The 56,825-nt window shown below is 64.4% G+C and carries 46 protein-coding genes and 5 pseudogenes (1 of these 51 only partly in view); 24 read left to right on the top strand and 27 right to left on the bottom strand.

Annotated elements, in window-relative coordinates:
- Window positions 1–114, bottom strand: the 5' end (the start) of a protein-coding gene (locus tag AC4LFW_RS15100; RefSeq protein WP_491819925.1) for an ABC transporter ATP-binding protein. Its footprint begins 594 nt before the window's first position; only the first 114 of its 708 coding nucleotides appear in the window; its start codon is at window positions 112–114; the stop codon falls past the left edge of the window.
- A 69-nt stretch (window positions 115–183) separates the two neighbouring features.
- The gene (locus tag AC4LFW_RS15095; protein WP_491819923.1) at window positions 184–753 is read right to left on the bottom strand and encodes a DUF2796 domain-containing protein; all 570 of its coding nucleotides are present in this window, start codon (window positions 751–753) and stop codon (window positions 184–186) included.
- Window positions 754–863: 110 nt separating this feature from the next.
- Here AC4LFW_RS15095 and AC4LFW_RS15090 point away from each other — a divergent pair, with 110 nt between their 5' ends.
- Window positions 864–1,211 (top strand): hypothetical protein, encoded by a 348-nt coding sequence (locus AC4LFW_RS15090; protein WP_491819922.1) that lies wholly within the window; start codon window positions 864–866, stop codon window positions 1,209–1,211.
- Between the two features lie 4 nt (window positions 1,212–1,215).
- Here AC4LFW_RS15090 and ypfJ read toward each other — a convergent pair whose 3' ends face one another.
- Together ypfJ and AC4LFW_RS15080 are read right to left on the bottom strand one after the other, a co-directional pair.
- Window positions 1,216–2,076, bottom strand: coding sequence for a KPN_02809 family neutral zinc metallopeptidase (gene ypfJ / locus AC4LFW_RS15085; protein ID WP_491819921.1), 861 nt, complete (start codon window positions 2,074–2,076; stop codon window positions 1,216–1,218).
- An 85-nt stretch (window positions 2,077–2,161) separates the two neighbouring features.
- Window positions 2,162–2,599: a DUF411 domain-containing protein gene (locus AC4LFW_RS15080; RefSeq protein ID WP_491819920.1), complete on the bottom strand. Its 438-nt coding sequence runs from the start codon at window positions 2,597–2,599 to the stop codon at window positions 2,162–2,164.
- 174 nt (window positions 2,600–2,773) lie between these two features.
- On the opposite strand from AC4LFW_RS15080, the gene AC4LFW_RS15075 reads away from it, so the two are divergent.
- A complete protein-coding gene (locus AC4LFW_RS15075) occupies window positions 2,774–3,316 on the top strand; it encodes a DUF4345 domain-containing protein (RefSeq protein ID WP_491819919.1) in 543 nt (180 codons plus the stop codon).
- A 25-nt stretch (window positions 3,317–3,341) separates the two neighbouring features.
- On the opposite strand, the gene AC4LFW_RS15070 is transcribed toward AC4LFW_RS15075, so the two are convergent.
- The 3 genes and pseudogenes from AC4LFW_RS15070 to AC4LFW_RS15060 all read right to left on the bottom strand — a co-directional run bounded on the left by AC4LFW_RS15070 (window position 3,342) and on the right by AC4LFW_RS15060 (window position 6,796).
- Complete coding sequence (locus AC4LFW_RS15070) at window positions 3,342–4,124, bottom strand: type IV pili methyl-accepting chemotaxis transducer N-terminal domain-containing protein (protein ID WP_491819917.1); 783 nt, start codon at window positions 4,122–4,124, stop codon at window positions 3,342–3,344.
- Between the two features lie 226 nt (window positions 4,125–4,350).
- Complete coding sequence (gene narL / locus AC4LFW_RS15065) at window positions 4,351–4,995, bottom strand: two-component system response regulator NarL (protein ID WP_491819916.1); 645 nt, start codon at window positions 4,993–4,995, stop codon at window positions 4,351–4,353.
- Window positions 4,992–6,796 (bottom strand): annotated as a pseudogene (locus AC4LFW_RS15060) (HAMP domain-containing protein). Before AC4LFW_RS15060 ends, narL begins: the two are co-directional and overlap by 4 nt.
- Before the next feature lie 235 nt (window positions 6,797–7,031).
- On the opposite strand from AC4LFW_RS15060, the gene AC4LFW_RS15055 reads away from it, so the two are divergent.
- The 10 genes and pseudogenes from AC4LFW_RS15055 (at window position 7,032) to AC4LFW_RS15010 (ending at window position 20,956) form a co-directional block, all read left to right on the top strand.
- A complete protein-coding gene (locus AC4LFW_RS15055) occupies window positions 7,032–8,288 on the top strand; it encodes an MFS transporter (protein WP_491819915.1) in 1,257 nt (418 codons plus the stop codon).
- A 19-nt stretch (window positions 8,289–8,307) separates the two neighbouring features.
- The gene (locus AC4LFW_RS15050) at window positions 8,308–9,726 is read left to right on the top strand and encodes a NarK family nitrate/nitrite MFS transporter (protein WP_491819914.1); all 1,419 of its coding nucleotides are present in this window, start codon (window positions 8,308–8,310) and stop codon (window positions 9,724–9,726) included.
- Between the two features lie 72 nt (window positions 9,727–9,798).
- Window positions 9,799–13,554, top strand: coding sequence for a nitrate reductase subunit alpha (locus AC4LFW_RS15045; RefSeq protein ID WP_491819913.1), 3,756 nt, complete (start codon window positions 9,799–9,801; stop codon window positions 13,552–13,554).
- A 189-nt stretch (window positions 13,555–13,743) separates the two neighbouring features.
- Window positions 13,744–15,281, top strand: a pseudogene (narH, locus tag AC4LFW_RS15040) (nitrate reductase subunit beta).
- A 3-nt stretch (window positions 15,282–15,284) separates the two neighbouring features.
- Window positions 15,285–16,037: a nitrate reductase molybdenum cofactor assembly chaperone gene (narJ, locus tag AC4LFW_RS15035; RefSeq protein ID WP_491819912.1), complete on the top strand. Its 753-nt coding sequence runs from the start codon at window positions 15,285–15,287 to the stop codon at window positions 16,035–16,037.
- Window positions 16,030–16,821 (top strand): respiratory nitrate reductase subunit gamma, encoded by a 792-nt coding sequence (gene narI, locus AC4LFW_RS15030; protein ID WP_491819911.1) that lies wholly within the window; start codon window positions 16,030–16,032, stop codon window positions 16,819–16,821. Before narJ ends, narI begins: the two co-directional genes overlap by 8 nt.
- Window positions 16,822–17,010: 189 nt before the next feature.
- Entirely contained in the window at window positions 17,011–17,847 is an 837-nt protein-coding gene (locus AC4LFW_RS15025) for a peptidylprolyl isomerase (RefSeq protein ID WP_491820246.1), read from the top strand.
- Between the two features lie 139 nt (window positions 17,848–17,986).
- Window positions 17,987–18,972: pseudogene (moaA, locus tag AC4LFW_RS15020) on the top strand (GTP 3',8-cyclase MoaA).
- Window positions 18,973–19,169: 197 nt separating this feature from the next.
- Window positions 19,170–19,727 (top strand): molybdenum cofactor biosynthesis protein B, encoded by a 558-nt coding sequence (gene moaB / locus AC4LFW_RS15015; protein ID WP_491819910.1) that lies wholly within the window; start codon window positions 19,170–19,172, stop codon window positions 19,725–19,727.
- Window positions 19,724–20,956, top strand: a complete 1,233-nt coding sequence (locus AC4LFW_RS15010) for a molybdopterin molybdotransferase MoeA (protein ID WP_491819909.1) — start codon at window positions 19,724–19,726, stop codon at window positions 20,954–20,956. The genes moaB and AC4LFW_RS15010 overlap by 4 nt, the downstream gene beginning before the upstream one ends.
- Before the next feature lie 54 nt (window positions 20,957–21,010).
- On the opposite strand, the gene AC4LFW_RS15005 is transcribed toward AC4LFW_RS15010, so the two are convergent.
- From AC4LFW_RS15005 to AC4LFW_RS14970, 8 genes and pseudogenes are all read right to left on the bottom strand, one after another.
- Entirely contained in the window at window positions 21,011–21,559 is a 549-nt protein-coding gene (locus AC4LFW_RS15005) for a cytochrome b (protein ID WP_491819907.1), read from the bottom strand.
- A 185-nt stretch (window positions 21,560–21,744) separates the two neighbouring features.
- Window positions 21,745–23,157 (bottom strand): ATP-binding protein, encoded by a 1,413-nt coding sequence (locus tag AC4LFW_RS15000; RefSeq protein WP_491819906.1) that lies wholly within the window; start codon window positions 23,155–23,157, stop codon window positions 21,745–21,747.
- The gene (locus AC4LFW_RS14995; RefSeq protein WP_491819905.1) at window positions 23,151–23,810 is read right to left on the bottom strand and encodes a response regulator; all 660 of its coding nucleotides are present in this window, start codon (window positions 23,808–23,810) and stop codon (window positions 23,151–23,153) included. Before AC4LFW_RS14995 ends, AC4LFW_RS15000 begins: the two co-directional genes overlap by 7 nt.
- A 60-nt stretch (window positions 23,811–23,870) precedes the next feature.
- A complete protein-coding gene (locus AC4LFW_RS14990; RefSeq protein ID WP_491819903.1) occupies window positions 23,871–24,521 on the bottom strand; it encodes a tetratricopeptide repeat protein in 651 nt (216 codons plus the stop codon).
- Entirely contained in the window at window positions 24,518–25,348 is an 831-nt protein-coding gene (locus AC4LFW_RS14985; RefSeq protein ID WP_491819902.1) for an SDR family oxidoreductase, read from the bottom strand. The genes AC4LFW_RS14990 and AC4LFW_RS14985 overlap by 4 nt, the downstream gene beginning before the upstream one ends.
- Window positions 25,335–26,045: an iron-containing redox enzyme family protein gene (locus tag AC4LFW_RS14980; protein ID WP_491820244.1), complete on the bottom strand. Its 711-nt coding sequence runs from the start codon at window positions 26,043–26,045 to the stop codon at window positions 25,335–25,337. The genes AC4LFW_RS14985 and AC4LFW_RS14980 overlap by 14 nt, the downstream gene beginning before the upstream one ends.
- Window positions 26,034–27,470, bottom strand: a pseudogene (locus tag AC4LFW_RS14975) (AMP-binding protein); the annotation flags it as partial. The pseudogene AC4LFW_RS14975 and the gene AC4LFW_RS14980, both read right to left, overlap by 12 nt.
- Entirely contained in the window at window positions 27,454–28,143 is a 690-nt protein-coding gene (locus AC4LFW_RS14970; protein ID WP_491819901.1) for a thermostable hemolysin, read from the bottom strand. The pseudogene AC4LFW_RS14975 and the gene AC4LFW_RS14970, both read right to left, overlap by 17 nt.
- Before the next feature lie 192 nt (window positions 28,144–28,335).
- Here AC4LFW_RS14970 and AC4LFW_RS14965 point away from each other — a divergent pair, with 192 nt between their 5' ends.
- From AC4LFW_RS14965 to AC4LFW_RS14950, 4 genes and pseudogenes are all read left to right on the top strand, one after another.
- On the top strand, window positions 28,336–29,019 hold the full coding sequence (locus AC4LFW_RS14965; protein ID WP_267932668.1) for a response regulator transcription factor: 684 nt from the start codon (window positions 28,336–28,338) through the stop codon (window positions 29,017–29,019).
- On the top strand, window positions 29,009–30,286 hold the full coding sequence (locus AC4LFW_RS14960) for a sensor histidine kinase (RefSeq protein WP_491819899.1): 1,278 nt from the start codon (window positions 29,009–29,011) through the stop codon (window positions 30,284–30,286). The genes AC4LFW_RS14965 and AC4LFW_RS14960 overlap by 11 nt, the downstream gene beginning before the upstream one ends.
- Window positions 30,287–30,367: 81 nt before the next feature.
- Complete coding sequence (locus AC4LFW_RS14955) at window positions 30,368–31,045, top strand: class I SAM-dependent methyltransferase (protein WP_491820242.1); 678 nt, start codon at window positions 30,368–30,370, stop codon at window positions 31,043–31,045.
- A 2-nt stretch (window positions 31,046–31,047) separates the two neighbouring features.
- A pseudogene (locus AC4LFW_RS14950) lies at window positions 31,048–31,752 on the top strand (lipopolysaccharide kinase InaA family protein); the annotation flags it as partial.
- A 42-nt stretch (window positions 31,753–31,794) separates the two neighbouring features.
- Here the strand turns inward: AC4LFW_RS14950 and trmA are convergent.
- Both trmA and AC4LFW_RS14940 read right to left on the bottom strand, forming a co-directional pair.
- Window positions 31,795–32,895 (bottom strand): tRNA (uridine(54)-C5)-methyltransferase TrmA, encoded by a 1,101-nt coding sequence (trmA, locus tag AC4LFW_RS14945; protein ID WP_491819897.1) that lies wholly within the window; start codon window positions 32,893–32,895, stop codon window positions 31,795–31,797.
- Between the two features lie 121 nt (window positions 32,896–33,016).
- A complete protein-coding gene (locus AC4LFW_RS14940) occupies window positions 33,017–34,312 on the bottom strand; it encodes an NCS2 family permease (protein WP_491819896.1) in 1,296 nt (431 codons plus the stop codon).
- A 293-nt stretch (window positions 34,313–34,605) separates the two neighbouring features.
- On the opposite strand from AC4LFW_RS14940, the gene AC4LFW_RS14935 reads away from it, so the two are divergent.
- The 5 genes from AC4LFW_RS14935 (at window position 34,606) to AC4LFW_RS14915 (ending at window position 40,048) form a co-directional block, all read left to right on the top strand.
- Window positions 34,606–35,583: an XdhC family protein gene (locus AC4LFW_RS14935; RefSeq protein WP_491819894.1), complete on the top strand. Its 978-nt coding sequence runs from the start codon at window positions 34,606–34,608 to the stop codon at window positions 35,581–35,583.
- Window positions 35,576–36,169, top strand: a complete 594-nt coding sequence (locus AC4LFW_RS14930; RefSeq protein ID WP_491819892.1) for a nucleotidyltransferase family protein — start codon at window positions 35,576–35,578, stop codon at window positions 36,167–36,169. Before AC4LFW_RS14935 ends, AC4LFW_RS14930 begins: the two co-directional genes overlap by 8 nt.
- Window positions 36,170–36,330: 161 nt before the next feature.
- Window positions 36,331–36,864 (top strand): (2Fe-2S)-binding protein, encoded by a 534-nt coding sequence (locus tag AC4LFW_RS14925; RefSeq protein WP_491819891.1) that lies wholly within the window; start codon window positions 36,331–36,333, stop codon window positions 36,862–36,864.
- Window positions 36,861–37,847, top strand: a complete 987-nt coding sequence (locus AC4LFW_RS14920) for an FAD binding domain-containing protein (RefSeq protein WP_491819890.1) — start codon at window positions 36,861–36,863, stop codon at window positions 37,845–37,847. Before AC4LFW_RS14925 ends, AC4LFW_RS14920 begins: the two co-directional genes overlap by 4 nt.
- The gene (locus AC4LFW_RS14915; RefSeq protein WP_491819889.1) at window positions 37,844–40,048 is read left to right on the top strand and encodes a xanthine dehydrogenase family protein molybdopterin-binding subunit; all 2,205 of its coding nucleotides are present in this window, start codon (window positions 37,844–37,846) and stop codon (window positions 40,046–40,048) included. The genes AC4LFW_RS14920 and AC4LFW_RS14915 overlap by 4 nt, the downstream gene beginning before the upstream one ends.
- A 124-nt stretch (window positions 40,049–40,172) precedes the next feature.
- Here the strand turns inward: AC4LFW_RS14915 and AC4LFW_RS14910 are convergent, their stop codons facing one another.
- Window positions 40,173–41,399: an MFS transporter gene (locus tag AC4LFW_RS14910; RefSeq protein ID WP_491819888.1), complete on the bottom strand. Its 1,227-nt coding sequence runs from the start codon at window positions 41,397–41,399 to the stop codon at window positions 40,173–40,175.
- Window positions 41,400–41,983: 584 nt separating this feature from the next.
- Window positions 41,984–43,111 carry a methyltransferase gene (locus AC4LFW_RS14905; RefSeq protein ID WP_491819887.1) on the bottom strand — a complete coding sequence of 376 codons (1,128 nt, stop codon included), beginning with the start codon at window positions 43,109–43,111 and terminating at the stop codon, window positions 41,984–41,986.
- Window positions 43,112–43,212: 101 nt separating this feature from the next.
- Between AC4LFW_RS14905 and AC4LFW_RS14900 the strand changes: the two genes are divergently transcribed.
- Window positions 43,213–43,989, top strand: a complete 777-nt coding sequence (locus tag AC4LFW_RS14900; RefSeq protein ID WP_491819886.1) for a ferredoxin--NADP reductase — start codon at window positions 43,213–43,215, stop codon at window positions 43,987–43,989.
- A 25-nt stretch (window positions 43,990–44,014) separates the two neighbouring features.
- On the opposite strand, the gene AC4LFW_RS14895 is transcribed toward AC4LFW_RS14900, so the two are convergent.
- On the bottom strand, window positions 44,015–44,935 hold the full coding sequence (locus tag AC4LFW_RS14895; RefSeq protein WP_491819885.1) for a choline sulfate utilization transcriptional regulator: 921 nt from the start codon (window positions 44,933–44,935) through the stop codon (window positions 44,015–44,017).
- Between the two features lie 111 nt (window positions 44,936–45,046).
- Here AC4LFW_RS14895 and betC point away from each other — a divergent pair, with 111 nt between their 5' ends.
- Together betC and choX are read left to right on the top strand one after the other, a co-directional pair.
- On the top strand, window positions 45,047–46,552 hold the full coding sequence (betC, locus tag AC4LFW_RS14890; protein WP_491819884.1) for a choline-sulfatase: 1,506 nt from the start codon (window positions 45,047–45,049) through the stop codon (window positions 46,550–46,552).
- 70 nt (window positions 46,553–46,622) lie between these two features.
- Window positions 46,623–47,555: a choline ABC transporter substrate-binding protein gene (choX, locus tag AC4LFW_RS14885; RefSeq protein ID WP_491819883.1), complete on the top strand. Its 933-nt coding sequence runs from the start codon at window positions 46,623–46,625 to the stop codon at window positions 47,553–47,555.
- 563 nt (window positions 47,556–48,118) lie between these two features.
- On the opposite strand, the gene betA is transcribed toward choX, so the two are convergent.
- The 7 genes from betA to AC4LFW_RS14850 all read right to left on the bottom strand — a co-directional run bounded on the left by betA (window position 48,119) and on the right by AC4LFW_RS14850 (window position 56,416).
- Window positions 48,119–49,834 (bottom strand): choline dehydrogenase, encoded by a 1,716-nt coding sequence (gene betA, locus AC4LFW_RS14880; RefSeq protein ID WP_491819882.1) that lies wholly within the window; start codon window positions 49,832–49,834, stop codon window positions 48,119–48,121.
- Window positions 49,835–49,913: 79 nt separating this feature from the next.
- Window positions 49,914–51,386 carry a betaine-aldehyde dehydrogenase gene (gene betB / locus AC4LFW_RS14875; RefSeq protein WP_491819881.1) on the bottom strand — a complete coding sequence of 491 codons (1,473 nt, stop codon included), beginning with the start codon at window positions 51,384–51,386 and terminating at the stop codon, window positions 49,914–49,916.
- Between the two features lie 31 nt (window positions 51,387–51,417).
- Window positions 51,418–52,011 carry a transcriptional regulator BetI gene (gene betI, locus AC4LFW_RS14870; protein WP_491819880.1) on the bottom strand — a complete coding sequence of 198 codons (594 nt, stop codon included), beginning with the start codon at window positions 52,009–52,011 and terminating at the stop codon, window positions 51,418–51,420.
- A 274-nt stretch (window positions 52,012–52,285) separates the two neighbouring features.
- Window positions 52,286–53,140: a glycine betaine ABC transporter substrate-binding protein gene (locus tag AC4LFW_RS14865; protein WP_491819879.1), complete on the bottom strand. Its 855-nt coding sequence runs from the start codon at window positions 53,138–53,140 to the stop codon at window positions 52,286–52,288.
- Window positions 53,141–53,356: 216 nt separating this feature from the next.
- Window positions 53,357–54,301, bottom strand: a complete 945-nt coding sequence (locus AC4LFW_RS14860; RefSeq protein WP_491819878.1) for a choline ABC transporter substrate-binding protein — start codon at window positions 54,299–54,301, stop codon at window positions 53,357–53,359.
- A 29-nt stretch (window positions 54,302–54,330) separates the two neighbouring features.
- The gene (locus AC4LFW_RS14855) at window positions 54,331–55,218 is read right to left on the bottom strand and encodes an ABC transporter permease (protein ID WP_491819877.1); all 888 of its coding nucleotides are present in this window, start codon (window positions 55,216–55,218) and stop codon (window positions 54,331–54,333) included.
- The gene (locus AC4LFW_RS14850; RefSeq protein WP_491819875.1) at window positions 55,211–56,416 is read right to left on the bottom strand and encodes a quaternary amine ABC transporter ATP-binding protein; all 1,206 of its coding nucleotides are present in this window, start codon (window positions 56,414–56,416) and stop codon (window positions 55,211–55,213) included. The genes AC4LFW_RS14855 and AC4LFW_RS14850 overlap by 8 nt, the downstream gene beginning before the upstream one ends.
- Window positions 56,417–56,825: the final 409 nt, after the last annotated feature.

Raw genomic sequence — 56,825 nt, 5'->3', positions numbered from 1 at the left:
CTTGAGAAACAGGCTCTGGTTTGGCTCGAGGCTAAAGCTTGGAATATCCAGCAGTTCGGCCTGGCCAGGCCAGGCGAAACCGAGTTGATGAAGTTCAAGCAGCGGTGCGGTCATCCAGATGATCCGTTACAGGCGAGCCGGGAGTTTACTGCGCCAGGCTTGGCATCGGCAGGCAGCGATCATTCAGAACGCTGCGCTTGGCTGGCTGGCGCTGAGCTGCGCGCCGCGTTGACCGTTCGGGCCGATCAGCTGTGCCTGGATTTTCTCGGTGCCTGGGAAAGCCTTGAACAAGCCCTGCAGATCGAGCTCTGTCAGTGCCTGGGGCGTGGCGCATTCGAACCTGTAATGCGCGTGGATTTCGCTGTGCTGGCCGTCTTGTTCGTGTTCGTGCTCATGCTCATGGACTTCGCCTTCGAACAACGGACTTTCCAGCTCGCTTTGAGCCATGGTGCATCCCGCGGCCGCCGGCAGGCCGAACAGAGGAGCAGGCTGTTCGAGTTGTTTACGCGCGCTGGCAATCTTGGCTTTATCCGCCTCGCTGCTCGGCGCATGTTCGAAACCCACCAGATTCATGGCCGGGCTACGCAGTTCGATCTCCAGTGCGGATCCCTCGAGGGCGGCGTCCAGCTCGGCGGCGCCATGCTCATGTGCGCCCAGGCTGTCATGCTGGCTGTGATCATGATCGTGGTGTTCGGCGGCCAGCGCGAAGCCGGGCAGCAAGGCGAGGGGCAAGGCAAGCAGCAGGTGGCGCATAATGATCTCCAAAGCGACATCAGTTAGTTACGTTATAACAAATATAGACTGCGGCTGGCCAGTGCGCTTTCGGCATGGAGCATGCTGGTCGGTGTCCCGGAGGGTTGAACATGATTCGAATTCGTGGCCAGGTCGGCGAATGGCCAGTCGACCTCAGCATCGAAGTGGATGATCAGGATTGGGCGCAGCTATCCAGGCAGCTGCCCCTGAGCGTCAACGTGCAGCCAGCGTCGGCGTCCGAGGCGACCGGTCCCGATTCGCTCTGGCTCGAAGCTCAAGGACTCCTGCGCCAGGCGGGAAGCATGGATGGCCCGCAGTTGCTGGCTGAGCTTGAAGCCCTGAGCGGCAGCGCAGCCGCGGGCAAGCGGTTGCTGGTACGTCTGCGCCATAGCGCTCAGGTGAGGGTGCAGAGCGATGCCGACGCACCGATTTACCATTGGCTGACGGAAACGACTTGAGGGCTTAGAGCCGGTTTGCCTGAAACGTGTCGCAGCGCGCAGGCTCGCCGCTTTCGAAGCCGGCGCGGAACCACCTGACCCGCTGCGCCGAGGTGCCGTGAGTAAAGGCATCGGGCACCACCCGGCCTTGGCTCTGCTGTTGCAGATGGTCGTCACCGATGGCATTGGCGGCGTTCAATGCTTCCTCCAGATCGCCTTCTTCGAGCCAGTCGTGGCGTTGCTGCGCGTGGTATGCCCAGATCCCCGCGAAGCAATCGGCCTGTAGCTCCTGTCGGACCAGCAGGCCGTTATCACCCTCCATACGCGTACCGCGCTGGCGCGCAGCCTGCATTTGCTGCGAGACGCCCAGTAGCGTCTGAACATGATGGCCGACTTCGTGGGCGATCACGTAAGCCTGAGCGAAATCCCCTGCTACCGAGAAGCGTGACGCCATTTCGTCAAAGAACTGCAGATCCAGGTACACCTGCCGGTCGCCAGGGCAGTAGAACGGCCCAGTCGCGGAGTTGGCGAACCCACAGGCGGAGCTGACACCGCCGCGGAACAGCACGAGCGTGGGGTCACGGTATTGGTCGCCAGACTGCTGGAACAATGCACGCCAGGTATCCTCGGTATCACCCAGAATCGCCTGTACGAAGGCAACCTGAGGATCATCGCCGTTCGCGGGCGTGCTATTCGGTTGGCTGGGCGCCTGGCCAGACTGGTCAGCCAGCTGCCCGAGAATCTGCATCGGATCCTGACCGGAAAGCAGGCCGATCACCACCACGATGGCAACGCCGGCCAGGCTCAGACGACCGCCGCCGAGGCCCCCGCTACGACCACGGGCATCTACCACATTGTCACTGCGACGAGCCTTCTTCCAACGCATGCCTGCATCCTTCCGCCAGTTATATATTTCTGGTCAGACCTGCGCTTTGGACCGCAAATTCACTAGCGAATGGATGCCAGGTGCTCTACCGGTTCGCTGGATAGTCGGCCAGAACCGACTGCTCGCCCTCCTTGTCCACCGCGATCACCTGGTAAGGGTCTTTGCGGTCACCCATTTCCATACCGGGAGAGCCCATCGGCATGCCTGGCACCGCTGCACCGATCAGCTCCGGTTGCGACCGGAGCTTGAGAATGTCGGCAGCCGGCACGTGGCCTTCGACGAACTTGCCGTCGATGACGCCGGTGTGGCAGGACCCTAAGCGGTGCGGCACGCCAAGGCGGGCCTTGACCGCGGCCATGTCGGCTTCGACGTGATCGTTCACCTTGAAGCCGTTGGTTTCGAGATGGTCTATCCATGCCTTGCAGCATCCGCAATTGGCGTCGCGGTGCACATCGATGGCGATGGGTTCGGCAGCATGGGAGAGGCTGGCGAACAAGGCGGTAGCAAGTAACAGACGGCGCATGGTGGGTTCTCCAAGGGTGTTGCGCGCAGCATAGCCTCCCGCCGGGGTGGGCCCAAGCCTGCGGCTGTATGTGAATAACACGGACGCTTCTGCCGGATGTGTCGAGCGAACCAAAAGGGGTCGTTTCGGTCGGATGACCATCGTGGTGCGGAGCCGCTATCAGGAGAGTCTTCGATGCGTTTTGCCCGTTTCGTTCTGGTCGCTCAGGCCCTGATCATGATTGGCTTCAGTCTCGCCTATTGGCTGCGTCCCTACGAGATGGCCAATCTGAACGGGATGCTGCTGATGGAGACCGCATCGGTCAGTCATATGCGCGTTTATTACGGCGGTTTGCAGCTTGGCCTGGCGCTGTTCCTGCTCTGGGCCATCCAGGCGCCTGAGCGGGCCAGGGCCGCGCTGGTAATGCTGGTGATCACCATGCTGGCGCTGGTCGCCGGACGACTCGGTTCGTTGTGGCTCGACGGAAGTTCCCTGGTCGGCTTCGACCTGGCCTCGCTGCTCTATCGTGTGATTGCCGCCGTGCTGGCCGCGCTGGCCTTGTTACGGCTGCGCGGTTCAGGGGAACCTGACGCACCGGAAGAGCGGGCCGAGCCGCCGACCCACCGACTGGTTGACGAGCCGCCAAAGCCTTTTCGCCTGGGTGACGTTCGTGCAGAGCCTGGCGAGACCGCCGAGCCAATGCCGGCGCCGTTGCGCCGTAGCAATTCATCTTTCTGAGGCTGGCAGCACCATGTTGCCGGGCTCAGTTCGTCGTCTGGGCCAGTCGAGCATAGTCGGCCGTCAGCGCTTCGAGCTTTGTCAGCAGAGACTCGCTGGTGGTCACGATTACCGTCGGGACATAACGCGAGTCGTCGGCCAGCTGGAACCCGGCGCGAGCGAAGCGCCACTGATTGCTGATCTGCACAAGCCGGTCATTGATCTGTTCGGTGTTTTGCCTGGCCCCCTGTAGTTCAGCCAGCCCCTTGTCAAACTCATCCACAGCCGCAGTGAATTTACGCTGCAGGTCGGCATCCGGCAGCTTCCAGCTGAGCGCGAGGTAGAGCATGGCGATCCGCTGGCTGAGCATGCGCAAGCGGCCGCTACGGTTGACCAATTTCGCAGTCTGGGTCCCCTTGTGCTGTTCGATCCGCTGCACCAGCGCTTCGCTCTGGTCAAGGAAGCGTTCCGCCAGGCGGACGACTTCCAGCGACCGGGCCTTTTGCGGTGCCCCCAGCGCCTGCTCGCGGAACTGCTGCCAGACCAGCCCGGCTTCGGCCACGCCATTGCGAATGGTGGTGTTTGGTGCATATTCGCTGAGCAGCTGGCTGTTTTCTTCGACGCTGGCGATGCTGGCGTCGAGCTGCGCCTTGGCCTGTTCGGTGCGGGTCTCGGTGCCGATCATCAGATAGCTCTTGGCGATGCGTTGGCTGAGCATGCGCTGCAGACCGGCACGGTTGATGGCTTCGGCGTCGCTGATAGCGGCCTGGCACGGCAGGCCAGCCAACAGGCAGATCAGCAGCGAACCGGACAACAGTTTCTTTAGCATGGGCACTCCTTCGATTCGTTTGGGCAGTTCGCTGTCGCAGCCCGTGACGAGCGGGCCGGCAAGCGAGGTCGCAGCAGACGATAGGGCGCCTGGTCCGGCGGCCAATGACCTTGATCAAGCGGAGCGAGTGTTGGCGGTGGGTGTCCGTCGGTTATGCGAAGCCCGTCGCGCACAGCCGCCCTGTTGCGATTTTTCGGTCCGGGCGATCAGCCCAGCCCGCGGAGGTTCAGCTTCGCAGGCGCTCGTTTTCCAGTGCCCACACCGCAGCTTCGACCCGCGAACGCAAGCCAAGCTTGTGCAGCAGGTTTTTCACGTGAACCTTCACAGTGCCTTCGGTGATGCCCAGCTTGCGGCCGATCATCTTGTTGCTGTTGCCGCCTGCGATCATCCTCAGCACCTGACGCTCGCGTTCGGTAAGGTCGACCTCCGGCGAGCTGGCCGTGACGCGCAGCGCCTGCGCCATGACCCTCGCCAACGTCGGGCTGACCACCAGGTCGCCCTGCAGCACTTCACGGATCTGCTCGATCAGCCGCTCAGGTTCCATGTCCTTGAGAAGGTAGCCGTCGGCGCCAAGGCGCAGCGCGTCGCGCACGTCCTCCTCGGCATCGGAGACCGTGAAAACCAGCACCTTGCCCTCGTAACCCTCCTGACGCAGGCGTTTGAGCGTCTCGATGCCGTTGAGGGTGGGCATGTTGTTGTCCAGCAGGATCAGTGCCGGCTGCAGCTCAGGAACCCGCTGCAGGGCTTCTTCTCCATTGCTGGCTTCGCCGACTACGACAAAGTCCTCTTCCAGTTCGAGTAGCTGGCGCATGCCGCGACGCATCATCGGATGGTCGTCAACCAGCAGAATGCTGTTGCGGGAGTCGTTCATGCGTTTTGTCTCTCGAGGTCGCAGCCGAGAAAGTCCGGCGCGAAATGCAGTTGCACACGCGTGCCCCTGGGCTCCCGGGGTTCGATACTGAGGTGCCCGTGCAGGTGGCGGGCGCGCTCGAGCATGATGGTCAGGCCGTGGTGCTGCCGTTGGTCGATGTCGCCCCGGAAACACCGCAGCCGTCGTCCTCAATCAACATTTCGACCTGCGCCCCCGCGGGCTGCAGGCTGAGCCACACCTGGCTGGCGCCGGAATGGCGGGCGCAGTTGGATAACGCTTCGCGGGCGATCTGCAGCAGATGGATCTGTTCGCTGGCCGACAGATCGAACGGCAGTGCCTTGACCGCCAGGTGCACCGGGAATTGCCCACGCTCGGAAAATTCGCGTGCCGTGTCCTGCAAGGCGTTGCTCAGCCCGCCCTCCTGGATCTTCAGGCGAAAGGTGGTCAGCAGTTCGCGCAGCTGGCGATAGGCGCTGTTCAGCCCATCGCGCAGCTCCTCGGTCACCTTTCCCAGTGTTTCCGGCGACTCCCTGCGGTTGATCAGTGTCTGCAGCCTGCTGACCTGAAGCTTCATGTACGACAACGCCTGGGCCAGCGAGTCATGCAATTCACGGGCGATGATGGCGCGCTCTTCGAACAGCAGCAGGCGGTGATCCTGCTCGCGACGACGTTCCAGTGAAAGTGCGGTACCGATCAGGTTGGCCAGTGCCTCGATCAGTTCCATCTCCCACTGCTGCGGCGCGCGACCATCGGCAAAGGCGGCGCGCAATTCACCCAGTTCGCTGCCCTGGTTGACCACCGGGCAGGCCATCACGTTGTGGCGGTGTTGCAGCGTGCAGGTGGCGCAGTCGCTTGGTGAGCAGATTTCGCGCAGCTGGCTGCCGTGCAGGGCGAGCAGTTGCTCTGCCGGCTGGCAGGGGTCGCCATGCATGCAGAGGGTCAGGCGCAGACCCGGCAGACGGTTCTGGAAGCTGTCGATCAGCTTGTTCAGCGAGTCGGCACTTGCCGGTCCGCTGGCCAGGCTGTGGCTGCCCTTGTAGAGCAGCTGGAGGGCCGCGTTGGCCTGGGCCAGATGGGCGGTCTTCTGTGCAACGCGGCTCTCCTGGATGTGATGGGATTGCTCCAGTGCGTCGGCCATTGCGTTGAAGCTGTGGGCCATCCGGCCCAGTTCGTCTTCGGAACGGTATTCCACCCGCGCGCTCAGGTCGCCGGCGCGGAAGCGTTCGGTGGCACGAACCAGCTCCAGCAGGGGGGTGAGCACGCTGCTCTGCAGGCTGTACATGCCGATCATCAATACGATTACGGTCACGAACAGGGCGGTGCCCTGGATTGCCAGCTGCCAGCCCTGTTTGCGCTCGCTTTGCCGCTGCAGCAACAGGACGAAACGGTCAAGCTGCTGGACGAAATCATCGGCATTGGCGTGAAAGGCCTTGGCGTCGATGCGTTCCAGTGCCGGGTAGAGCTGGCTGCGCCAGCGCTCGTGCAGGTTGGCGTAGGCCCTGTTGAGCGGCGACTGCGGGTCGCTTTTCAGAATGCGGGTCAGGTTGATGCTTTCCAGCCGATGCTGGAAATCACTGCCGAGCTTTTGGATGTCCTCGCTGCCCGCGCCGGCTTCCAGTTTCCAGCTCAGCTTGTAGATCGCCATGCGCAGGGAGCCGGCGGTATTGATCGCCAGTGCGTCGTCCTCGCTGAGCCAGGCAATCAGTCCGGCGCTTACCGCGCTGCCAAGCGCCAGGGTACCGATCAGCAATACCGCGGCGCCGAACCTGGCCGGCAGGGATTCCCTGATCCACTGGAATATCCGCACGCTACCTCCAAAGAATTCTGTGGCGCCGCTTCGCTCACTCGCTCCGGGGTGAGCATCGTTAAGTATTTGAAAATAAAGAATTTGCCGTGTGTTCTCGCCACTACCTCGAAGGTGGTAGGCGGTAAAGCTTACCCCTCGGGTCGGAAAAACGTTCTTGACCCACATCAACGGAGTTCGGTCGTTGCGTCACTAGCGTGCCAGCCAGGTCGATCGTTCGGGGGAGTCCGACATGGCTAAGTTGAATACCCAGCAGGGTCTGGTACTTGGGATGAGTACCGTCGCTTTCACCATCTGTTTCATGATCTGGATGATGTTCGCCGTGCTCGGCGTACCCATCAAAGAGCTGTTGGCGCTCAATGAAACCCAGTTCGGTTTGCTGGCCTCGACGCCGGTGCTCACCGGTTCGCTGTCACGCCTGCCGCTGGGCATGCTCACCGATCGCTTCGGCGGTCGCATCGTCTTCTTCGTACTGATGCTGGTCTGCGTGCTGCCGATCTACCTGATCGCCGAAGCCACCCAGTACTGGCAGTTCCTGGTCCTGGGCCTGTTCGTCGGCCTGGCCGGCGGCTCGTTCTCGGTCGGCATCGCCTACGTGGCCAAGTGGTTCGACAAACAGAACCAGGGCTTTGCCATGGGCATCTTCGGTGCCGGCAACGCCGGTTCGGCGCTGACCAAGTTCATCGCGCCGGCGATCATTGCCGCTGCCAGCTGGCAGATGGTGCCGAAGGTCTACTCGGCGATCATGTTCATCACCGCGCTTGCCTTCTGGTTTCTGACCAGCGAGAACAAGGCCCATCGTGCCAGCGGCGGCGCCACCCTGCGTCAGCAGCTCAAGGCGTTGAAGGATCCGGCAGTCTGGCGCTACTGCCAGTACTACTCGATCGTTTTCGGCGGCTACGTGGCCCTGGCGCTGTGGATGACCAAGTACTACGTCCAGGAGTACGGCTTCAGTCTGCAGACCGCCGCGCTGCTGGCTGCTTGTTTCTCCCTGCCCGGTGGCGTGCTGCGCGCAGTGGGTGGCTGGATGTCGGACAAGTGGGGCGCGCAGAGCGTGACCTGGTGGGTGATGTGGGTGAGCTGGGTATGCCTGTTCCTGCTCTCCTATCCGCAGACCGAATTCACCATCCAGACCGTCGGCGGGCCGAAGACCTTCGCGTTCGGCCTCAACGCCTGGGCCTTTACCGCGCTGATGTTCATCGTCGGCATCGCCTGGGCCTTCGGCAAGGCCTCGGTGTTCAAGTACATCGCCAACGACTACCCGCAGAACATGGGAGTGGTGTCCGGCATCGTCGGCCTGGCCGGCGGTCTGGGCGGCTTCATCCTGCCGATCCTGTTCGGCGCCCTGGTCGATCTCACCGGTGTGCGTTCCTCCTGCTTCATGCTGCTGTACGGCGTGGTCTGGGTCTCCCTGATCTGGATGTACTTCAGCGAAGTCCGCAAAACCCCCCTGATGGGCAAGGCCGCAGGGCCTGCCTTCGAATCCTGACCTTTCCAGGAGACTGCTCATGACCATCATCCAAGGCACCGCGACGCCCAAATCGTCGCCCAAGACCGGGCCGGTGATTCACGACTGGCGCCCCGAGGACCCGCACTTCTGGGCCAGCACCGGCAAGGCGATCGCCACCCGCAACCTGTGGATATCCATTCCCGCCCTGCTACTGGCCTTTGCCGTATGGATGGTCTGGAGCACGGTGATCGTGCGGCTGAACAATATCGGCTTCAGTTTCACTACCGACCAGCTGTTCTGGCTGGCGGCGCTGCCTGGACTCTCCGGCGCGACCCTGCGGATCTTCTACTCCTTCATGGTGCCGGTGTTCGGCGGCCGGCGCTGGACCGCCATCAGCACCGCCTCGCTGATGATCCCGGCGCTGTGGATGGGCTTTGCCGTGCAGGACACGGCGACCCCCTACAGCGTATTCGTGCTGATCGCGCTGCTCTGTGGCTTCGGCGGCGGCAACTTCGCCTCCTCGATGTCCAACATCAGCTTCTTCTACCCCAAGGCCCAGCAGGGCACCGCGCTCGGCATGAATGCCGGCCTCGGCAACCTGGGGGTGTCGGTGATGCAGTTCTGCGTGCCGCTGGTGATCGGCATGGGCCTGTTCGGCGTCGCCGGCGGCCAGCCGCAGCAACTGGCGAGCGGGGAGCAGCTGTGGCTGCAGAATGCCGGCTTTGTCTGGGTGCCCTTCATCGCCGCGGTGACCCTCGCCGCCTGGTTCGGCATGAACGATCTGGCCTCCGCCCGCGCCTCCTTCCGTGAGCAGGCGGTGATCTTCAGACGCAAGCACAACTGGCTGATGTGCTGGCTGTACCTGGCCACCTTTGGCTCCTTCATCGGTTTCGCAGCGGCCTTTCCGTTGCTGATCAAGACCTCCTTCCCGGACGTGTCCCCGCTGCAGTTCGCTTTTCTCGGCCCGCTGGTCGGCGCCCTGGTGCGTCCGCTGGGCGGTTGGGTGGCGGACAAGCTCGGCGGCGCCCGGGTGACGCTGTGGAACTTCGTGCTGATGATCTTCGCGGTGTTCGGCGTGCTGAGCTTCCTGCCGCAGGCCGGCGAGGGCGGCAACTTCTGGGGCTTTCTGGCGATGTTCATGCTCCTGTTTGTCACCACCGGCATCGGCAACGGCTCCACCTTTCGCATGATCCCGGTGATCTTCCGCACGCTGCACGACCGCTGGAGCGCAAGCAAGCAGGGCGATGCAAACGAGCAGGCCATGCGCGAAGCCGGCAAGGAGTCGGCTGCGGTGCTCGGCTTCAGCTCGGCCATCGGTGCTTTCGGGGCCTTCTTCATTCCCAAGTCGTTCGGTACCTCCATCGCCCTGACCGGTGGCCCGGAGATGGCCCTCTACGCCTTCGTCATCTACTACCTGAGCTGCATCGCAGTGACCTGGTGGTGGTACTCGCGCAGGGGGGCCGAGACGCCCTGTTGATCGGCCCCAACCCACACGAATCGAGAAAGGGGGCGGCGCAAGACACGCCCCATCCTGAGAGGAAATGAACCCATGAGCCACTTACTCGACCAACTGCGTTTCTTCAAGAGAAAGCAGGGTGAGTTCGCCGACGGACACGGCGAAACCCGTATCGAATCCCGCGACTGGGAAAACGTCTACCGTGCCCGCTGGCAGTACGACAAGATCGTGCGCTCCACCCACGGAGTGAACTGCACCGGTTCGTGCTCCTGGAAGATCTACGTCAAGAACGGCCTGATCACCTGGGAAACCCAGCAGACCGACTACCCGCGCACCCGCAACGACCTGCCCAACCACGAGCCCCGTGGCTGCCCGCGCGGCGCCAGCTACAGCTGGTACATCTACAGCGCCAACCGCCTGAAGTACCCCAAGGTGCGCAAGCCCTTGCTCAAACTGTGGCGCGAAGCCCGTCGCCTGCTGCCCCCGGTGGAGGCCTGGGCCAGCATCGTCGAGGACAAGGTCAAGGCCGAGTCCTACAAGAGCAAGCGCGGCATGGGCGGCTTCATCCGCTCCAGCTGGGACGAAGTCAACGAGATCATCGCTGCCGCCAACGTCTACACCGTCAAGCAGTACGGTCCGGACCGCGTCATCGGCTTCTCGCCGATCCCGGCCATGTCGATGGTCAGCTACGCGGCCGGTAGCCGCTACCTGTCGCTGATCGGCGGCGTGTGCCTGTCGTTCTACGACTGGTACTGCGACCTGCCGCCGGCCTCGCCGCAGATCTGGGGCGAGCAGACCGACGTGCCGGAATCGGCCGACTGGTACAACTCCAACTACATCATCGCCTGGGGCTCCAACGTCCCGCAGACCCGTACGCCGGACGCTCACTTCTTCACCGAGGTCCGCTACAAGGGCACCAAGACCGTCGCCATCACCCCGGACTACGCCGAAGTCGCCAAGCTCACCGACCTCTGGCTCAACCCCAAGCAGGGCACCGATGCCGCGCTGGCCCAGGCCTTCACCCACGTCATCTTCAAGGAATTCCACCTGGAGAAGCCGAGCGAGTACTTTCGCGACTACGCCAAACGCTACACCGACCTGCCGGTGCTGGTACGCCTGAACGAGAAGGACGGCAGCTACATCGCCGACCGCTTCCTGCGCGCCTCGGACCTGGCCGACAACCTTGGCCAGGAAAACAATCCCGAGTGGAAGACCATCGCCGTCGACGGCAGTACCGGCGAGCTGGTTTCGCCGCTGGGTTCGATCGGTTACCGCTGGGGCGAGAAGGGCAAGTGGAACATCGAGGCCCGCGAAGGCAAGGACGGTCGTGATGTCGACCTCTCCCTGACCCAGATCGAGGGCGGCGAGACGGCCGAGGTCGCCTTCCCGTACTTCGGCGGCATCCTCCACGAGCACTACCAGCACGCCGAAGGCGAAAGCATCCAGCTGCGCCGCGTGCCGGTCCGCACCATCACCCTGGCCGACGGCAGCACCACCAAGGTCGCCACCGTGTTCGACCTGATGGCTGCCAACCTGGGTATCGACCGTGGTCTGGGTGGCGGCAACGTCGCGTCCAGCTACGACGACGCCAGCGTGCCCGGCACTCCGGCCTGGCAGGAAAAGATCACTGGCGTCTCCCGCGAGAAGGCGATCCAGATCGCCCGTGAATTCGCCGACAACGCCGACAAGACCCATGGCCGGTCGATGATCATCGTCGGTGCGGCGATGAACCACTGGTACCACATGGACATGAACTACCGCGGCCTGATCAACATGCTGATGTTGTGCGGTTGCGTGGGTCAGACCGGTGGCGGCTGGGCGCACTACGTGGGCCAGGAGAAGCTGCGTCCGCAGTGTGGCTGGTTGCCGCTGGCCTTCGGCCTCGACTGGAGCCGTCCGCCGCGGCAGATGAACGGCACCAGCTTCTTCTACAACCACAGCTCGCAGTGGCGCCACGAGAAGATGAGCATCCACGAGGTGCTCTCGCCGCTGGCCGACAAGTCGCAGTTCCCCGAGCACATGCTCGACTACAACATCCGCGCCGAACGCGCCGGCTGGCTGCCGAGCGCACCGCAGCTCAACCGCAACCCGCTGCAGATCTGCCGTGACGCCGAAGCGGCCGGCCTGTCGCCGGTGGACTATGTCACCCGGTCGCTCAAGGACGGTTCGCTGAAGTTCGCCTGCGAGCAGCCGGACAATCCGGATAACTTCCCGCGCAACATGTTCGTCTGGCGCTCCAACCTCCTGGGCAGCTCGGGCAAGGGCCACGAGTACATGCTCAAGTACCTCCTGGGCACCAAGAACGGCGTGATGAACGAGGACCTCGGCAAGCGCGACGGCTTCAAGCCGCTCGAGGCCGAATGGCAGGACGAGGGCTCCATCGGCAAGCTCGACCTGGTCACCACCCTCGACTTCCGCATGTCCTCTACCTGCGTGTACTCCGACATCGTCCTGCCGACCGCGACCTGGTACGAGAAGGACGACATGAACACCTCGGACATGCACCCCTTCATCCACCCGCTGTCGGCAGCCATCGATCCGGCCTGGGAAGCGCGTTCCGACTGGGAGATCTACAAGGGCATCGCCAAGGCCTTCTCGAAGATGGCCGAAGGTCATCTGGGCGTGGAGAAGGACCTGGTCACCGTGCCGCTCCTGCACGACAGCCCCGGCGAACTGGCCCAGCCGTTCGGCGGCACCGACTGGAAGACCGCAGGCACCGATCCGCAGCCAGGCAAGAACTGCCCGAACATGGCGGTGGTCGAGCGCGACTACCCGGCCACCTACAAGAAGTTCACCTCCCTCGGCCCGCTGCTCGACAAGCTCGGCAACGGCGGCAAGGGCATCAACTGGAACACCCAGCATGAGGTCGATTTCCTCGGCGAGCTGAATTACAAGGTGCGCGACGAGGGCGTCAGCCAAGGGCGTCCGCAGATCGAATCGGCCATCGATGCTGCCGAGGTCATCCTCAGCCTGGCACCGGAAACCAACGGTCACGTTGCCGTGAAGGCCTGGGCCGCGCTGTCGGAATTCACCGGCCGCGACCACAGCCACCTGGCGCTGCCCAAGGAGCACGAGGCGATCCGCTTCCGTGACATCCAGGCGCAGCCGCGCAAGATCATCTCCAGCCCGACCTGGTCGGGTCTCGAAGATGAGCACGTCAGCTACAACGCCGGCTACACCAACGTCCACGAGCTGATCCCGTGGCGCACCATCACCGGCCGCCAGCAGTTCTTCCAGGATCACCCCTGGATGCAGGCCTTCGGTGAGCAGCTGATGAGCTACCGGCCGCCGATCAACACCCGCACCGTCGATTACGTGAAGGGCAAGAAGAGCAACGGCAACCCCGAGATCGTCCTGAACTGGATCACCCCGCACCAGAAGTGGGGCATCCACAGCACCTACTCGGACAACCTGATCATGCTCACCCTCAGCCGTGGCGGCCCGATCGTGTGGATGTCCGAAGTCGACGCCAGGAAGGCCGGCATCGAGGACAACGACTGGATCGAGTGCTTCAACGCCAACGGCGCCCTGACCGCCCGCGCGGTGGTCAGCCAGCGCGTGATGGAAGGCATGGTGATGATGTACCACGCCCAGGAACGCATCGTGAACGTGCCGGGCGCCGAGAGTACCAAGACCCGCGGCGGCCACCACAACTCGGTGACCCGTGTGGTGCTCAAGCCCACCCACATGATCGGCGGCTACGCCCAGCAGGCGTACGGCTTCAACTACTACGGCACCGTGGGTTGCAACCGTGACGAGTTCGTCGTGGTGCGCAAGATGGCCAAGGTCGACTGGCTCGACGGCCCGAATGGCAGCGACCTGCCGCAACCCCTGCCGCAAGACATCTGAGGAATAAGGCCATGAAGATTCGTTCACCCGAGGTGGCAGCGCATGGTCCCCGGACCATGCCCGCTCTGAAGATCAAGGCGCCGGTTGTGGAGGTCGCACAATGAAGATTCGTTCACCCAAGGTGGCAGCGCATGGTCCCCGGACCATGCCCGCTCTGAAGATCGAGGCGCCGGTTGTGGAGGCTGCACAATGAAAATTCGTTCACAAGTCGGCATGGTCCTGAACCTGTACAAGTGCATCGGCTGCCACACCTGTTCGATCACCTGCAAGAACGTCTGGACAGCCGCGAAGGCATGGAATATGCCTGGTTCAACAACGTCGAGACCAAGCCCGGCATCGGCTACCCGAAGGAGTGGGAAAACCAGGACAAGTGGAAGGGCGGCTGGGTGCGCAACAGGGATGGTTCGATCAACCCGAAGATCGGCGGCAAGTTCCGCGTGCTGGCGAACATCTTCGCCAACCCGGATCTGCCGACCATCGACGACTACTACGAGCCGTTCGACTTCGACTACCAGAACCTGCACACCGCGCCGCTCGGCCAGCACCAGCCGGTGGCCCGGCCGCGCTCGCTGATCTCCGGTCAGCGCATGGAGAAAATCGAGTGGGGCCCGAACTGGGAAGAGATCCTCGGTACCGAGTTCGCCAAGCGCCGCAAGGATAAGAACTTCGACAAGATCCAGGCCGACATCTACGGCCAGTACGAAAACACCTTCATGATGTACCTGCCGCGCCTGTGCGAGCACTGCCTGAACCCGGCCTGCGCCGCGTCCTGCCCGAGCGGTGCGATCTACAAGCGCGAGGAGGACGGCATCGTCCTCATCGACCAGGAGAAGTGCCGCGGCTGGCGCATGTGCATCAGCGGCTGCCCCTACAAGAAGATCTACTTCAACTGGAAGAGCGGCAAATCCGAGAAGTGCATCTTCTGCTTCCCGCGCATCGAGGCCGGCATGCCGACCGTCTGCGCCGAAACCTGCGTGGGCCGCATTCGCTACCTGGGCGTGCTGCTGTATGACGCCGACCGCATCGCCGAGGTGGCCAGCACCGCCAGCGAGCAGGATCTGTACGAGAAGCAGCTGGAGATCTTCCTCGACCCGCATGACCCAAAGGTGATCGCCCAGGCCCTGGCCGACGGCGTGCCGCAGTCGGTGATCGACGGGGCGCAGAAGTCGCCCGTCTACAAGATGGCGGTGGACTGGAAACTCGCTCTACCGCTGCACCCGGAATACCGCACCCTGCCGATGGTCTGGTATGTGCCGCCGCTGTCGCCGATCCAGAACGCCGCCAGCGCCGGTCACGTCAGCATGGACGGCGTGCTGCCGGACGTGGACAGCCTGCGCATTCCACTGCGCTACCTGGCCAACCTGCTCACCGCAGGCGACGAGAGGCCGGTAAAGCTGGCTCTCAAGCGCATGCTCGCCATGCGTGCCTACAAGCGCGCCGAGCAGGTCGATGGGGTGCAGGACCTGGAGGTGCTGGAAAGCGTCGGCCTGTCGGTGGCCCAGGTGGAGGACATGTATCGCTACCTGGCCATCGCCAACTACGAGGACCGCTATGTGATCCCGTCCGCCCACCGCGAAGAAGCCATGAGCGATGCCTTCGCCGAGCGTTCCGGTTGCGGCTTCAGCTTTGGCAGCGGCTGCTCGGGCGCGTCGGACGCCAACATGTTCGGTGCGAAAAAGGCCAACCGCCGCGACATCATCAAGACCGTCCAGCTGTGGGAGGACTGAGCCATGCGCATCCTTAAAGTGATTTCCCTGCTGCTGGACTACCCCGACCAACACCTGCGCGACGGCCATGCCGAACTGGCCCAGGCCATCGGCTCGGCCCGCGAGATCAGCCCGGAGCAGCGCATCGCACTGCGCCGCCTGCTCGACGAGCTGAGCGAGGGCGAGCTGATGGACGTGCAGGAGCGCTACACCGACCTGTTCGACAAGGGACGCGCGCTGTCGCTGCTCCTGTTCGAGCACGTGCATGGCGAGTCCCGCGACCGCGGCCAGGCCATGGTCAACCTGATGGCCCAGTACGAGGAGGCCGGTTTCGCCATCGGCGTGCGCGAGCTGCCGGACTACATCCCGCTGTACCTCGAGTACCTCGCCACCCGCGAGGACCTCGAGGCCCGCGAGGGGCTGGCCGATGTCGCCCATCTGCTGGCCCTGCTGGCGGCCCGTCTGCAGGAACGCGAAAGCCCGCATGCCGCGTGCTTCAGCGCACTGCTGCAGATCGCCGGCGAGCCGGTGCAGGAAGCCCTGGCCGGCCTGCAGGAGCAGGTTGCCGCCGAAGAGCGCGACGACTCGCTGGAGGCGCTGGACAAGGTCTGGGAGGAAGAGCAGGTGAACTTCCTCCAGGCCGAACAGCAGGACCGCTGCAGCTCGATGCCGGGCGGGCCGGGCAAGACCCGTGAAGAAAGTGCGGTTCCGCTGCACTGGGTGGATTTCAAGCATGACGGGCAAGCAGCGCTGGCCCAGGAGGTGCGCAATGTCTAACTTCAATTTTCTGGCCTTCGGTGCCTATCCCTACATCGCGCTGGCCATCTGCCTGATCGGCAGCTGGGCGCGTTTCGACCTGTCCCAGTACAGCTGGAAGGCCGGTTCGAGCCAGATGCTCAGCAACGGACGGATGCGCCTGGCCAGCAACCTGTTTCACGTAGGCGTGCTGTTCATTCTTGGCGGCCACTTCGTCGGCCTGCTGATGCCCGAGGCGCTGTATCACTCGTTCATCAGCACCGGCGACAAGCAACTGCTGGCGATGGTTTCCGGCGGTTTCTTCGGCATCCTGGCGCTGATCGGGCTTGGCCTGCTGATCCAGCGTCGCATGACCGACCCGCGGGTACGTGCAACCTCCAGCCGCTCGGACATGATGATCCTCTGGGTACTGTTGGCGCAGCTGGTGCTCGGCCTGCTGACCATCGTGGCGTCCACTGGTCATCTGGACGGCTCGGTGATGGTGATGCTCGCCAACTGGGCTCAGTACACCGTTACCCTGCAGCCGGTCGCTGCGGCCGAGGCCATCGCCCCGGTCGGCCTCATCTACAAGCTGCATGTGTTCCTCGGCCTGACCCTCTTCGTGCTGTTCCCCTTCACCCGCCTGGTGCACATCGTCAGCGCACCGGTGTGGTACCTGGGCCGGCGCTACCAGATCGTGCGCATGAAGGGTACCCGCGTGGGCCCGGCACGCCCGGTCACCGGCCAGGTCACGGCCCAGCCGCTGGCCGACCTGGTCGGCAAGCCGGCCGTGGGCAAGACCAAGCCGACCAAGGTCGCTAGCTGAGGCTCTGGGGCAGGGGCGACTCGCTCGCCACTGCCAACCTGTTTTCCGACCTGTGGGTCGTACCGACAAGTGAAGGAGGCCGTCATGGCCTGTGGATGTGGTGGAAGCAATGCCGGAAGCGGCGGCTGCGGCGGGCACCAGCCCGTGGCCAGTCACGCGCTGGTGGACGAGGCTCTGGTAGTGAACGCCATGGAGGCGCCGGTGGCCGTCGACGCCGCGCCGCAGCTGATCGCCAGCAGCGAGCAGGAGTGGCCGCGCATTCGCGTCAACGGCCTGGCCATCGAACCCGAAGCCATTGCCCATGAATTGCAGTATCACCCGGCCGCCAGCCGGGAGGAGGCGGTGTACCTGGCCAGTCAGGCGCTGGTGATCCGCGCGCTGTTGCAGCAGCGCATTACCGAACTGGGCCTGATCGTGCGCGGCCAGCCCGGCGAGAGCGAGGAAGAGGCGGCCACCCGCACCCTGCTGGAGCAGGAACTGCCACTGCCGCAGGCCGACGAAGCGACCTGCCGGCAGTATTTCGAGAACAATCGCGAGCATTTCGCCAGCGCGCCGCTGCTGATGGCTCGGCACATCCTGCTGGCCTGCGCCGGCGACGATGCCGAAGGGCGCAGCCGCCTGCGCGAGACGGCTACGGTGCTGATCGAGCAACTGGCCGGCGATTCCAGCCGCTTCAGCGAGCTGGCGCTTGAACATTCGGCCTGCTCTTCGAAGTCGCAGGGTGGTGCCCTGGGGCAGATCAGCAAGGGCCAGACGGTGCCGGAGTTCGAGCGGCAACTGTTTCGCCTGCAGCCGGGCCTGGCCCTGCAGCCGATCGAAAGCCGCTATGGCTTTCATGTGGTCTGGGTGGACAAGCGCATCGAAGGCCAGTTGCTGCCGTACGAGGCGGTGGCCGAATCGATCCGCAACCAGCTCGACCAGCGTGTCTGGCGGGTGGGCCTTTCCCAGTACCTGCAGGGCCTGGTGGGCGCGGCGGATATCGAAGGGATTCGCATGCAAGGGGCAGAAACGCCGTTGATGCAATAAAAGCAGCTGGAAGCTTGAAGTCGGAAGCTTGAAGGCAAAAAAGCGCAACACTCTCGGCTTCCGGCTTCCGGCTTCCGGCTTCCGGCTTCCAGCTTCCAGCTTCCAGCTTAAGTTCCAACGTTCCCATCGAGAGCGACCCATGCCTCCACTAACCGACTCCCACCACCGCCGTATCGACTACCTGCGCATGTCGGTGACCGACCGCTGCGACTTCCGCTGCGTCTATTGCATGGCCGAGGACATGACCTTCCTGCCGCGCCAGCAGGTGCTGGGGCTCGAGGAGCTGTACCGGGTTGCCGCGCTGTTCGTGCGCAACGGGGTCCGGAAGATCCGCCTCACCGGCGGCGAGCCGCTGGTGCGCCAGGGCATCGTCGGCTTGTGCGAGCGGATCGCGGGGTTGCCCGGCCTGCGTGAACTGGTGATGACCACCAACGGCTCGCAGCTCGAGCGCCTCGCCGAACCCCTGGCTCGCGCCGGGGTGAAGCGCCTGAACATCAGTCTCGACAGTCTCGATCCGCAGCGCTTTCGCGCCATTACCCGCACCGGGGATCTGGCGCAGGTGGTGCGCGGCATCGACGCGGCGCGTGACGCCGGCTTCGGGCGGATCAAGCTCAACACCGTGGTGATGAAGGGACGCAACGCCGACGAGGTCGCCGATCTGGTGGACTTTGCCATCGACCGCGGGCTGGACATCAGCTTCATCGAGGAATGCCGCTGGGCGATGTGGGTCGCTCGCGTGGCGAAAGCTTCTGCTCCAGCGACGAAGTGCGCGCCCTGATCGAGGCCCGACACCGGTTGCTGGATTCGGCCGAGCAGAGCGGTGGTCCGGCGCGCTATGTGCGTCTGGAGAATCACCCGGACCTGCGCATCGGCTTTATCTCTCCGCACAGCCACAACTTCTGCGCCACCTGCAACCGGATTCGGCTGACCGTCGAGGGCCGGCTGTTGCTGTGCCTCGGGCACGAGCACTCGCTGGACCTGCGCGGCCTGCTGCGGCGCCATCCGGAAACCGATCAACCCCTCCAGGCTGCCATCGAAGCAGCAGTGTTACGCAAGCCCCTGCGGCACGAGTTCAGTCACGACCAGGTGCAGGTGCTGCGCTTCATGAATGCCAGCGGCGGCTGAACCGTCGCACGCGAGCTGGAGACGGCCGGCCTGCTGCGCTTGGCCGGCTGCGGGGGCAAACGCTGCGACCTGTAGCCGCAACGCCCGGCGCGCCGGCCACCGACCGGCTAGGGTGTGAAGCAATACCTCCAATGGGGAATGGGCGCTGCGCTGCAACTGGCCCAGCCTGAATCAACTTTTTTACGGAGCTTCGAGCCATGGCTCATCTTTCCAAGAACGAATTCCAGCCCCTCGGGATCGCAGTGCTGACTGTCAGTGATACCCGCACTCCTGACACCGACACCTCAGGCCAACTGCTGGTCGACAAACTCCAGAGCGCCGGCCACCAGTTGGCCGACCGCGCCCTCGTCATCGACGACATCTGGCAGATCCGTGCACGGGTCAGCCAGTGGATCGCCGATGCTGGCGTGCAGGTGGTGCTGGTCACCGGCGGCACCGGTTTCACCGCCCGTGACAACACCCCCCAGGCGGTAGAGCCGCTGCTGGACAGGCACGTCGATGGTTTCGGCGAGCTGTTCCGCCATGTCTCGCTGACCGAGATCGGCACCTCGGCGCTGCAGTCGCGTGCCCTGGCCGGCATCAGCAACGGCACCCTGGTGTGCTGCCTGCCGGGTTCACCAAACGCCTGCCGGACCGCTTGGGACAAGATCCTCGGCGAACAGCTCGATAGCCGCACCGGGCCGTGCAATTTCGTTGCGCACCTCAAGGCTGCGTTGGGCGATCAGCCGCGCGCTCACTGCGCGCCACGTTCATGAGCGCCTGTGGTTGCGACACCAGCGGCCTGAAGCCGGTGGACGAGGCGATTGCCGAGCTGCTCGGGCGGGTCCCGGCACTGCCGCCGATCGAGCATGTGGCGCTGCCGGATGCCCTGGGCCGGGTGCTGGCCGAACCCCTCGACGCACCGTTCCCGGTGCCGGCCTGGGATAACAGCGCGATGGACGGCTACGCCCTGCGCGCGGCCGATCTGCCGGTCGATGGCGGCTGGCTGCCATTGGCCGGGCGTATCGCCGCCGGTGATGCGGCCGACCATCCGTTGGCGACGGGTCATGCCGTGCGTATCTTCACTGGCGCGCCGCTGCCGCCGGGCGCCGATACTGTGGTGGCGCAGGAGGATTGCCAGATCGAGGCCGATCGTGTGCGCTTCCCTGCGGTCCGCCATGGCGCGCATGTCCGCCGCAAGGGCGAGGAGCTGGCCGCCGGTGCGCGAGTACTGGAGACCGGCAAGCGGCTGCGGGCGCAGGAGATCGGCCTGCTGGCGAGCTTCGGCGTCGCCCGCGTGGCGGTCTATCGACGCCTGCGCATAGGGCTGCTCTCCAACGGCAACGAGCTGCGCGAGCCTGGCGAGCCGCTGGCACCGGGGCAGATCTACAACTCCAACCGTTACTGTCTGCTCGGCGTTCTGCGCGGCCTCGGCATGGACGTGCACGACTACGAGATCCTCGTCGACGAACTGGCCGCCAGCCGGGATGCCCTGGCGCTCGCGGCCTCGGAATGGGACCTGCTGATCACCTCTGGCGGTGTCTCGGTCGGCGAGGAGGACCATCTCAAACAGGCGATCCGCGAACTTGGTGAGCTGCACCTGTGGCGTCTGGCGATACAGCCCGGAAAGCCGCTGGCCTTTGGCGAGGTGGGCGGCAAGCCATGGATCGGCCTGCCCGGTAACCCGGCCGCCGCATTGATCACCTCGCTGGTGGTGGCGCGGCCCTTCCTGCTCCGTGCCCAGGGTTGCACCGATGTGCTGCCCAAGCCGCTGCGCCTGAGCGCCGGCTTTGCCTGGCGCAAACCCAACAACCGCCGCCAGTACCTGCGCGCGCGGCTGGAGCAGGTCGAGGGCGAACTGCGTGTATGCCTGCACCCTCGCCAGGGTTCGGCGATGCTGACCTCGGCCAGCTGGGCCGAAGGCCTGGCCATTGTCGAGCGCAACCGCACGCTGGAAGAAGGGGAGACGGTGGAGTATTCGCCGTTCAGCGAGTTGCTCGGCTGACAAACGGAAACGCCCGGTCGATGGCGAGTCAGGCCGGGCGTCTTCGTGTCTCGGTCAGATCTGTCGCTGCGGCAGCATCCGTCGAAGGACATCGTCGCGGCGAACGTAGTGGTGAAACAGCGCTGCTGCAGCATGCAGGCCGATCAGCCAGTAACCGAGAACGGCCAGGGTTTCGTGAACTTCCTTGATATCACCGGCTAAGGCCTTGTCCGGGCCCAGCAGCGCGGGTAGTTCAAGACCGAAGAACGGAATGGGTTTGCCAGCGGCGCTCAAGGTCAGCCAGCCCAACAGCGGAAGGCCGATCATCAGCGCGTAGAGCGCCAAGTGCGCCAGCTTTGCCAACCGTTGCTCCCAGGCTGCGCTGGCGATGGCGAGCGGCGCCGGGCGCAGCCAGCGGGCCAGCAAACGCAGCCAGACCAGCGTGAACACCGACAAACCGAGCATGAAGTGCCACTGCTTGAGCAGTTCCCGCGGCTCGCTGCCCTTGGCGAAATTACCCTTGAGTTCGATCGTTGCGTAGACCGCTGCAATCAGCAGCACCATCAGCCAGTGCAAGCCAATGGACAGCCGTCCGTAGCGTCCTGGCATCAGTTTTTCGTTCATTTCACCTACTCCGCGTGTGGATACTTGCCGGCGAGTCTAGGCCTGGAAACTTAAGCGAAGCTTATCCGGACAAGCGTCGCGACGATCCGACGCGGTGTTGTTGTCCGGATGCGTCAGAGCGGGCAGGGGCGACCGATACGGGATGCGAACGCTGCGCGAAGGGATATCGCTAAATGGGGGCTGGCTCAGGTACGGGGGATACGCACAACCGCGCGTAATCCACCCAGCGCCGAGTCGAGCAGGTCGACAGTTGCACCGTGCAGCTCGGCGATGCGCGCCACAATCGACAGGCCGAGCCCTGCACCCTGGCCATCGCCGAGGCGAACGAAACGCTCGAACAATTGAGCGCGAAGCTCGGGCGCAATGCCGGGCCCGCTGTCCGCGACCTCGAGGATCAACATATCCGGCGTACTGCGCAGCTGAACCTCGATCCGCCCGCCCGCGGGCGTGTAGGTCAGCGCGTTACCGACCAGATTCTGCAGCAGCGTCGCCAGGCTCGCGGCATCGCCGGTCAGTGAGTAGTCACCTTGCTCATCGACTTCCAGCGCGAGTTCCTGTTCGCGGGCGATGGCCAGTGGCGTCAGCTCGGCGAGGGTGTCGCGTGTCAGCCGGCGCATGTCGAGCGGTGCCAGGCGCAGTTGCTGGGCGCTGGGTTCCAGTCGGGCGAGAGTCAGCAGCTGAGTGACCACGCGCGTGGTGCGATCGACCCCGGCGAGCAGTTGCCTGAGCGCTTCGTCACGCTCTGCCTCGCTGCCGGCCTGCAGCGCGTTTTGCGCATGGATGCGCAGCACGGCCAGCGGGGTGCGCAGCTCGTGGGCCGCATCGGCGATGAAGCGTTTTTCCCGCTCGACCAGTTGGTTGACCTGCTGCAGCAGGCGATTGAGCGAGGCCGCCACCGGCTCCAGCTCCTGCGGCAGCGGTGCCAGCAACAGCGGCGCGAGGTTGTCCGGGTCGCGGCTCTTGAGCAACTGCGCCATGCGTGCCAGCGGGCGCAGGCCCCAGCCCACCGCCAGCCAGATCAGCAACGCCAGCAGTGGCAGACCGATGAGGTCGGGCAACAGGCTGCGCCGGGCGATCTTGCCCACCAGCTCGCCCCGCACATCGCCACGCTCGCTGACCAGAATCCACAGCGCGTCCTCGCGGTCGTGCAGCAGGAACAGGCGCCAGGCATGGCCGTCGAGCAGCACCTCGTGATAGCCGCCGTGCAGGCGGCTGAAGGGTGAGGTGGAATCAGCGCCGGCCAGCTGCTGCAAGGCGCCGACCGGCGCGCCGGCCGACTGCAGCACGCTGCTGCCGTCCTCGGCGTAGACCTGAAAACCCAGCTTGGTCTCGTAGTCGTGCCCCGGCACGCCCCCATCGCGGCGCGCATTCACCGCGGCGTCCAGGGCCTGCTGCAGCGCGTCGCGGGCCTGCGGCTCCATCTCGCGCATCACCAGGCCCTGCACCAGCCGCGCGCTCTGCGCCAGCTGGGCGTCGAAGAGCTCTTCGATTTCGTGGCGGGCATCGCGATAACTACGCCAGGAGATCAGGCTCAGCGAGACCAGCAGGGTGCCGAGCAGCAGTGCCAGGGTGCGCTGGCGGATCGAGCGCTTCAGCATTTGTCCACCAGATAGCCGACGCCGCGCACGGTGCGGATCAGCTCGGGGAAGAACTTCTTGCGCAGGTGATGGATATGCACCTCCAGCGCGTTGCTCTCGACTTCCTCGTCCCAGCCGTAGAGCACCTGCTGCAGGCGATCGCGGGTCAGCACGCGGCCGGGCTGGGCTAGCAGCTCGTGGAGCAGGACAAACTCCTTGCGCGGCAGGTTGATCGGCGTGCCCTGGTAACTGACCTGCTGGTTGACCGGGTCGAGCAGGATGCCGCGGTATTCCAGCACCGGTTCCGGTCGATTGAAGCTGCGCCGGAGCAGGGCACGCAGGCGGGCCTTGAGTTCGGCGACGTCGAACGGCTTGACCAGGTAGTCGTCGGCGCCGGCGTCCAGCCCGGCAATGCGATCACTGGTGGCATCGCGTGCGGTGAGTACCAGCACCGGGATCGGGTTGGCACTGGTGCGCAGGCGCTTGATCACTTCCAGCCCGTCCATACGCGGCAGGCCGAGGTCGAGAATGACCAGCTCGAAGCTTTCATGGTTCAGCGCATGCAGCGCACTGGCGCCGTCCTGCAGCCAGTCGACCGTATAGCCCTCCGGCTTGAGCGCGGTCCGGATGCCCTCGCCAAGGGCGCGATCGTCTTCCACCAGCAGAATGCGCATGTCGTTCCTGTCGTCCTCGGCCGCTGGGCGTTACCGTGCATTCAACGCCGCCGTCTCGGTTTATTCCAGCTTTTCCTGGAGCCTGGCCAGCAGCGCGCGGGCTTCCTCGCGGCGGCCGGCATCGGCCACTTCACGGCCGGGGCGCTCAGGTGCGGCGAGGGCCTTGTGCAGCGCGGCCTGCGCCTCGCCATAGCGCTTCTGGCGCAGCAGAAAGTCACCGTGGAAGTAGTTGGGGTCGATGCCGTCCGGGTTCAGCGCCAGCGCCTGTTTGAACAGCGCCTCGGCCTTGTCCTCGTCGCCGAAGCCGATCGGCCAGCCGGGCACCTGGTAGTAGAGACTGGCCAGGCTGGTGTAGGCCGAGCCGTCGAGTGCCGCCGGGTCGAGTTCGATGGCCTTTTCCAGTTCGGCCTTGGCCTGCTTGACCAGCCCCAGCGCGCCGAGCCCGCCCTTAGCGCCGGCCCAGGTGCTGAGCACGATGCCATGCCAGATATGCAGTTCGGCGGCCTGCGATTCGCCGATCACAGCGCTTTCGGCCTTCGAAGCGAGCCTGGCGAAGGCGGTTTCGCGCTGAGCCTCGGGCGTCTGGTAGTTGATCTCGGCCCAGCGCGTCTGGATCTGACGCAGCGACGACTCGCCGGCCGGGCTGAGAGCGAAGGAGGGCAGGCTGGCCAGGGCCAGCATCAGGGCGCAAAGGCCGAGCAGAGGCTTCATGGGTGTTCTCCGGGAGAGGTGGGTTGCGGTGCGGGTGGCTGTTCGGCACGGGCGAAGCGCTTGATCACCGGCAATTGCTTGCGCAGCGCCTGGTCGACCAGCCGCGGCAGTACGCCGTTGAGGCGCACGAAGAGTTTTTCCGGCCAGCCGAGATAGAACTCCTCTCGCTCGGCGGTGATGGCATGGACGATCTGCCGGGCGACCTCCTGCGGATCATCCATCTCCACCTTCAGCTCGTCGTTCATCGCTACCACGTCGGCGCTGTTCATCGCCGTACGGGTGGCGCGCGGCGCGATATAGAGCACCTTGATCTGGCTGTCGGCCAGCTCGCGGCGCAGCGCCTCGGAGAAGCCGCGCAAGGCGAACTTGCTGGCGCAGTAGGCGGTGAAGCCGGGGTAGCCGATGGAGCCGAAAGTCGAGCCGAGATTGACCAGCAGCGCTCGCGGTTGCTGGCGCAGCAGCGGCAGTAACAGGTGAGTCAACTGCAGGGTGGCGGTGACGTTGACGCCGATCAGCCGGGCGATGGCGTCCTCGTCCTGCTGTTCGAGCAGGCTGAACTGATTGACCCCGGCGGCGTTGATCACACCGTTGAGGCCGCCAAAGCGGCGCGCGGCCTCCAGCACCAGCTGTCGCCCGCTGCGCTGGGTGAGGTCGGCCGCGACCAGGCTGATCTGCCCAGGGTAACGGCGGGCCAGGCTTTCCAGCGCAATGCTGTCGCGCCCCACCAGCAGCAGCCGGGCACCACCGGCGCAGAGCCGTTCCACCAGCAGCTGGCCGATACCGCCGCTGGCACCGGTGAGCAGGAGGCGCGCGTCAGGCAAGTGCATGGCTGTGCTCCGGCGCGCTCAGGCTGCGAAAGATGTCGCCGTAGAGGCGGTAGACCACCCGTGCGGTGTGCACCACGGCGGCCTTGTCATCCTCGTTATCGAGGCGGTTCATCAGGCGCTTGAAGAACTCGATGTGTTCCAGGTCCAGGCTGCCGTGGGAGGTCAGGTAGCTGAACGCCTTGGCCGGCAGGTCCAGCTTGTCCTGCAGCACGCCGGCGGCCTGGGTGGCCAGGGCGATGCTGGTGCCCTCCAGCACGTTGACCATGCCGAAGAAGCTCGCCGGGTTGTGCCGGGCGATGCGGTCGTAGACATAGGCGACCATCAGCTCGGTGGGCAGCGCCGGCTGCCCGTGGCGCACCGCCTCGGCATCGCCGCCACAGGCGCGGATGTCATTGAGGATCCATTCCTGGTGGCCGATCTCTTCCCCGATGTATTCGGCGATCGCCTCGCGCAGCCATTCCAGCTGCTCCGGCAGGCGCGCACCGCAGGCCATCAGCAGCGGCACCGTGTGTTTGACGTGGTGGTAGGCCTGGGTGAGGAAGGCGATGTACTGCGCGCGGGTCGCGGTGCCGGCTAGCGCGGCGTGGATGATCGGCGCGCCGAGCAGGTACTCGCGCTCGCTGTTGGTCTGGTGTTGCAGTTGGTCGAAAAAGTCCATGCCTTGTACCTCGAAGTCAGGAAAAAGAAGGGCGTGAATGGCCGTTTGGTAGTGGCTGAACAGGACGTCGCGGCGCAGGCGGCCATTGGCGGTGGCCAGGCCGTTGCTGGCGTTGAACGGCGCAACGGCACGCAGCCAGCGGTGCACGCGGGCGTAGTCCGGCAGGCCGGCGTTGACCCGGTCGATTGCCGCCTGTAGCTCGGCGTCAGCCAGTCCGGGGCGGCGCGGTACCAGCACCGCGACGTTCTGCGCCAGCGCCTCGCCATGCAGCCAGGCTTGGGCGATCGGCGCCTGCTGGACCAGCTCGGCCTCCACCCATTCCGGGTTGACGTTGCGCCCGTAGGCGGTGACGAACTGGTGCTTCTTGCGCCCGTGCAGGACCAGGAAGCCATCTTCGAAATGGCCGAGGTCGCCGGTTGGCAGCCGCTCGCCGGTTAGCGGCGGTTCGCCGAGGTAGCCCAGCATGCGCGAGCCCCGGAACAGCACCTCGCCGTCGTCGGCCAGGCGCAGTTCGACGTGCGGCAAAGGCCGGCCGACCGTGCCGATGCGCCGTGCTTCGGGCGTGTTCAGGCAGACCACCGAGGCGCATTCGGACAAGCCGTAGCCCTCGAATACCGGCAACCCGAGGCGCTCGGCACGCTCCAGCAGCTGCGGCGCCACGCGACCACCACCCACCGCGATGAAGCGCAGCGAAGTCGGCAGCGGTACGCCCTGTTCGGCGGCACTGACCAGCGCCAGCAGCAGCTGCGGCAACAGAATCAGGCTGTGCGGCCGGTTCTGGTTCAGCGTCGCCAGCAGGCGCGGCAGCTCGAAACCTGCAGCGCCGCTGAAGCCGATCTCGGCCAGCGGGCGCAGCTCGATCCGCGCACCTGCCAGCAGCGGCGCATAGAGCCCGGCGATGTTTTCCAGCAGGGTGGCCAGCGGCAGTACACACAGGTGCTGCCGGACATCACACGGCAGGCTGACCTGCCACAGGCTCTCGGCCACCGCCAGCTGCGCCTCGGCATCCAGGCAGACGCCCTTGGGCTGGCCGGTGGTGCCGGAGGTGTAGGTGATCTTGCTGGTGCCGGCCGGCACCGGCGTGACTGTCTGCGGCTGGAGCAGCAGCAGGCCGGCTTCAGCCGGTTGGAAGCTGCAACGCTCGGCGAGCGCGCCTGGCGTGCCGATCAGGCAGTCGATGCCGGCGTGGTTCAGCACATGCTCCTGCTGTGCCGGGGAAAAGAAGCCCGGCAGCGGCACGCAGATCAGCCCAGCGCGCAGCAGGGCCAGATCCCACAGCGCCCACTCCAGGCCGTTGTCCAGCGCCAGGGCGACGCGCTGCACGCCGAGCCGTTGCAGCTGGCTGGCGCGCGCGGCCACCTCGTGGCGCAGTTCGGCATAGCTCAGCTGACGCGGCCCTTCGCTCAGCGCGATGCCGGCGTGCTGGTCGAGCGTCGTCCAGAAGCGTTCAGCTGCAGGCTGCATGCGGCACCTCCGAGGCATCGAACAAGGGTTGGTAGCCAAGTCGGGCGTAGATGCCCAGCTGCAGCAGGCGCTGGTGGCCGGGCAGGATCTCGCCGGCCATCAGCTGCGGGCGGCTGGCGTAGTAGCTGCCCCAGTCGGCCAACTCCTCGCCCATCCGCGCCGGGTCGGCCGGGGCCAGCGCCAGTGGCTCCAGGGCCAGGCGCTGGAAGCTGTTGAGCAGGGCCGGCGTGCCGGTGAACACCACCCAGCGAAAGCCCTGGGCGACCAGTAGATCGGTCAGCGCGACGATCAGCAGGCGCGCCGAGGCATTGCCGAAGGCCGCCAGGTTGCCGACTTCGACGATCTCCTCGCGCGGCACCGGGCGGCCGCTGCGGCGGGCAACGGCCAGCTCGATGGGTTCGTCCAGGTACCGTTCGAGAAACAGCGGGCGACGCTGCGCGCTGCGCAGGCCGACCGCGCCCTGCACCTCGCCGTTCTGGTCATGCAGGCCGAGCAGGCAGGGCATGAAGTGGCGCACCCGCGCCTGATAGTGCTCGGCGAAGCGCTGCTGGATGAAGCCTTCCAGCGCTGTGCGCCGCTCGCCTGCATCGGCCTGCGCCAGTTGCAGGCAGAGCGAAGGCTCGCGGCCAATGCGTGCCAGTACATCGGTGTGATCGACCCAGGGCAGTTCCATCGGGGAACCTCGGTTAGAAGCCTGGGCCGGATTGTTGGGTCGCAAACTTAAGGCAGTCTTAAGCCGCGCAGGGCTAAATGCGGGGCTGGCGAGGCGACGTTTTTTTCACATCGTCTCGGCTATGTTCTGCGCCGCGCGCAGGCGTAATAAGCAGCCTCTGCCGTTCCGAAACTTCTAGCGAGTACCCCAGCGATGCGCATCCTGGTCATCGAAGACAACCGTGACATCCTCGCCAACGTGCTGGACTACCTGGAGCTCAAGGGCTACGTGGTCGACTGCGCGCAGGATGGCCTCAGCGGCCTGCACCTGGCCGCCACCCAGGACTACGACCTGATCGTGCTGGACCTGATGCTGCCCGGCATCGACGGGCTGCAGGTGTGCAAGCGCCTGCGTGACGATGCCGGGCGCGATACGCCGATCATCATGCTCACCGCCCGTGATGCCCTGCCTGACCGCATCAAGGGGCTGCAGGCCGGCGCCGACGACTATCTGATCAAGCCCTTCGCGCTGTCCGAGCTGGTTGCCCGTATCGAGGCGATCCTGCGGCGCTGCCAGGGCCCGCGTCGCCGGCAGCTGCAGGTGGCCGATCTCTGCTACGACCTGGATACCCTGGAAGCCAGTCGTGGCGGCCAGCCGATTCGCCTCAATCCCATCGGCCACAAGCTGCTGGCGATTCTCATGCAGCGCAGCCCGGCGGTGGTGCGCCGCGAAGCGCTGGAGGAAGCCGTCTGGGGTGATCACGTGCCGGACAGCGATGCGTTGCGCAGCCATATCCACCAGCTGCGCCAGGTGCTCGACAAACCCTTCGCCAAGCCGCTGCTGCATACCGTGCATGGCCTCGGCTTTCGCCTGGCGGAGGACTGCGATGCTCGCTAAGCAGCCACTGGCGCGGCGGATCGTCATCGCCTTCACGCTGATGACGCTGGTAGTGAGTGGGGCGTTCGCCCTCGGCATCGTCGGTGTGGTGCACTTCATCGAGGAGCAGCTGGTCACCGAGGAGCTGAGTCGCGACCTGGACATCGTGCTCAACGAGGACCTGCCAAACGGACGGGCACCGCAGCTGGACACCAGCACCCGCTTCTTCGCCTCGCATCTGCCCGAGCACTCGATGCCAAAGGCGTTTGCCGGGCTCGGCGAGGGGTTCACCGAGCTGGTTCGCGGGGACGATGCCTACTACGTCTATGTGCGCAATGTCGGCGCTGAGCGCTACGTGCTGGTGCAGGAGCAGCATGACTTCGAGGCCCGTGAGGATGCGCTGTTCAACGTCGTGCTGGCCGGTTTTCTGCTCAGCGTGCTGGGTGCCTGGGCGCTGGGGCGGCTGATGGCCAACCGGGTGTTGGAACCGGTCAGCCGCCTGGCCAACCAGGTGCGCCACCGCGACCAGCTGCATCCGCTGGCGCCGCCGCTGGCCTTGCAATATCCCGACGACGAGGTCGGCCATCTGGCCGCGGCGTTCGACAGCACCCTCGGCCAGCTGCGCCAGACCCTGGAGCGCGAGCGGCTGTTCACCGCCGATGTCAGCCACGAACTGCGCACGCCGCTGATGGTGGTGCTCGGCGCCTGCGAGCTGCTCGAGCAGCAGGCCGAGCTGTCGCCAGCCGCACAGCGACCGCTTGCCCGCATCCAACGCGCCGCGCAGGAAATGCACGAGCTGGTGGAAACCTTTCTGATGCTGGCGCGGGCGCGTCCGCAACAGACGTCCTTGACCGGCGATGCCAGCTTGCGGAGCGTGGCGACCGAGCAGAGCGAGCGCTGGGCACCGTTGCTGGCGGAGAAGGGCCTGGCCTTCGAGCTGCTGGAGGAGGGCGAGGACCGCGGCGTCTACAACCACACCCTGCTCGGCACGGTGATGTCCAACCTGCTGCGCAACGCACTGCATTACACCGACCGCGGCACGGTGCGGCTGGTCCTCGACGAAGGTGGCTTTCGCGTCGAGGACAGCGGCGTTGGCATCCCGCTGGCAGAGCAGGAGCGCATGTTCCAGCCGTTCGTGCGGGGCGCCGAGGGGCGCGGCGAAGGGCTGGGGCTGGGACTGTCGCTGGTCAAGCGGATCTGCGCGCACCAGGGCTGGCAGGTAGGTGTGGTGCCGCGACAACCGCAGGGCAGCTGCTTTCAGGTGCGCTTTCATGACGGCGCGGTTTGACGTTTTTTTCACATCCCGTTGACGGAGCCTTGATGTCTGTCTGGTTAGTTTGGCGTTCCGTTTCCAACCGGAATGCCCGCCATGACCACATCGCGCCCCATCGAACTGGAGTTCTCGCGCAAGTACGACCGCCAGCACGCCTACGAATACCTGCACAAGCACCAGGATGGCCTGGCCCGGCGGCTGTCGCACTGGCGTGACGAGCAGATGGCGCGCCGCGCCCTGAAGATCGCCGGCGAGCCTGATCTGGTCCTCGATCTGCCCTGTGGGGCCGGGCGCTTCTGGCCGCTTTTGGCCGAGCATCCGAGCCGGATGATCTTCGCCGCGGACAATTCCGCCGACATGCTAGCCATCGCTGAAGCCTCGCAGCCGCTGGAGGTGGTCAAGCGGGTGGAGACCTTCCAGACCTCGGCCTTCGCCATCGACATGGGCGACAACGCGGTGGACAGCATCTTCTGCATGCGCCTGCTGCATCACATCGCCGACCCGGCGCATCGGCTGGCGATGCTGCACGAATTCCACCGCGTCACGCGCGACACGCTGATCGTCTCACTGTGGGTCGATGGCAACTACAAGGCCTGGAAGCGCAAGCGCCTGGAGCGCCGCCGGCCGGCCAGGGACAACCAGAACCGCTTCGTCGTCGCCCGTTCGGTGATCGAGGCGGAGTTCGCCGAGGCCGGCTTCGACATCCTCGACTGTAATGATTTTCTCCCGGGCTACGCCATGTGGCGGGTCTACGTGCTGCGCAAGCGGGGTTGAGCATGAGTCGACCTCTCGTACTGCCGGCCCGCGAAGCGCGTACCAGCACCTTTCAGCGCTGGTGGAACACCCAGGGCGAATGGGTCGAGGAACCCAACCAGCGCCGCGCCGGCGAAAGCGGTGTGCAACGGATACGGCTGCGCGATCCGCAGCAGCCGCTGCTGTACTGCAAACGGCAGATTGGCCACCTGTATCGCTCGCCGCTGCATCCTTTCGGCCGGCCCACGGTGCTGCGCGAATTGCAGGCGCTGCAAGCATTTGGTCGGCTCGGCGTGCAGGTGCCGGAACTGGTCTACTGCGGCACGCGACAACAGGCCGGGCAGTGGCAGGCGCTGCTGGTGACGGCAGAGCTGGAAGGGTTTGTCAGCCTGGAGGACTGGTATCAGCAGGACTTGAGTGAGCGCTTCGGCCCAACGGTACAGGAGCGCATGCTCGTGGCGGTCGGGATCACCCTCGCGCGCATTCACCAGGCGCGCTGGCAGCACGGCTGCTGCTATCCCAAGCACATCTTCATCAGGGTTCAAGGTGAAGGTGACGCGGCCAGCGTCGAGGTTGCTCTGCTCGATCTGGAAAAGAGCCGTCGCCGGCTTCGTCGCAGCGCCGCGGCCCGGCACGACCTGCGCCAGCTCAGGCGTCATCGCCAGAACATGCCGGAGCAGGACTGGCAACGATTGCTGGCCGCCCACGCGGCATTCAGCGATCTGCGCGGTTCCTGCCGCGATCAGGGGGGCAGGTTCGGCACCCGGCGTTCAGTTAACCCTTCCCCTGCGAACCAGCAACACACCCGATTCCATGTGGTGCGTATAGGGAAACTGGTCGAACAGCGCGCAGCGCTCGATGCGATGGGTGTCGGCGAGCTGGGCGATGTTCTGCGCCAGGGTTTCGGGATTGCAGGAAATGTAGAGGATGCGCTCGAAGCGGCGGGTCAGCTCGCAGGTGTCCGGGTCCATGCCGGCGCGTGGCGGGTCGACGAAAACGCTGCCGAAGTTGTAGCTCTTCAGGTCGACCCCGGCCAGGCGGCGGAATGGGCGCACCTCGTTCAGCGCCTGGGTCAGTTCTTCGGCCGACAGGCGAACCAGGCTGACGTTATCGATGCCGTTGTCGTCGAGGTTGGCCAGGGCGGCGTTCACCGAGGATTTGCTGATCTCGGTGGCCAGCACCTTGGGCACGCAGGTGGCCAGCGGCAGGGTGAAGTTGCCGTTGCCGCAATAGAGTTCGAGCAGGTCGTCGTTTCGCTCGCCAAGAACGTCGTAGGCCCAGTTCAGCATTTTCTGGCAGACCTCGCCGTTGGGCTGGGTGAAGGCGCCTTCGGGTTGGCGATAGCTGAAGGTGCGGCCGGCGACCGTCAGCTGCTCGGTCACATAGTCCCGTCCGATGACGATGCGCTTGCCCTTGGAACGGCCGACGATGCTGACGCCCAGGGTTGCCGCGAGCCCTTCGGCCTCGGCCTGCCAGGCGTCATCCAGCGGGCGATGGTAGGCGAGCGTGATCAGCGCATCGCCGGACAGGGTCGTCAGGAACTCGACCTGGAACAGCTTGAAACTCAGGGGCTCGCTGGCTTGCCAGGCGGCCTTGAGCTGCGGCATCAGCTCGTTGATGCGGCGGCTGGCGATGGGGAAGCTATCGATCAGGATCGGCGTGTGCTTGTCGCCGGGCTCGAACATCGCGTAGTGGCGCTGGCCGTCCTCGCGCCACAGGCGGAACTCGGTGCGCAGCCGATAGTGTTCACGCGGCGAGTCGAACACCTCGGGTGCGGGTGCATCGAAGGGCGCCAGCAGTTCCACCAGCCGCGCGGCTTTCTCGGCGAGTTGGGCGTCGTAGGTGGCGGGGTCGAATTGCGGAGCGCTCATGAAGACTCTTGGAATGGTAGGTAAATCGTAGGGTGGATCGGGGCGCGCAGCTGACGCTTCATCCATCCACCGTAGCCGTATGAAAGGTGGATGAAAAAAGCGTCATCCACCCTACGGAACGTCAGCCGGCAAACCAGCCCAGCTTGACCACGAACAGGATCGAGAGGATCCACATCGCCGGGCTCAGCTCGCGCCAGCGACCAGCGAGCAGCTTGATGGCGGTCCAGGCAATGAAGCCAAAGGCAATGCCGTTGGCGATGGAGAAGGTCAGCGGCATGGCCAGCGCGGCGATGGCCACCGGTGCGGCGACGGTGAGGTCGTCCCAGTCGATGTTGGCCAGGCTGCTCATCATCAGTACCGCGACGAACAGCAATGCCGGCGCGGTGGCGTAGGCCGGCACGGCGCCGGCCAGCGGCGCGAAGAACAGGCTCAGCAGGAACAGCAGTGCGACCACGCATGCTGTCAGGCCGGTGCGGCCACCGGCGCTGATGCCGGCTGCCGATTCGATGTAGCTGGTGGTGGTCGAGGTGCCGAGGGCGGCGCCGGCCATCGTCGCGGTGCTGTCTGCCAGCAGCGCACGGCCCAGGCGCGGCATGCGACCGTCCTTGTCCAGCAGGTCGGCTTTCTGCGCGACGCCGATGAGGGTGCCGGAGGTGTCAAACAGGTCGACGAACAGGAAGGCGAAGATCACGCTGAGCAGGCCGATGTCCAGGGCGCCGGCGATATCCAGCTGCAGCAGGGTCGGCATCAGCGATGGTGGCATCGAGACGACTGCGCCCAGTTCCGAAAGCCCCAGCAGGATCGACAAGCCGGTGACCAACAGGATGCCGATCATCACTGCGCCGGTGACCTTACGATAAGCCAGCGCGGCGATGACGAAGAAGCCCAGGCAGGCCAGCAGCGGGCCGCCGGTGGTCAGGTCACCGAGCCCGACCAGCGTCGCCGGGTTGTCGACGACGATGCCGGCATTTTTCAGCGCGATGATCGCCAGGAACAAACCGATCCCCGCGGCAATACCCGAGCGCAGGGCCAGCGGAATGCTGTGGATGATCCATTCGCGGATCTTGAAGATCGACAACAGGAAGAAGATCGCGCCCGAGAGGAACACCGCACCCAGCGCCGTCTGCCAGGTGTAGCCCATGGTCAGCACCACGGTGTAGGTGAAAAAGGCGTTCAGGCCCATGCCCGGTGCCAAGGCGATCGGGTAGTTGGCAACCAGGCCCATCACCGCCGAGCCGATGGCCGCGGCCAGGCAGGTGGCGACGAATACCGCGCCGTGATCCATGCCGGTTTCGGCAAGGATGCTCGGGTTGACGAAGAGGATGTAGGCCATCGTCAGGAAGGTGGTGAGACCGGCGAGGATCTCGGTGCGCAGCGTGGTGTTGTGCGCTTTGAGTTGGAACAGCTTCTCCAGCATGGTCAATCCTCTCGGGTCCCGGTCGTGGGTTGGCGGTTGGGTATCGGCTGCCTCTCGGGGCAGTTGGTTCGCTACAGCAAAGCCCATCCGGGCGCGGCTCGCAAAAGCCGCGCATCTTACACCGCCGCTGCGCCCGGTTGAATTTCCATCGGGTGACCGGCCGGTTCCCGGTCGTCTGCTCGGCTGCCGACGGCGCGGTCATTGGTCGCAGCGCGAACTAACCCGGCCCACGGCCAGTCATTGAAAGCATGTCGGCGCGAACCGGCGCATCGTATGAATTCATGAGGGAAACGATGGACAGTGTCGATCTGGGCGTCCTGCGGCGCGCCCGCGACTGGCTGCGCGACGGCCATGAGGTGGTGCTCTACACAGTGCTTGAAACCTGGGGCAGCGCGCCTCGCCCAGTGGGTGCGCTGCTGGCGCTGCGCGACGACGGGCGGGTCGAGGGCTCGGTTTCGGGCGGTTGCGTCGAGGACGACCTGCTCGCCCGGCGCAAGGTGATCGCCGAGCGTGGCAAGGGCTGCGAGCTGATCACCTACGGAGTCAGCAAGGAAGAATCTGCGCGTTTCGGTCTTCCCTGTGGCGGGACCCTGCGCCTGCTCGAGGAACCTCTCACCGACGGCGGATGGCTGGATGAATTGCTACAGCGCTGCGCCGGTCACGAACGTCTGGTCCGCCGCCTCGATCTGACCAGCGGCGCGGTGAGCCTGGCGCCTGCCGGTCGCAACGAGGCATTGCAGTTCGATGGCCATACGCTTCGCGCACCCTTTGGCCCGAGCTGGCGCCTGTTGATGATCGGCGCGGGGCAGCTGTCGCGCTACACCGCGGAGCTGGCTGCCGGGCTGGGTTTCGAAGTGCTGATCTGCGATCCCCGTGAAGGCTACGACCATGACTGGAGCGATACCGCGGTGCGCTTCGTGCCGGGCATGCCCGACGACGCCGTGCTGGCCATCGAGCCTGACGCGCACACCGCCATCGTCGCCCTGACCCATGATCCGCGACTCGATGACATGGCGCTGCTGACGGCCCTGCAGTCCGATGCGTTTTATGTCGGTGCGCTCGGCTCGAGGGTCAACAGCGAAAAGCGCAAGGCCCGGCTGCTCAGCCTGGGGCTCAGCGAGCAGGAGGTGAATCGACTGCACGGTCCGATCGGCCTGCCCATCGGTAGCCGTACACCGGCTGAAATCGCCCTGTCGCTGATGGCGCAGGTAGTCGCGATCAAGAATGGAGTGCTGCAAGCCCAGGCTGCGCCGGAGCGCCGTTGTGCCTGACGCCCTGTGCACCCTGGTGCTGGCGGCAGGGCAGGGCAGCCGTTACCGCGAGCAAAGCGACGAGGACAAACTGCTGGCCGGCTGCACGCCTGAGCCCGATGCGCCGCCAATCCTGGAAGCGACGCTGCGCTCGCTGGTGGGCATCGGCGGGCAGCTGGCGGTGGTCGTTTGTGAGGACAATCCGGAGCGGGTCGCCTGGCTCGAACGTCAGGCGGGCGGTTTCGACGCCCAGGTGCTGGTGATCCGTACCGAAGGCCTCGGCCACAGCCTGGCCCAGGCGGTGGCGCACTGTCCGACTCGTCGCGGTTGGCTGGTGGCGCTGGGCGATATGCCCTACCTGCGGCGCGATACCCTCGAGCGCATTGCCGCCGCCATCCAGCCACAGCGGCTCGTGGTACCGGTCTACCAGGGGCAGCGCGGCCATCCACGCGGCATTGGTGCCGATTTCGGGGCGCTGGTGCGCGTCCTCAGAGGCGATCGCGGTGGTCAGGCGTTGTTTGCCGGGCCGTCGGTGATCGAGGTCGAGGTGGACGATCCTGCCATATTGCAGGACGTCGACCGTCCAGAGGACAGGCGCCTGGGCTAGCGCCTCGGATCGACTGCTCAGGTTCCTCGACATGCTGATGAACGAATTTTCCGCGCGCGCAGTCGTACCCCTAGGCGCACGGAAAGCGCACCCAATGCCTGAGGTCTTCGGCGATCCTGCACAGAACAGGCCCCCGAAGCCGCCCAAACCGTGAGGCTGCCATGAGCGAAACGTCTACCACCACAGGCGGGATTGCCGCCTGTTCCATCACCCTTCAATTGAACGGCCAGAGCCGTGAAGTCGAGGTTTATCCTTGGACCACGCTGCTTGATCTGCTGCGCGAGCAGCTGCACCTGACCGGCACCAAGAAGGGCTGTGACCACGGCCAGTGCGGCGCCTGTACGGTGCTGCTCAACGGCAAGCGGATCAACAGCTGCCTGACCCTCGCCGTGATGCACGATGGTGCCGAGCTGACCACCATCGAAGGGCTGGCAGGGGGCGAAGAGCTGCATCCGATGCAGGCCGCCTTCATCAAGCACGACGCCTTTCAGTGCGGCTATTGCACGCCCGGGCAGATCTGCTCCGCCGTGGGCATGATCGCCGAAGGACGAGCGCAGACCCGCGATGATCTGCGCGAGCAGATGAGCGGCAATGTCTGCCGTTGCGGCGCCTACACCAACATCGTCTCCGCCATCGAGGACGCTGCGGCGCAAACCCGCGAACGCCTGGCCGGTGCACGGGAGGTAACGCCATGAACCCCTTCAGCTATGCACGCCCGAGCAGTGTGGACGAGGCCATCGGCCAGTTCCGTGCGGACAGCCGCTACATTGCCGGTGGCACCAACCTGCTCGACCTGATGAAGGAAAACGTCACCCGTCCTTCCCAGCTGATCGACATCACCCAGCTACCACTGGCCGATATCGAAGAAACGGCGGACGGTGGCTTGCGCATCGGTGCCCTGGTGAGCAATGCGGATCTGGCCTGGCACCCGTTGGTGGAGCAGCGCTACCCGCTGCTGTCCCAAGCGATCCTGGCTGGCGCCTCGCCACAGCTGCGCAACATGGCCACCACCGGTGGCAACCTGCTGCAGCGCACCCGCTGCTACTACTTCTATGACAGCACCACGCCGTGCAACAAGCGTGAGCCGGGTACCGGCTGCTCGGCGCGTGACGGCTTGAATCGCATCCATGCCATCCTCGGCCACAGCGATGCCTGCATCGCCGTGCATCCCTCGGACATGTGTGTGGCCATGGCGGCGCTGGAAGCCGTGGTGCATGTCCAGGGGCCGCAAGGCGAGCGGCAGATCGCCTTTGCCGATTTCCATCGCCTGCCCGGCGAAGCGCCCGAGCGTGACAACATGCTTGAAGACGGCGAGCTGATCACCTCGGTCGAGTTGCCGGCGCAGGATTTCTCGGCGCACAGCAGCTACCTCAAGGTGCGTGATCGCGCCTCCTACGCCTTCGCGCTTGTTTCCGTTGCCGCCGCGCTGGACATGGACGGCAGCAACATCAGCAGCGCCCGCATCGCCATGGGCGGGGTGGCACACAAGCCCTGGCGCAAGGCCGAAGCCGAGGCGGCGCTGGTCGGCAAGCCCGCAGGCGAGGCCGCGTTCACCACCGCTGCGGACATTTTGCTCCAGGGCGCCAGTGGCTTCGAGCACAACGCCTTCAAGATCGAACTCGGCCGCCGGGCCATCGTTCGCGCCCTGTCCGACGCCGCCAGAGGAGCCGCCCAATGAAACCAGTCACATCCCCTTTCGGCCAGCCGTTGAACCGCGTCGACGGTCCGCTCAAGGTCACCGGCCAGGCGCACTACGCCGGTGAGTTCGATGTCCCCGGTCTGCTCTATGGCAGCGTGGTCAACAGCAGCATCGCCCGGGGTCGGATCATCAGCATCGATGCCAGCGCCGCCGAGGCCGTGCCGGGTGTAGCGCTGGTACTGACTCATCAGAACCGCCCACCGATCGCCAGCTATGACGAGCCCTACGAGGACGATGACGCGGCCGATGGCTCGCCGTTCCGCCCGCTGTTCAACGACCGCGTCCTCTACAGCGGCCAGCCGATCGCGCTGGTGGTCGCGGAAAACCTGGAGCTGGCCCGCTATGCCGGCAGCCTGGTGCACGTCGAGTACGAGCGCGAGCCCCATCACACTGACCTGCTCAGCGAGCTGCACACCATGCACAAGGCGCCGGTAGAACTGCCGGAGCCGCGCGGAGACGTGGACACCGCGCTGGCGAACGCTCCGGTCAAGGTCGAAGTGCAGTACACCACGCCGGTCGAGCACCACAATCCGATGGAGCCCCATGCGTCCACCGTCCACTATTTCCCCGAGGGCAACCTGGAGATCTACGACAAGACCCAGGGCGTGCAGAACTGCATGCGCTATCTCGAAGGCGTGTTCGACATGGAGGGCAAGATTCGCATTCTTTCCCCCTTCGTCGGCGGCGCCTTCGGCTCCGGCTTGCGACCTCAGTACCAGCTGACCCTGGCAGTCATGGCGGCGCTCAAGCTCAAGCGCTCGGTGCGTGTCACCCTCAAGCGCCAGCAGATGTTTACCTTTGGCTATCGCCCGCGGACCGTTCAGCGCCTCTCCCTTGGTGCAGGCGCCGATGGGCAGCTGCAGGCCATCACCCACCAGGCGATCGGCCAGACCTCCAGCTTCGAGGACTTCACCGAGCATGAAGTGGAATGGTCGGGAATGCTCTATGAGTGCCCGAACGTAAGGCTCGATTACCAGATGGTGCCGCTGGACGTTTACACACCGCTGGACATGCGTGCACCGGGCGCGACCATCGGTGTGTATGCGCTGGAGAGCGCCATGGACGAACTGGCCTACGCGGCGGGCGTCGACCCGTTGCAGCTGCGCCTGGCCAACTATTCCGACCGCAACGCCAACGAAGGCAAGCCCTATTCGAGCAAGGAATTGCGCCAGTGCTATGAGCAGGGCGCCGAACGCTTCGGCTGGTCGCGTCGCTCAATGGAGCCGCGCTCGATGCGTGATGGCGATCAACTGATCGGCTGGGGCATGGCCACCGGCGTCTGGGAAGCCATGCAGATGCCCGCCGCGGCCAAGGCCTGCCTGGAGCCCGGCGGTCGACTGGTGGTCAGTAGCGCCACCTCAGACATCGGCACTGGCACCTACACGGTGATGACCCAGATCGCGGCGGCAGCCATGGGCTTGCCGATGGAGCAGGTCGAGTTTCGCTTGGGCGATTCCAGCCTTTCCCAGGCGCCGCTGGAGGGTGGGTCCTTTACCGTCTCGTCAGTTGGCACCGCCGTGCAGCAGGCGTGCGAGGCGCTGCAGGAAAAACTGCTCGACGCGGCCCAGCAGTCGCCGGTTTCGCCGTTTACCGGGGCCAGGCTCGACGACGTTGAATTCGTCGACGGCCAGATGCGCTTGAAGGCATCACCGGAGCACGAGGTTGAGTTGGCACAGATCCTCGGCGCAAGCGGCTCCATCGAGGCCGAAGTCAGTACAAAGCCGGGCGAGAAGCGCAACGCCTATTCCACCGCCACGCATTCGGCGATTTTCGTCGAGGTGCGAGTAGATGAGTCGCTGGGCACCGTTAAGGTCAGCCGGGTGGTCAGTGCGGTGGCGGCAGGGCGCGTGGTCAACCCGAAGACGGCCGGTAGCCAGATCTCTGGCGGCGTGGTCTGGGGTATCGGCCAGGCGCTCCATGAGGAAACCATGATCGACCACAAGCTGGGTCGTTACATGAACCACAACCTGTCCGAGTACCACGTCCCGGTGAACGCCGATATCAACGACATCGAGGTGTTCTTCGTCGAAGAGAAGGACGAAATCGTCAACACGCTGGGCTCCAAGGGTGTCGGTGAGATCGGCATCGTAGGTGTAGCGGCGGCGGTGGGTAACGCCATCTTCCACGCCACCGGCAAGCGCGTGCGTGACCTGCCGATCACCATGGATAAGTTGCTTTAGAGGCAGCTGGAAGCTCGAAGCTTGAAGTGAAGCAAAGAAGACTGGACACCTGATAAAGGCCCCATGACGCTAGCTTCCAGCTTCCAGCTTCCAGCTTCCAGCTTCCAGCTTCCAGCTTCTAGCTTCAGTCCAAATCCCGATGCAACTGATCGCGGTTGGCCAGCGTCGGGAATAGTTTCATCCAGGTGCCGGTGATGATCAGCGTACCTACCCCGCCGATCACCACCGCCGGTACCGTGCCGAACCAATGCGCCGTCAGGCCGGACTCGAATTCGCCGAGCTGGTTGGACGCGCCGATGAACAAGCCGTTGACAGCACTGACCCGGCCACGCATCGCGTCCGGCGTCTCCAGCTGCACGAAAGCGCCACGGATAACCATGCTGATCATGTCCGCCGCGCCCAGTACTACCAGCACGCCCATGGACAGCCAGAACGACGTGGACAGGCCGAAGGCGATGGTAGCCAGGCCGAACACGCCGACAGCCGCGAACATGACCCGTCCGACCTTTTTGTTGATGGGATGACGCGCCAGCCATAACGACATCAGCAGTGCGCCGACTGCGGGCGCCGAGCGCAGCAGCCCGAGGCCCCAGGGGCCGGTGAGCAGGATGTCCTTGGCGAACACCGGCAGGAGTGCCGTTGCGCCGCCGAGCAGGACGGCAAACATATCCAGGGAGATGGCGCCGAAAATATCCGGTCGGCTGCGGATGAAGCGCATGCCCGCGAGCAGGTTGTCCATCGCCGGGCCAGTCTGCTTTGGCGGCGCCGGGCGCTTTGGCAGGCTCAGCATCAGGCTGCAGGCCAGGCCGAAGAGCAGCGCCACCGGGCCGTAGACCCACAAGGGGCCGATGGCGAACAGGAGCCCGCCGAGCGCAGGGGCGACGATGGTGGCCGTCTGCATCGCCGACGAGGAGGCTGCGACCGCCGCCGGAAACAACTGCGTGGGCACCAGACTCGGTAATAGCGCCTGTGTGGCCGGCCCTTCGAACGCGCGGGCGGTGCCGAGCAGGAACGCCAGCACGAAGATCATCTCGCGAGTCACCCCGAGCCCGCCGGCGCCAAGCACCAGCGCCAGGGCGATCAGCCCCTGCAAGCCCTGACACAGCGCCGCCACACGGCGTCGGTCGAAGCGGTCAGCGACATGGCCGGTCCATAGAATGAACAGCAGGCGCGGGAAGAATTCAGCCAGGCCCACCAGGCCGAGGTCGAGCACGCTCCCCGTCAGCTCGTACATGTGCCAGCCGATGGCAACGGCGAGCATCTGGAAGCCGCTGGCAGTGAAGACGCGGGCGAACCAGAACTTGATGAAGGGGCGTTGGTGGCGCAACAGCAGCTTGGCGTGTGTGGACATCAGGCGGGCGCATAAAAAACAGGGCCGGCCACATTAGCACGCAGCCGCGGTAGCGCCGTGCCGTACGGACCATCGCCGCGAACAACCTCCAGCCACCGCGGCCCGTCCGCGACCTAAAGGCTTCACTCTCCGTAGGAGCGGGCCATGCCCGCGAGGGCAGGAAACCCCCGGAGGTAGCCCATTCGCGGCCATGGGCCGCTCCTACAAGGCCACGGGCTATCGCCGCGATTAACACCCCACCACCGCGGCCCGTCCGAGACCTAAAGACCTCACTCTCCGTAGGAGCGGGCCATGCCCGCGAGGGCAGGAACCCCCGGAGGTAGCCTATTCGCGGCCATGGGCCGCTCCCACAAGGCCACGGGCTATCGCCGCGATTAACACCCCACCACCGCGGCCCGTCCGAGACCTAAAGACCTCACTCTCCGTAGGAGCGGGCCATGCCCGCGAGGGCAGGAACCCCCCCCGGAGGTAGCCCATTCGCGGCCATGGGCCGCTCCTACAAGGCCACGCCGTACGGCCCACATCGGCGGATAGCCCGGTTCGGGTGGCGAACTGCCTGATGCTCAGCCGAACCGCCGCCTCGCTCACGGCTTGATCGCCCGGAGGATGACGAACTTGGGCGTCGCTGCGATCTGCTCGACCTTGCCGAACAGGCGCTTGAGTTTGAGGTGATAGCCCAGGTGACGGTTGCCGACGATCCACAGCTCGCCGCCCTTGGCCAGCGCCGTCTTGGCCTGGGTGAACATCCGCCAGGCGAGGAAATCACCGACCACCTGTTGCTGATGGAACGGAGGATTGCACAGCACCAGATCCAGCGAATCCATCGGCTGCTCGGCCAGCCCGTCGCCGGCACGGATATCGGCCGGGCGTTCGCCGAGGATCGCCCGCCAGTTCTCCCGCGCCGATTGCACTGCCATGTAGCTCTCGTCCACAAGTGTCATCTGTGCCTGCGGGTTGCTCAGTGCATAGACGATACCCAGCACGCCGTTGCCGCAGCCCAGGTCCGCCACACGCAGGTTGCCGAGCGCCTTGGGCAGGTGTGGAAGGAAGGCACGGGTGCCGATGTCCAGGTCTTCCCGGCAGAACAGATTGGCGTGGTTGAGCAGTTCGATGCCCGGCTGATCGAGGCGGTAGCGGGTCGGGTAGGGCGAGCGCGGTGCCGGCTTGTCGGTCGGCGTCGCAGTCAGCAGACGCGCCTTCTTCACCGCCAGCGAAGCCTGCACCGGGCCGATGTACTTCTCCAGCAGATCACCCGCCGCGCGTGGCAGATGTTTGATCATCGCGCCGGCGATCACCTGCGCATCCGGCGCCAGTTGGCCATGCAGGCGAATCAGCTGTTCTTCCAGCAGGGCGAGCGTTTTCGGCACGCGGATCAGCACCCGATCGAACGGGCCTTGCGCGACCTCACTGGCGGGCACGAAGGCCAGCGCATCACCCGGAAGCGCGTTGCGTTGCAGGTTCTTTTCCAGGGCCACGTGTGCCAGGTGCGAGTCGCCGCTGCTGGTCACCTGCGCCTGCGTCGCCAGCGAACAGCCCAGGGCGCCAAAGCTGTCATTGAGGATCAGCACCCGCGTTGATGCAGGCAAACCCTGCTCGTGCAGCTGCGCCAACAGGTATTCATCCGCCGCATCGAACGCCTGCAAGGGTTCGTTGGGCTGTTCCGGCTGGCGGATCAGATCGAGGCGGGCGTAAGGCGATTCGAGAATAGGCATAAGAACTGGCGGTGTTTGTAGTCGTCGGAAAGGAGTATCAAGAGAACAGTCAGTTGAAAAACTATCCCCGAATCCGCAGTTGTCCGCGAAGGGAGCGAAGTATGACCGTCAACGAAGAGAAGTTCACCCGCCAGCGTCTGCTCGAGGTGCAGACGCTGACGCCCAGTCTGTTCACCCTGCGCACCAGTCGCGATCCCGGCTTCCGCTTTACCGCCGGGCAGTTCGCCCGCCTCGGCGTGCGAAAACCCAGCGGCAGCATCGTCTGGCGGGCGTACTCGATGGTCTCGGCGCCCCATGACGAGTTTCTCGACTTCTTTTCCATCGTGGTGCCGGACGGTGAATTCACCAGCGAATTGAGCCGCCTCAAGCCCGGCGACGAGCTGCTGATCGACAAACAGGCGTTCGGCTTTCTGACCCTCGACCGCTTCATCGACGGGCGTGACCTCTGGCTGCTGGGCACCGGTACCGGCAGCGCGCCGTTTCTCTCGATTCTGCAGGACTTCGAGGTCTGGCAGCGCTTCGAGCGGATCATCCTCGTTTATAGCGCACGCAGCACAGCCGAACTGGCGTATCAGGACCTGATCCGCGAGCTGCCGCAGCGCGATTATCTGGAGGGTCTTGGTTCGAAGCTGACCTACCTGCCCGTGGTGACCCGTGAGAAGGTGCCCGGTGCGCTGCATGGGCGTGTCACCACCCTGATCGAGAACGGTGAACTGGAACGCGCGGCCGATCTGCAACTGGAGCCAGAACATTCGCGCATCATGCTCTGCGGTAATCCGCAGATGATCGAAGACACCCGCACCATCCTCAAAGCACGCAATCTCAACCTAAGCCTGACCCGGCGGCCGGGGCAGGTTGCGGTGGAAAACTACTGGTAAACCCTCCGGTGGTCTCAGCAGGAGGTCAGTATTCGGAACCGCTGTTGGCCAACTCGGCCTGCAGCCAGGTCACGAAGCTGTCCACCAGACGCTGGCGCCGTTTGCGCTCCGGCAGTACGACGTAATAGCCATAGTCGCTTCGCACGCTTGCCAGGCAGACGCGGCAGAGCAGGCCCTGGGCTATCAGGTCGTCCACCAGATGACGCCAGCCGATGGCGACACCCTGACCGGCAAGGGCCGCCTGGATCAGCAGGGTGTAGTTGTCGAAGCGCAGCATGCCCGAGCTGGGCGTCTCGCTGATGCCGAGCGCGTGAAATACGCCACTCCAGTCGAGCCAGCGCGAGCGGCTTTCCGGCCGCAGATGCAGCAGCGGCAGGCGCGCCAGTGCTGCGCTCGGCAATGGTGCGGGCTGCGCCTTGAGCAATAGCGGACTGCAGACCGGGTAGACCTCTTCGCTGAACAGCAGGTGGGCCTGACCGTTCTTGAAGCGCCCGTCGCCAAACACGATCGCGACGTCCGTCTCCGATTGCAGAACGCCCAGGCCGCGCTCGCTGGTCACCAGACTGACATCCACCTCGGGGTGGAGCTGATGGAAACGCTCCAGACGTGGCATCAGCCAGTAGGCGGCAAAGGCAAAGTCGGTGGCGACCTGAAGCACCTCATGCTGCTGCTGCATGGTGACCGCCGCGACGCCCATATCCAGCGTAGCCAGACCTTGCTGCACGTAACCCAGCAGCAGCCTGCCGGCTTCGGTGAGCACGATGCCGCGGTAGATGCGATCAAACAGGCGGCACGCCAGCTGCTGTTCCAGACGCTTGATCTGCTGGCTGATCGCCGGTTGAGTGCTGCCCAGCTCCAAGGCTGCGGCGGTGAAGCTCTGCAGACGAGCGGCTGCTTCGAAGACCCGCAGCGCATCGAGAGGGACCTGGTCGAGCGGGTTTGCCATTAGCTGTAGTTATCCTAGGCATTGGGTGCAGCCGGGTTTACCGCGACGCTGCAAGGTCCAGACTGTGTCATTGCGAATCTCGCATAAAAATCAGGCATGGACCATTCGCATATGAAACGCCCAAACATTTTGTTCATCATGGCCGACCAGATGGCCGCCCCGATCCTGCCGTTGTATGACTCGGCCTCGCCAATCAAGCTGCCTCACCTGTCTCGCCTGGCTGCAGGCGGCGCGGTGTTCGACTCGGCCTATTGCAACAGCCCGCTCTGCGCCCCGTCGCGCTTCACCCTGGTAACGGGCCAGCTTCCCAGCAAGATCGGCGCCTACGACAACGCGGCGGATCTGCCTGCAGACGTACCGACCTACGCCCACTACCTGCGGCGGCTGGGTTACAAGACGGCGCTGTCCGGCAAGATGCATTTCTGTGGCCCTGATCAGCTGCACGGCTACGAAGAACGGCTGACCAGCGATATCTACCCCGCCGACTACGGCTGGGCGGTGAACTGGGATGATCCTGAAACCCGTCTGAGCTGGTACCACAACATGTCGTCGGTGCTGCAGGCCGGGCCCAGCGTGCGCACCAACCAGATGGATTTCGATGAGGAGGTGGTCTTCAAGGCGCAGCAATACCTCTATGACTTCGTTCGCGCCGACGAGGGCCAGCCGTTCTGCCTGACGGTGTCCATGACCCACCCTCACGACCCGTACACCATCCCCGAGGAGTACTGGAACCGCTATCAGGATGAAGAGATTCCGCTGCCACGCCAGCAAATCGCTCAGGATGAACAGGACCCGCACTCGCAGCGCCTCCTGAAGGTCATCGATCTGTGGGGCAAGACGCTGCCCGAACAGAAGATCAAGGATGCCCGGCGCGCCTATTTCGGTGCCTGCAGCTACATCGACGACAACGTCGGCAAGCTGTTGAAGACGTTGGAAGCCTGCAACCTGGCCGAGGACACCATCGTGGTGTTCTCAGGGGACCACGGCGACCAGCTCGGCGAGCGGGGCCTCTGGTACAAGATGCACTGGTTCGAAATGGCCGCCCGCGTGCCGCTGATCATCCGGGTGCCGGGCATGGACTCATCGCGGATCAGCGCTTCGGTCTCCACAGCCGACCTGTTGCCTACGCTCGTCGAACTGGCGGGCGGCACGCCGGAAGCCAGCCTGCCGCTCGATGGCCGCTCGCTGATGCCTCATCTGACCGGGCATGAGGGTCACGATGAGGTGATCGGCGAATACATGGCCGAAGGCACTACCAGTCCACTGATGATGATCCGCCGGGGTGCTTACAAGTACATCTATTCGGAGCAGGACCCCTGCATGCTGTTCGACCTGGTCAACGACCCGCTGGAGCGGGAGAACCTTGTCGATTCGCCCGATCACCAGGGGCTGGCCGAGGCGTTTCTGACCGAAGCCCGGCAGCGTTGGGACATGCCCGTCATTCACCAGCAGGTGCTCGCCAGCCAGCGCCGCCGACGCCTCGTCAGCGAAGCGCTGAGGCACGGCAAGCTGACCAGCTGGGATCACCAGCCCTGGGTGGACGCCAGCCAGCAGTACATGCGCAACCACATCGACCTGGACGATCTCGAGCGCAAGGCACGTTACCCTAGGCCCTGAATCATGACCGCACGGCAGTGTTCAGGCCGTGCCCACGGAACCCTTTCGTACTGAGAGAAGGCAGAAGGACATGAGAAAAATAATGAGTGCGGTAGTGGCCAGCAGCGTGTTGTTGACCGCCATGGGTGTCCAGGCACAGGACATCGACGACAAGAAATGCGCCACGGTGCGCCTGGGCGATCCGGGCTGGAGCGATATTGCCGTCACCAACGGCATCGCCAGCCTGCTGCTCAATGGGCTCGGCTACAAGCCGCAGGTCATGACCCTGGGCGTGCCGATCATCTTTGCCGGGCTGACCAAGGATCAGGTCGATGTGTTTCTTGGCAACTGGATGCCGGCGCAGCAGGACAACTACGACAAGTTCGTCGCCACTGGTGAAATCGACGAGCACAGCGTGAACCTGAAGGGCACCGAATACACCCTGGCGGTGCCGACCTCGGTATGGAATGCCGGCGTGAAACGTTTCGAGGACCTCGACGCCCATGGCGAAATGTTCGACAGGACCATCTACGGCATTGCGGCCGGTGCGCCGGCCAATCTGTCGATCCAGAAGATGATCGAGACCGACGAGTTCGGCCTGGGCGACTGGCGACTGGTGGAGTCCAGCGAGCAGGCGATGCTGGTGCAGGTGGGGCGCGCCGTGAAGCGTGACAAGGGTGTGGTCTTCCTCGGCTGGACACCGCACCCGATGAACGTGCAGCACGACATCAAGTACCTCAAGGGGGGCGAGGCCTATTTCGGCGAAAGCGGCACCGTCAACACCCTGGTGCGCAAGGGCTATGCGGCGCAGTGCCCGAATGTCGGCAAGTTGCTCTCCAACCTCGAATTCACCCAGGACATGGAAAACGCCATCATGAACGAGGTGCTGGGCAAGAACGCCAGCAACGACGCAGCGGTGAAGGCCTGGGTGAAGGCGCATCCGGAGGTGCTTGAGGGCTGGCTGAAAGGCGTCAAGACCCGAGAAGGTGAAGACGGATTGTCCGCGGTGAAAGCCTCGCTTTGAGGTGTGCTGCGTACTGGTCGGGTGCGTAAGGCGAGGAAGCGGGGCTCGGCATCCGCAGCTTCGTAGGGTGGATCCCGCTTCACCGATCCACCGGGCGGTGGCAAAGGTGGATGAAAAGAGCGTCATCCACCCTACGTCATGCACGCTTGGTTAAACGTTGCATGTTTCTTGAACACGCTGGGGAGCCTGGGTGCTCTGCATCTCCCCCGTGCGCGCCCACGATCTTTTGAAACACCGCTAAGCGTTTCCATCAATACACGAGCCGCAGGCGGAGCTTCATAGGGTGGATCCCGCTTCACCGATCCACCGGGCGGTGGCAAAGGTGGATGAAAAGAGCGTCATCCACCCTACGTCATGCACGCTTGGATGAAAGTTGCATGTTTCTTGAACGCGCTGGGGAGCCTGGGTGCTCAGCATCTCCCCTGTGCGGGCCCACGATCTTTTGAAACACCGCTAAGCGTTTCCATCAATACACGAGCCGCAGGCGCAGCTTCGTAGGGTGGATCACGCTTCACCGATCCACCGGGCGGTGGCAAAGATGGATGAAAAGAGCGTCGGCCACCCTACGTCATTCTTGCCGCCCTTGGCGCGGCCGCCGGCTGTGGCTGCGGTACGTTGCGCACCGGGTCGTTTCCGGCGATGTAGTAGGGCGCGGTGCTGCGTGGTAGCGGCTGGCGACCGCGAATCCTGTCGGCCAGCTTCTCGGCGATCATGATGGTTGGTGCATTGAGATTGCCGGTGGTGATCAATGGCATGATCGAGGCATCGATCACGCGCAGCCCATCCAGGCCGTGAACCCGGCCCTGGCCATCGACCACCGCCATCTCGTCCTCACCCATCTTGCAGGAGCACGAGGGATGGAAGGCGGTTTCGGCGTGCTGGCGGACAAACTCATCCAGCTCGGCATCACTCTGGATATCTGCGCCGGGGCTCAGCTCGCGACCGCGATAAGGGTCCAGGGCCGATTGCGCCATAATCTCCCGGGTGATGCGGATGCCATCGCGGAATTCCTGCCAGTCCTGCTCGCAGGACATGTAGTTGAACAGGATGCTCGGGTGCTGGCGTGGGTCCTTCGATCGGGCATGCACACGGCCACGGCTGGGTGAACGCATGGAGCCGACATGGGCCTGGAAGCCATGCTCCTTCACCGCATTGCTGCCGTTGTAGTTAATCGCCACCGGCAGGAAGTGGTACTGGATGTTTGGCCACTCGAACTCGGCGCGTGAGCGGATGAAACCGCCTGCCTCGAACTGGTTGCTGGCGCCAATCCCGGAGCCGAGAAACAGCCACTCGGCGCCAATCATGGGCTGGTTGTGCATCTGCAGGGCCGGGTAGAGCGAGACGGGCTGCTTGCAGGCGTACTGCAGGTACATCTCCAGGTGGTCCTGCAGGTTGGCGCCGACGCCCGGGAGATCGTGGACGATCGGGATGCCGAGCTCGCGCAACAATGCACCCGGGCCGACGCCCGAGCGCTGCAGGATCTGTGGTGAGGCGATGGCGCCGCTGCACAGCAGCACCTCCCGCCGGGCATGGGCAATCACGGGCGTGTCGCTGTTGCCGTGCAGGTAGGCCACGCCGATGGCCCGCTTGCCGCTGAACAGGATGCGATCGGTCAACGCATGGGTCACGATGGTCAGGTTCGCTCGGCCGCGAGCCATATCCAGATAGCCGCGTGCGGTGCTGGCACGACGGCCTTTGGGCGTAACGGTGCGATCCATCGGGCCGAAGCCTTCCTGACGATAACCGTTGAGGTCGTCGGTTTCCGGATAGCCTGCCTGCACGCCGGCGTTGATCATGGCGCGGAACAGCGGGTTGTTGCCGGACTTGGGTGTGCTCACGCTCACCGGACCGTCGCCGCCGTGGTAGTCGTTGGGGCCGATGTCGCGGCTTTCGGCCTTGCGGAAGTAGGGCAGGCAGTCGAGGTAGGTCCAGTCTTCCAGGCCAGGCGCCTTGGCCCAGCCGTCGTAGTCCATGGCATTGCCTCGGATGTAGCACATGCCGTTGATCAGCGATGAGCCGCCCAGGCCCTTGCCGCGACCACATTCCATGCGGCGGTTGTTCATGTGCGGTTCGGGGTCGGTCTCGTAGGCCCAGTTGTAGCGCCGGCCCTGTAGCGGATAGGCGAGGGCGGCGGGCATCTGGGTCCGGAAGTCCATCCGGTAGTCCGGCCCTCCGGCTTCGAGCAGCAGCACTCTGACTTCGGCGTCTTCGGTCAGGCGTGTCGCCAGCACGTTACCGGCCGATCCGGCGCCAATGATGATGTAGTCGTATTCCTTCAAAGCAGCATCCTCCCGAATGGAGACCGCCAACTTCGGCCATCGGTAGGCACGACAGCGCGGCCGGTGCTTGCGTCGCCCGTCAGAACGCCGAGGCGAATTCACCCAATTCGACCTGGATCGACTTGGTGCGGGTGTAGTGCGCCAGGGTCACGAGGCCGTTCTCGCGCCCTACGCCGGATTGCTTGTAGCCACCGACCGGCATTTCGGCAGGCGATTCGCCCCAGGTATTGATCCAGCAGATACCCGCTTCGAGCTGATGAATGACGCGATGCGCGCGGGCCAGATCCTGGGTGACGATGCCTGCAGCGAGGCCGTAGTCGGTGTCATTGGCACGCCGGATCACTTCGGCTTCGTCGTCGAAGATCAGGATGCTCATCACCGGACCAAAGATTTCCTCGCGCACGATGCGCATGTCATCGCGACAATCGGTGAACACCGTCGGCGCGACATAGGCGCCCTTGGCGTATTCGCCCTCGGTCACCCGCGTTCCGCCACACAGCAGGCGCGCCCCTTCGGCCCGGCCCGACTCGATGTAGCCCAGCACCCGCTCCATGTGGGCGTAACCCACCAGCGGCCCGAAGTTGGTCTGCGCGTTCATCGGGTCGCCCAGGCGGATGCGCTTGACGCGGTCCAGCACCTTGGCTTCGAAGCGCGCCTGCAGCGAACGCGGGATGAATACGCGGGTGCCGTTGGTGCATACCTGGCCGGAGCTGAAAAAGTTGGCCATGACCGCGATGTCGGCAGCGCGATTGAGGTTGGCGTCTTCGAAAATGATCAGCGGCGACTTGCCGCCCAGCTCCATGGTCACGTCCTTGAGTGACGAGCTGGAGGCGCTGGCCATGACCTTCTTGCCGGTGCTGGTGCCGCCAGTGAATGAGATCTTGGCGATACCCGGGTGTTCGGTAAGCCAGGAGCCGACTTCCTGCCCACCGCCGGTGAGCACGTTGAATACGCCAGCCGGCAGGCCTGCCTCGGTATAGATCTCGGCCAGTTTCAGGGTGCTCAGGGACGTCATTTCGCTGGGCTTGAAGATCATCGCGTTGCCGGCGGCCAGGGCCGGCGCGGACTTCCACAGGGCAATCTGGATCGGGTAGTTCCAGGCACCGATACCGGCGACCACGCCAAGCGGCTCGCGACGGGTATAGACGAAGCTGGTCTCGCGCAACGGTATCTGCTCGCCTTCGATGGCAGGAATAAGCCCGGCGTAGTACTCGAGCACATCGGCGCCGGTGACGATGTCCACGGCGCGGGTTTCGGTCAGCGGCTTGCCCGTTTCGAGGGTTTCCAGTTCGGCCAGTTCGTCGTTGCGTTCGCGCAGGATGTCCACGGCGCGGCGCAGGATGCGTGAGCGCTGCATGGCGGTCATGGCGGCCCAGACCTTTTGTCCGGCAGCAGCGCTGGCAACAGCCCGGTCTACGTCGGCCTTGGAGGCTCGCTGCAGTTCAGCGAGCACTTCGCCGGTGGCGGGGTTGACGGTTTCGAAGGTGCCGCCACTGGTGGCGTCGACATAACGGCCGTCGATGTAGAGTTTCTGCTGCTCGAAACGGGGCATGGCGATCCTCGCTTGGTGTCTCGGAAGATGGTCAGCGCGCCTGTTTGGCCAGCTGCTGATCCAGGTAGTCGTAGGCCAGTTGCAGTGCCTGGTCGATATCGAAGTCGTCACCGATCAGCGCGCCCCGCAACCACAGGCCGTCTATCAGCGCCGCCATTCCGCGCGCCGCCGAACGCGCCTGCTCCTTTGGCAGCACACGGCGAAACTCGCAGCAGAGGTTCGAATACAGGCGATGGTCGTTGATCCGCTGCAACCGGTGCAGGGAAGGCTGGTGCATGCTGAACGCCCAGAACGCCAGCCAGGTTTTCATGGCGGGTCCGTTCACCTGGCTGTCGTCGAAGTTGCCGTCGATGATGGCTTTCAGATGGGCACGCGGGCTGTCGTCGGCAAGCAGGTCCCGGCGTTCGCGAACGGCCTGGTTGAGTGCCTTCATCAGGTGCCGCATGGTCGCTTCCAGCAGGCCGTTCTTGTCCTGGAAATAGTGGGCAATGATGCCGTTCGAGACGCCCGCCAGCCGGGCGATCATGGAAATGCTGGCATCGCTCATGCCGACCTGGTCCACCGCCTCGAGGGTTGCGTGTATCAACTGCCTGCGCCTTATCGGCTGCATACCAAGCTTGGGCATCTGGGACAATCCGGTCAGGTTTAGACTAGGGTCCAGGCTAGAGTCTTTTTATTGAACGATCAATCAATAATAAAGTGGTTGTCGATATCGGGTAATTTCCTGTCGCGCATTGAGTGCGGTGAACCGTCCTGCGGCTGCTTTCATCCGCAAACCGGCGTAGCGCTCATGGAAAGCGAGCGTGTTGAGATCGCCGTGTGCGTGCCTGCACGCAGGTCCTTGGGGTCGATCGACGCCCACGAGGGGCGCCGCTCGGGAGGGACAAAGAAGGGGGCGATTATTCGAGCCAATCGGCAACGCGGTCTGGATGCTTTTCCACCCATTGGCGGGCGGCGGCTTCCGGCTTGGCGCCGTCGCGGATCGCGAGCATGACTTCGCCCACTTCCTCGGCGCCCCAGCTGAACTTCTTCAGGAACGCCGCGGCTTCGGGCGCCTTGCTGGCGAGCCCTGGATGGGCGACCGTATCGACGTGCTCGTCATCACCGAACACCTTCTTCGGGTCTTCCAGGAAACGCAACTTCCACTTGGCGAACATCCAGTGCGGGATCCAGCCGGTGACGACGATGGGTTCCTTGGCTTTTTCCGCACGGGTCAGCGCGGTGGTCATCGCCGGGTCGGAACTCGGCATCAGGCGCAGGTCCAGGTCGTATTGCTTGATCGCGTCCTCGGTCCGCCGCATGACACCGGCCCCGGCGTCGATTCCGGTGATCTTGCCGTCGAAGGCCTCGCTGTGTTGGTTGAGATCTTCGATGCTTTTCGCTTCCACGTAGTCCGGCACGATCAGACCGATCTTGGCGCCTGCGTAGTTGGTGCCCAGCACTTCGACCTTGCTCTTCAGTTTCTCGAAGTATTCGCCGTGAGTGGCCGGGAGCCAGGCGGATAGGGTGGCGTCGAGGTCACCGCGCGCCACGCCTTGCCACATGATGGCCGGTTCGACCGGTTGCAGCTTGACGGTATAGCCCAGCTTGCTCTGCAGAATTTCGCCCGCCACGTGGGTGGCGGCGACACTGTCGTCCCAACCGTTGACGTAGCCAATTTTCAGCTCGGGCTTATCCGCCGCCAAGCTGGCCGCCATACCGAACGCCATGCTGGCGGCGCCGAGACCGCAAAGGAGATGCTTGATCAGACTCATGCGTGTTAGCTCCATGTCAGGAAAAGTGGCAGTGATGCCGACCGGGGCCCATACCAGGGCTCAAGGTTGTTGCCGGGGCCTCACGTGTTAAGTGGGGCCCCACGCGCGGTTCCGATGCGCAGCCTGCGCACCGATAAAATGAGATAGGAGTGGTTGTCTCTAGCCCGGGCAGGGGCCTGCGTATTCGCCAAGAGCGCCTGTCCGGCTGCGTTTTCGTCAGAGTCCGACGAACTTCCTCACGGCAGCAACACCGTCCTGCCCATCCCGGGTGGTCACGCCGGCCAGCCATTGGTCGAGGGCGCCCGGATTGGCTTTGATCCATTGCTTCGCGACGCTCTGTGGATCGTCTCCCTCGAGCGCCATTTCCATCAGCTCGCTTTCCATCGGCACGCTGAACTGCAGGTTCTGCAGCAGTTTTCCGACGTTCGAGCAGCGCTCCAGGTAATCCTGCGGCACCACCGTGAACACCTTGGCCGCACCGTAGTCCGGGCCGAACACATCGTCGCCACCGGCAAGGTAGGTCAGGTCGTACTGGGCATTCATTGGATGCGGAGCCCAGCCGAGGAAGACCACGGGTTCCTTTTTCCTGATCGCGCGTTGCACCTGAACCAGCATCCCGGCCTCGCTGGACTCGACCATGCGGAAATCACCCAGGCCGAACTGGTCGCCCTTGATCATTTTCTCGATCAGCAGATTGCCATCATTGCCAGGCTCGATCGCATAGATCTTGCCGCCCAGCTGATCCTTGAACCTGGCAATGTCCTGGAAGCTCTTCAGCCCGGCTTCGGCCGTGTAGCTCGGCACCGCCAGGGTGTATTTGGCGCCGGTCAGGTTGGGTGATTCGAGTACCTTGACGGAGCCATCCCTGGTGAAGGGTTCGATCACCGCGTCCATGGACGGCGACCAGTAGCCGAGGAAGGCATCGATCTGCTTGTTTTTCACTCCGGTGAAGGCAATCGGCACCGACGCCATTACCTTGCTCGGGTCATAGCCCAGGCCTTCGGTCAGCACCATCGCCACGCCGGTAGTAGCAGCGATATCGGCCCAGCCGATTTCGGCAAAGCGCACCTTCTCGCAACTGGCCGGCTCCTGTGCCCAGGCACTCTGCAACAGGGTGCAGCAGAGCAGGCCGGTTCCCGTAATTGTCTTGAATATGTTCATCCTGAATTCCTTTCTGCGGTTCGTTGCGGCTACTGGCGCTGCGGCCGGAGTTTGGTGCTCACCCAGGTGTACCAGGCGGCTTTCTGCGTGGCCCGCTTGGCAGTGCCGAAGCTTTCGGTGATGCGGTCGAGGATGATCGCCAGCAACACCACGGCCATGCCGCTTTCGAACCCGAGGCCGATGTCCAGCCGCTGGATACTGGCCAATACGTCGTTGCCCAGGCCACCGGCACCCACCATCGAGGCGATGATCACCATGGACAGCGCCATCATGATGGTCTGGTTCACCCCGGCCATGATCGACGGCATGGCATTGGGCAGCTGCACCTTGAACAACAGCTGCCTGCCGTTGCAGCCAAACGATTGGCCGGCTTCGACGATTTCCTTGTTGACCTGTCGGATCCCCAGGTTGGTCAGGCGCACCGCTGGCGGCATGGCGAAGATCACCGTGGCGATGATGCCGGGCACACGGCCGAGACCGAACAGCATGGCCGCAGGGATCAGGTAGACGAACGCCGGCATGGTCTGCATGAAGTCGAGCATCGGCCGGGTAATCATCGCCACGCGTTCGCTGCGTGCTGACCAGATGCCCAACGGAATGCCCAGCAGCAGGCTGATCAGCGTGGCGGAGAAGGTCAGGCCGAGGGTTACCACGGTCTGCTCCCAGAAGCCGGTCAGCACGATCAGCACGAAGGCCACGGCGGTAAAGGCGGCGAACCGGGCACCGATACGCCACAGGCCGAGGCCGACGAAAATGGCGATCAGCAGCCAGGCCGGAGGCAGCATCAGCAGTGCCTCGATGCCCTCGGAAAACCCGCTGACCACGCCGCCCAGGCTATCGAAGGCGCCGCTGTAGTTTTCCAACAGGTGCTGGACGACTGTATCCACCCAGCTACCCAGATCCAGTTCCTTATCCATGGGCAGTCTCCTGCAGGCGAGTCAGAAGGCGACCTTTGCTGATGGCGCCCGCATAGAAGCCTTGGCTGTCTACCACCGGCATTGGCCCTTCGTTATCCACCAGTCGCTCGATTACCTGTTCGAGTGGCTGGTCTTCGGTCAGCGGGTCGATCTGTTTCAGCACCTCGGCGGTGAGGCTGCAGGTCTGGCCGTTCTCGACCAGCAGGGCGATCCGTTCAAGGCTGATGGAGCCCCTAAACTTGTTTTCCTCATCGACGACGAAGGCGTAGTGCTTGTCCATAGCCTGCAGTTCCTGGCAGACCTGCAGGGCGTCTGGGGCCTTGCCGTTGTGCACGTAGAGCGGAACGCTGTCGGCCTTGAGCTGGCCAGCGGTGAGGTAACGGGTGGTGTTGACGGTGTCGAAGAAGTTGCGCACGTAGCTGTTGGCGGGGTTGTCGATCAGCTCCTGCGGCGTGCCGACCTGGATCAGCCTGCCGCCTTCCATGATGCCGATGCGGTTGCCGATGCGCATGGCTTCCTCGATGTCATGGGAAACGAAGATGATGGTGCGCCGATGCGTCTTCTGCAGTTCCAGCAGCACGTCCTGCATTTCGCGGCGCTTGAGCGGGTCGAGGGCGGAAAAGGCTTCGTCCATGATGATCATCGAAGGGTTTACTGCCAGCGCCCGGGCCAGGCCGACCCGCTGCTGCATGCCGCCGGACAGCTCGTGCGGGTACTTCTGCGCAAAGGTATCCAGGCCGACCTGTGCGAGCACTGCCATGGCGCGCTCTTCACGCTCCCTGCGCCCGACACCGGCAACCTCAAGGCCGAAGGCGGCGTTGTCCAGAACCGAGCGCGAAGGCATCAAGGCAAAGGACTGGAAGACCATGCTCATGTCGCGGCGGCGCAGGTCGATGAGCTGGGCGTGGGGCAGCTTTGCCACATTCTGTCCGTCGATGAAGACATCACCGGCGCTGGGCTCGATCAGGCGATTTATCAGGCGTATCAGCGTGGACTTGCCGGAACCTGACAGGCCCATCAGGACGAAGATCTCACCTTCCTCGACGCTGAACGAAACGTCACTCACACCAATGACGGCGCCGCGCTCGGCGAGGATCTTGTCCTTGCTCCAGCCTTGCTTGAGCAGGGTAATGGCTTCTTGTGGTTGTGGACCGAACACCTTGTAAAGATTTTCGACGACGATTTTTCCAGACCGCATGGGATTGTTCCCCTCAATAGACATCCAGACCAGCAAACGGAGGCCGCAAGCACCTGCAGCGCTTGTCAGCTGATGCAAACTGTTATGGCTATGTGTGAGCATGGTTTCGGATGGAAGCGGGTGCGGCGGACTCGACGAGCCACTGCCAGGATGCGGGATGAGTGTTCATCTCCCATCGGCTGGTCTGACGTGTTCGTCGGTAATCTCTCTACTGCTAGCCGCTTCTGTCCTGGCAGTTCTAGCGAAAATCATCGTGGCTCCTCGCTTGGGAGGCGCTGAGCCGTCATTGTTCTTGTTATGGATAGCCGTTTCTGGACGACTTTTGTTTTACTCAGCAAGGCTGCTCAGCGGTGCCGGACGTTCAGTCTGGGTGGCGCTGGTCCATTCATGCTTCAACGATATGCGCCTT

It is taken from the genome of Stutzerimonas sp. C6.4V (assembly GCF_058536345.1).
Note: the sequence above shows the minus strand (reverse complement) of the source record. Positions and strands in the feature narration are given on the sequence as shown.

Excerpts from the sequence above, each read along its gene's own strand:
- ypfJ (WP_491819921.1), bottom strand. The coding sequence starts at position 2,076 with ATGCGTTGGAAGAAGGCTCGTCGCAGTGACAATGTGGTAGATGCCCGT.
- AC4LFW_RS14985 (WP_491819902.1), bottom strand. The coding sequence starts at position 25,348 with ATGCACTTGCCTGACGCGCGCCTCCTGCTCACCGGTGCCAGCGGCGGT.
- AC4LFW_RS15095 (WP_491819923.1), bottom strand. The coding sequence starts at position 753 with ATGCGCCACCTGCTGCTTGCCTTGCCCCTCGCCTTGCTGCCCGGCTTC.
- AC4LFW_RS15000 (WP_491819906.1), bottom strand. The coding sequence starts at position 23,157 with ATGCTGAAGCGCTCGATCCGCCAGCGCACCCTGGCACTGCTGCTCGGC.
- AC4LFW_RS15010 (WP_491819909.1), top strand. The coding sequence starts at position 19,724 with ATGAGCGCCTGTGGTTGCGACACCAGCGGCCTGAAGCCGGTGGACGAG.
- AC4LFW_RS14995 (WP_491819905.1), bottom strand. The coding sequence starts at position 23,810 with ATGCGCATTCTGCTGGTGGAAGACGATCGCGCCCTTGGCGAGGGCATC.
- AC4LFW_RS15090 (WP_491819922.1), top strand. The coding sequence starts at position 864 with ATGATTCGAATTCGTGGCCAGGTCGGCGAATGGCCAGTCGACCTCAGC.
- narJ (WP_491819912.1), top strand. The coding sequence starts at position 15,285 with ATGCGCATCCTTAAAGTGATTTCCCTGCTGCTGGACTACCCCGACCAA.
- moaB (WP_491819910.1), top strand. The coding sequence starts at position 19,170 with ATGGCTCATCTTTCCAAGAACGAATTCCAGCCCCTCGGGATCGCAGTG.
- AC4LFW_RS14970 (WP_491819901.1), bottom strand. The coding sequence starts at position 28,143 with ATGGAACTGCCCTGGGTCGATCACACCGATGTACTGGCACGCATTGGC.
- betC (WP_491819884.1), top strand. The coding sequence starts at position 45,047 with ATGAAACGCCCAAACATTTTGTTCATCATGGCCGACCAGATGGCCGCC.
- AC4LFW_RS14905 (WP_491819887.1), bottom strand. The coding sequence starts at position 43,111 with ATGCCTATTCTCGAATCGCCTTACGCCCGCCTCGATCTGATCCGCCAG.
- betI (WP_491819880.1), bottom strand. The coding sequence starts at position 52,011 with ATGCCCAAGCTTGGTATGCAGCCGATAAGGCGCAGGCAGTTGATACAC.
- AC4LFW_RS14855 (WP_491819877.1), bottom strand. The coding sequence starts at position 55,218 with ATGGATAAGGAACTGGATCTGGGTAGCTGGGTGGATACAGTCGTCCAG.
- AC4LFW_RS15055 (WP_491819915.1), top strand. The coding sequence starts at position 7,032 with ATGGCTAAGTTGAATACCCAGCAGGGTCTGGTACTTGGGATGAGTACC.
- AC4LFW_RS14955 (WP_491820242.1), top strand. The coding sequence starts at position 30,368 with ATGACCACATCGCGCCCCATCGAACTGGAGTTCTCGCGCAAGTACGAC.
- AC4LFW_RS14925 (WP_491819891.1), top strand. The coding sequence starts at position 36,331 with ATGAGCGAAACGTCTACCACCACAGGCGGGATTGCCGCCTGTTCCATC.
- AC4LFW_RS14960 (WP_491819899.1), top strand. The coding sequence starts at position 29,009 with ATGCTCGCTAAGCAGCCACTGGCGCGGCGGATCGTCATCGCCTTCACG.
- AC4LFW_RS15045 (WP_491819913.1), top strand. The coding sequence starts at position 9,799 with ATGAGCCACTTACTCGACCAACTGCGTTTCTTCAAGAGAAAGCAGGGT.
- AC4LFW_RS14900 (WP_491819886.1), top strand. The coding sequence starts at position 43,213 with ATGACCGTCAACGAAGAGAAGTTCACCCGCCAGCGTCTGCTCGAGGTG.
- AC4LFW_RS14865 (WP_491819879.1), bottom strand. The coding sequence starts at position 53,140 with ATGAGTCTGATCAAGCATCTCCTTTGCGGTCTCGGCGCCGCCAGCATG.
- narI (WP_491819911.1), top strand. The coding sequence starts at position 16,030 with ATGTCTAACTTCAATTTTCTGGCCTTCGGTGCCTATCCCTACATCGCG.
- AC4LFW_RS15080 (WP_491819920.1), bottom strand. The coding sequence starts at position 2,599 with ATGCGCCGTCTGTTACTTGCTACCGCCTTGTTCGCCAGCCTCTCCCAT.
- AC4LFW_RS14910 (WP_491819888.1), bottom strand. The coding sequence starts at position 41,399 with ATGTCCACACACGCCAAGCTGCTGTTGCGCCACCAACGCCCCTTCATC.
- betB (WP_491819881.1), bottom strand. The coding sequence starts at position 51,386 with ATGCCCCGTTTCGAGCAGCAGAAACTCTACATCGACGGCCGTTATGTC.
- AC4LFW_RS14915 (WP_491819889.1), top strand. The coding sequence starts at position 37,844 with ATGAAACCAGTCACATCCCCTTTCGGCCAGCCGTTGAACCGCGTCGAC.
- choX (WP_491819883.1), top strand. The coding sequence starts at position 46,623 with ATGAGAAAAATAATGAGTGCGGTAGTGGCCAGCAGCGTGTTGTTGACC.
- AC4LFW_RS15005 (WP_491819907.1), bottom strand. The coding sequence starts at position 21,559 with ATGAACGAAAAACTGATGCCAGGACGCTACGGACGGCTGTCCATTGGC.
- AC4LFW_RS14965 (WP_267932668.1), top strand. The coding sequence starts at position 28,336 with ATGCGCATCCTGGTCATCGAAGACAACCGTGACATCCTCGCCAACGTG.
- AC4LFW_RS14920 (WP_491819890.1), top strand. The coding sequence starts at position 36,861 with ATGAACCCCTTCAGCTATGCACGCCCGAGCAGTGTGGACGAGGCCATC.
- AC4LFW_RS14990 (WP_491819903.1), bottom strand. The coding sequence starts at position 24,521 with ATGAAGCCTCTGCTCGGCCTTTGCGCCCTGATGCTGGCCCTGGCCAGC.
- AC4LFW_RS14850 (WP_491819875.1), bottom strand. The coding sequence starts at position 56,416 with ATGCGGTCTGGAAAAATCGTCGTCGAAAATCTTTACAAGGTGTTCGGT.
- AC4LFW_RS15070 (WP_491819917.1), bottom strand. The coding sequence starts at position 4,124 with ATGCTAAAGAAACTGTTGTCCGGTTCGCTGCTGATCTGCCTGTTGGCT.
- AC4LFW_RS15075 (WP_491819919.1), top strand. The coding sequence starts at position 2,774 with ATGCGTTTTGCCCGTTTCGTTCTGGTCGCTCAGGCCCTGATCATGATT.
- trmA (WP_491819897.1), bottom strand. The coding sequence starts at position 32,895 with ATGAGCGCTCCGCAATTCGACCCCGCCACCTACGACGCCCAACTCGCC.
- AC4LFW_RS14940 (WP_491819896.1), bottom strand. The coding sequence starts at position 34,312 with ATGCTGGAGAAGCTGTTCCAACTCAAAGCGCACAACACCACGCTGCGC.
- AC4LFW_RS14860 (WP_491819878.1), bottom strand. The coding sequence starts at position 54,301 with ATGAACATATTCAAGACAATTACGGGAACCGGCCTGCTCTGCTGCACC.
- AC4LFW_RS15050 (WP_491819914.1), top strand. The coding sequence starts at position 8,308 with ATGACCATCATCCAAGGCACCGCGACGCCCAAATCGTCGCCCAAGACC.
- AC4LFW_RS14895 (WP_491819885.1), bottom strand. The coding sequence starts at position 44,935 with ATGGCAAACCCGCTCGACCAGGTCCCTCTCGATGCGCTGCGGGTCTTC.
- AC4LFW_RS14935 (WP_491819894.1), top strand. The coding sequence starts at position 34,606 with ATGGACAGTGTCGATCTGGGCGTCCTGCGGCGCGCCCGCGACTGGCTG.
- narL (WP_491819916.1), bottom strand. The coding sequence starts at position 4,995 with ATGAACGACTCCCGCAACAGCATTCTGCTGGTTGACGACCATCCGATG.
- AC4LFW_RS15025 (WP_491820246.1), top strand. The coding sequence starts at position 17,011 with ATGGAGGCGCCGGTGGCCGTCGACGCCGCGCCGCAGCTGATCGCCAGC.